Origin of the sequence: Virgisporangium ochraceum (assembly GCF_016863655.1) — a bacterium.
Taxonomy (GTDB): domain Bacteria; phylum Actinomycetota; class Actinomycetes; order Mycobacteriales; family Micromonosporaceae; genus Virgisporangium; species Virgisporangium ochraceum.
Genome location: NZ_BOPH01000085.1, coordinates 1 through 56529, shown reverse-complemented (window position 1 = coordinate 56529; position 56529 = coordinate 1). Strand labels below are relative to the sequence as shown.

The window sequence follows — 56529 nt, the reverse complement described above, 5'->3', positions numbered from 1 at the left end:
CGCGGCGGCGTCGCGGTGCCGGTGGACCTCCACAGCCCCGGCCGTGTGGGCCAGCGCTCCCTCGGACCGGCCCAGCGACTTCAGGGCGACGCCGGTGTTGGCGAGCAGGGCCGCGGGGCCCGCCCGTTCGTGCCGGTCCGACGCGGCCAGGGTCCGGACGATGCCGAGCGCCTCCGCGTCGGTGGTGTACGCGTCGTGGTAGTGGCCGAGCGCGCCGCAGGTGGTGGCCATCCGCTGGAGCAGCGCCCCGTGCAGCCGCGGCTGGTCGTGTGCGGATCCGAGCCGGTCCGGGCGCGACGACCGGCGCGCCTGGTCCAGCGCCTGCCGCGACGCGGCCAGCGCCTCCTTGTTCCGGCCCTGCTCGCCGTACATCGAGCTGAGCCGGTGGCGGCGTCGTAGCAGCCGTCGGCGTCGCCGGTCGGCTCGGGGACCGCCGCGCCAGCAGGGGCGTCCAGTCGGTGCCCTCCGGGGCCCGGTCCAGCTCCAGGACCTCCAGCCGGGGCAGGCCGGTGAGCGGCTCCAGATCAGTGGCCGCGAACAGCCGCATCCCGGTGATCGAGCGCAGGCCGACGCGCCGTTCGATGCCGGCGCCTCCCAGCCGAGCTCGGCCAGCTCCGGCAACGCGGTACGCGGCTCCGGGCACGTTCGAGGTGACCGGTCAGGTCGAGCGCACCGACAGGCCCACCACCGCCACGGTGACGGTGACGGTCACGTAACGTCCCGGATCTGGGCATCCCGGATCTGGGCATCCCGGATCTGGGCATCCCGGATCTGGGCGAGCCACTCGGCGGCCAGCCGGCGCCCGTCGGGGAGCTGGTCGTTGCGGTCCCACCGCCACATGGTGATCATCGCCAGCATGAGCAGGCGGCAGTCGTGGAGCAGGCCGGGGTCGAGGCCCGGGTAGTGGTCGGCGACCTCGTCGGGCGCATGGGCGAGGTCGAACTCGACCGGACCGCGGCAGCACGTCTCGAAGTCGACGAACAGCAGGCCGTCGCGCGTGGTGAGCAGGTTGCCCGGGTGCGGCTCACCGTGCAGCAGCTGCTCGGCGGGCCCGCGCTCGCGGATCGAGCGGACGCGGCCGCGCAACGTGTCGGCGAGCAGCTCGCGGTCGGCGTCGCCGAGGTCCGGCGTCAGGTCGCGGTTCGCCGCGAGCCGCTGCGCCGCGGCGACGCGGTCGGTGAAGTGCGGCGCCGGGACGTCGACCGTCCGCATCCCGGCGTGCAGCCGCTCCAGCGCCCCGGCGACGTCGGCCGGCGGGATCGCGCCGGCCGGTGCCGGCTCGTGCCAGGTCCACAGGGTGACCGCGTAGCCGTCGGCCTCGTACACGCGCGGGTCCACCCGCGGATCGGGTCCGGCCACCGGGCTGCCGGCCGCGGCGAGCCGCTGGGCCAGGTCGAGCTCGAACCCGGCGACGTGCTGGTCCTCCGGCGCCACGCGGGCCACGGTGTCGCACGGCAGCAGCCGCAACGTGAGTTTGTTCGAGTCGTGCAGCACGACCGCGTCGTCGGCCGGCAGCCCGAGCGACGACGCGGTCCTCAGAGCCGCGGCCACCGCACGTGGAGCCTCAGTCGCCTGCATCGTCCGTCCCCCGTCCCCTTGCGGCGCGGGCGACGATACCAGCGTTCAGGACCCGCCCAACCCGGACTCCAGGAGGGAGAAGGCCCGCTCGGCGGCGGCGACCGCCTCCGGGTACAGGTCGTCGGCCGTGGCGCCGGCACTGAGGCGGCGCCAGTTCTCCCGCGCGAGCACGTGCTGCACCGCGACGATCTGGGCGGCGGCCAGCCGCGCGGTCAGGTCGTCGGCGGCCGCCGTCCCGGTCGGCGCCGCCGTCTCGGCCAGCGCCGCCGTCTCGGCCAGCGCCGCCGCGAGCTCCGCCGTGTCGCTTGCCACCTGGGCGTTGACCCGCGCCGACAGGCTCGGCGTCGAGAACACCAGGTCGTGGAACGAGAGCACCGCGGGGTGGTCGTTCAGCCCGGTGACCGGGTCGCGCCGCGACAGCCCGTCGAGGACGTGCGCGCGCAGCGCCCCCAGTGGCGACGCACCCGGTGGCCTCGCGCGCACCACCCGCCCGGCCTCGCCCGCGTGGTCGGCGACCCGGTGCAGGACGAGGTCCTCCTTCGACCGGAAGTACCGGAACAGCGTCGGCTTCGAGATGTCGGCCGCGGCCGCGATGTCGGCGACGGACACCCGGTCGTAGCCGTGCTCGAGGAACATCGCGATCGCGATCGCGGAGACCGTGTCGTGGGTGCGTCGACGTTTGCGCTCGCGGAGGCCGGTCACGTCAAAATAATACCAGGTTAATTTTGATACCGGGTTACACTTTCGCCGTGATGGAGCAGGAGCAGGAGCAGGCCTACCTCGACCGCACCCGGCGCGCCCTCGCCTGGATGCTCGACCACGCCCGCATGCGCGTCGCGACCGGCGACCGCGTCGCCGGTGACCGGTACACCGCCGAGGTGCTCGGCCGGATGCTCAAGAGCTACGCCAAGGAGCTGGCCGAGGAGCCCGACAGCCCGCTCTACTTCGGGCAGCTGCGGTTCGGCACCGGCGCGGGCTCCGGCGCCGGTGACCACAGTGGACAGAGCTACCACATCGGCCGGCGCCGGATCACCGACGAGGCGGGGGAGACGCTCGTCATCGACTGGCGGGCGCCGGTCTCGGCCAGGTTCTACCGGGCCAGCGCGCGCGACCGGATGGGCGTGTCGGTCCGGCGCCGGTTCGGGTGGTCGCCGCGGCCGCCGGTGCGGCTGACCGGGTTCGAGGACGAGCACCTCGACCGTGGCGAGGAGACCGGCATCGGCAGCGCGCTTCTCAAGCGGGAGATCGAGCGCCCCCGCGTAGGCCCGATGCGCGACATCATCGCGACGATCCAGCCGGAGCAGGACGAGCTCGTCCGCGCCGACGTCGCCGACTCGCTGTGCGTGCAGGGTGGGCCCGGTACCGGCAAGACCGCCGTGGGACTGCACCGCGCCGCGTACCTGCTGTACGCGCACCGCGGGCAGCTGCGGCGCACCGGCGTGCTCGTCGTCGGTCCCAACCCCACGTTCCTGGGCCACATCGCCGCGGTGCTGCCGGCCCTCGGCGAGATCGACGTGCGCCAGCACACCCTCGACGAGGTGCTCACCGCGCGCGAACCGTCCACTGTCGACAGTGCGGAGGCGGCCGCCGTCAAGCACGACGAGCGGATGGCCGGGGTGCTGCGCCGCGCGCTGTACGCCCGCGTCGGCGGGCCCGCCGCCCCGGTCGTGGTCTACGACGGTTCGTACGTGCTGCGCGTGTCCAGCGGCGCCGTCGCGCGGGAGGTGCGCACCGTGCTCGCGGCCGACCTGCCGTACCTGACCGGCCGCGAACGCCTCCGGGCGCGGATCGTGGCCCTGCTGCAGCGGCAGCTGGAGGCGCGCGGCGAGTCGCCGAACGCGTCGGTGCTGCAGTGGCTCGGCCGCCGCCGCACGGTCACCGAGGCCCTGGACGCGGCCTGGCCCAAGGTGAAGCCGGAGGAGGTGCTGCACGCCGTGCTGTCCGATCCCACCGACGACGCGCTCACCGCCGCGCAACGGCAGGCGATCCGGTGGGCGAAGCCGCCCCGCAGCGTGCGGTCGGCCCGCTGGTCGGCCGCCGACCTCGTGCTGCACGACGAGGTCGCCGGCCTGCTCGACCATCCCGACGAGGTCGGACACCTCGTCGTCGACGAGGCGCAGGACCTGTCACCCATGCAGTGCCGCGCGCTCGCCCGCCGCAGCCGCCACGGGTCGATCACCGTGCTCGGCGACCTCGCGCAGGGCACCACCCCGTGGGCGGCGACCGACTGGCCGGCGCAGCTCGCGCACCTCGGCAAGCCGGCGGCACCCGTGGTCGGGCTCACCACCGGCTTCCGGGTGCCGGCCGCGGTGCTCGCGTTCGCCAACCGCCTCCTGCCGGCACTGGGGGTCGAGGTGCCGACCGTCCACTCTGTACGGTCCGACGGCACCCTGCGTGTGCGCCGGGCCACCGACCTCGCGAGGGCCACGCTCACGTGCGTCACCTCTGCTCTGGACCACGACGGATCGATAGCGGTCGTCGCGACCGCGCCACGCCTCGACGCCGTCATGGCCGCGATCGGCGACCGCGTGAGCGCGACCGCCGCGACCAGGGTGACCGCCGTGCCGGCCGCGCTGGCCAAGGGCCTGGAGTTCGACCACGTCGTGGTGGTGGAGCCGGCCGAGATCCTGGAGGCGCAGCCGCGCGGCGCGAACCGCCTCTACGTGGCGTTGACCCGGGCCGTCTCCCGACTCGACGTCGTCCACTCACGACCGCTGCCCGACGCGCTCAACTCCTAGCGCCAACCCTGCGGGTCGACGCCGCCGGGGATCGGGGCGGCGGGGTCGTACGGCGCGCGGGTGAAGACGAACGTGCCGAGGTCGAGGTGCGTCACGTCGCCCGACGCGTCGCGGACCACCCGTAGGCGCTCGCCGGCGTAGTAGCCGTCGAGGGCGGTCCACGTGCCGTCGGGCTCGGGGCGTAGGCGGGTCGCCCGCGCGCGTCCACTGAGCGCGGTCAGTTCGAGCTCGCGCCCCGCGCGGACCCGCAGCGCCACGGGCGACGGGCCCCAGTACCAGGGTCCGGCGAGCTCGACCAGATCAGGGTCGGACGCCGCCCGCCACACCGCCGGGATCCGCGGCTCGCGCTCGGCGACGATGCCGACCAGTTCGGCGGCGAGCGTGCTGATCGCGACCCCGGTGGTGGTGTTGCACAGCACCACCGCGCCGACGTCGTCGGCCGGGCAGACCCACAGCGACGCGAGGAAGCCGGGCACGGAACCGCCGTGGCCGGTGAGGTCGCGGCCGCCGTGACGCAGGAGCTGGATCCCCAGGCCGTAGCCGCCGTTCGGGTCGGTGGCCTCGGGTGGCGCGGCGGGGCGGCGCATCTCGTCGAGGGTGGCGCGGGCGAGGATCCGCTCGTCGCCGTCGAGCAGGAATGTGGCCCAGCGGCACAGGTCGGCGACGGTCGACCAGAGCTGGCCGGCCGGCGCCATCGGACCGTAGTCCTCGGCCGGTTCGGGCAGCAGCACGTCGGCGAAGGGGTGCACGGCCCACCCGTCCGCGTGGCGGGCCGGCGGCGCCGAGCCGGTGTCGGCCATGCCGAGCGGCTCGAGGATCTCACCGCGCAGCGCCTCGTCCCACGGCACGCCGCGCAACCGTTCCACGAGCCCGCCGAGCAGACCGTAGCCCGGATTGGAGTAGTGGAACCGCCGCCCGGCGTCGTGCACGACGGGACCGTCACCGAGCAGCGACGGCAGGTCGGGCCGCAGCGTGCCCGGCGTCCGTTCCCACCATGCCCCCGGCGGCTCCGCGACGAGCCCGGCGGTGTGCGCGAGGAGCTGCGCCACCGTCACGTCGGGCGGCGCGACCTCCGGCAGGTGCCGGCCCACCGGGTCACGCAGCTCCAGCCGGCCCTCGTCGCGCAGGCGCAGCACGAGCACCGCGGTGAAGGTCTTCGTGATCGAGCCGATCCGGTAGGCGAGCCGGTCGTCGGTGTCGCCGCGCCCCGCGGACCACCGCGGTTCCCCGGCCCGCACCACGCCCGCCGCCATCGTCGGCGCGCGGCCCTCGGCCTGCGCGGTGGCCAAGCGGTGCAGCAGCGCGCGGCGCGTGCCGGGCAGCAGATCCTCTGGCATCCGGGAACCCTACCGGGCCCCCAGGTCGAGGTGGACGGTCACGTAGGAGTGCGGCGGCAGATCCACCTCCAGGCCGCGCGGATGCGCGCGCACCGCCGGGTGCTCGGTCGGTGCGACGGCGTCGGGCGCGTCGGCGGTGTTGTGCGCCTGGAGATGGGACCCCGTGAGCACCCGCGCGCGATGCGCGCTGACCTCGCGCCCGCGCAGGTCGAGCAGCACGGTACGGGGCGCCTCGGCGTCGAGGTTGGTCAACGAGACCAGGGCCGTGTCGTTCTGTGTGGACGCCGAGGCGGACACGAGGTCGAGGCCGTCCCGGTTCGGGACGCCGTCGCGGAAGTGGACCGCGAGAGCGCGCGCGTCGTGGTGACCGACGTTCATCTCGAACACGTGGTACGTCGGCGTCCGGATGAGCGTGCCGGTCTCGGCTTCGGTGAGCAGCATCGCCTGCAGCACGTTCACGGTCTGCGCGATGTTGGCCATCACCACGCGCCGCGCGTGGCGGTGGAAGGCGTCGAAGTGCACCGACGCGACGAGCGCGTCGCGCATCGTGTTCTGCTGGTACAGGAAACCGGGGTTGGTGCCGTCCTCCACGTCCCACCAGGTGCCCCACTCGTCGACGACGAGGCCGATGTCGACCTGCGGGTCGTACCGGTCCATCACCGTCTCGTGGCCGCGGATCAGCTCCTCGATGCGTTGCGCCCGGCGCATCGTGTCGTAGTAGTGCTCGGTGGTGAACGTGGTCGCGCCGCCGCGCCCGTCGCCGGGGAACGTCGTGTAGTAGTGGAGCGACACCGCCTGGTACGGGCCGCGGGCCTTCATGAGGGCCTCGGTCCAGCCGTACTCGTCGGTGTGCCCGCCGGCGGCGATGCGGTACACCCTGTTGTCGCCGTGGTCGCGGACGAACGTGCCGAACTGGCGCGCGAGGTCGGTGTACGCCTCGGCCGTCAGGTTGCCGCCGCAGCCCCACGCCTCGTTGCCGATGCCCCAGAACGGCACCCGCCACGGCTCGTCGCGCCCGTTCGCCTTACGCAGCGCCACCATGGGGGAGTCGCCGGCGCGGGTGAGGTACTCGACCCAGTCGGACATCTCCCGCACCGTGCCCGACCCGACGTTCCCGTTGACGTACGCGTCGGCGCCGAGCAGTTCGCACAGGTGCATGAACTCGTGGGTCCCGAAGTGGTTGTTCTCCTCGACGTTGCCCCAGTGCGTGTTCACCATGCGCGGACGCTGCCCGCGCGGGCCGACGCCGTCGCGCCAGTGGTACTCGTCGGCGAAGCAGCCGCCGGGCCACCGCAGGTTCGGGATGCGGATCGCGCGCAGCGCCTCGACGACGTCGCTCCTGATGCCGCCGACGTTCGGCAGCGGCGAGTCCTCGCCGACCCAGAAACCGCCGTAGACGCACCGGCCGAGGTGCTCGGCGAAGTGGCCGTAGAGGTGCCGGCTGATCGTCGGTCCGGGAAGGTCGAGGTTGATGACTGCGTGGGTCACCGCTGTGTCGCTCCTTAGCCCGGCCTCGGGAGTGTTGTAACGATATCGGGGGTGTTGTAACGATAGAGGACCGGCGTCGGTCCGGGAAGGTGGTGAGCTCTCCGGCGCACGCTCACGGCGACCCGGTCAGCATGAACGCGGCCAGCGCGAGCGTTGCGACCAGATCGGGGCCGCGCACGACCTGCGTGACCAGGTCGGGCTGGATGATGCCGAAGGGCGTGTCGACGGCCGGCCCGTCGTAGCGCGTGGGCCGGCGGGTGGCCGACCGGTACGCCGCCGCGAGGACCCCCACCGCCAGCACCGGCTCGATCCAGCCGGCGCCCCCGGTGGCGGACAACGGGGCGGGAAGCGTCAGCGGCCACCACACGGCCAGCGCCAGTCCGGGGACCGCGAGGTGGGCCGCCCGCAGCACCGCGTCGGATCCGCCCAGAAGCCGGCGCAGCGCCGCCGACCGGCACACCGTCCGCAGGCCGGCGCACAGCCGCTCGGTCGCCAGGTAGCCGGCCACGACCCGGGCCGGCGCGACCCCGCCCGGCGCGACGAGGGCCATCGCGTACGGGACCACGAGCAGGCCGGCCCACGCCACCGGGCCGGCCGGGCGACGCCGCTGGCGCCGCAGGTCGGCGCGCACGAGCGTCCACAGGCGACGGAGCCGGTCGCGAGAGGCCAGCGGCGCGGGCGGTGGCCCGAGCGGTCCACTGTGGACACTGCCGACCCGGCGCCAGCGGCGGATCTCGACGATGTCGCTGAACATCGCGGGTTGCAGGAGCACCAGCGAGACCGTGGCGGCGTCGGCGAGCTGCGCCCCGCCGGCGAGTGCCGCGGCGTCGAACCGCCCGAGCCGGCGGCCCGCGGCGACGAGGGCCGCCACCGCGAGGAGCGTTGCGAGCACCGCTACCCAGGCCGCCGGCACCCCCGGCGCCGGCACGGCGATCCCGCGGGCGTCGAGCCCCACCACGGCCAGCGCGACGGCGACCCCACTCCCGGCGGCGACCGCGGAGGCCGCCCGCCCGGGCGCGCCCCGTCCGGCGCCCCGAGCCGCGCCCCGAGCCGCGCCCCGAGCCGCGCCCCGACCCGCGCCCCGAGCCGCGCCCCGACCCGCGGCCTGTGCCACGACGGCGGCCGCCGGTATTGCCGTTCCGAGGCCCGCGCCCGCGACGACCAGCCCCGCACCCGCGTCGCCGACCAGCACCGCCAGCGCGCCGGCCAGCGCCCCGCACCCCGCGCCGACGACCGCGGCCCACCCCAGCGCCGGGCGCAACCAGGACGCCCGGTCGACCGGGGTGCCCACCGCCCAGTAGCGGGCCGCCGACGTCACGTACAGGGGACCCAGCTCGCGGACCCCGTGCCAGGCCAACCCGCCGAGCACCAGCGCCACCGCCACCAGCAGCCAGCCCCGGACCCCCGCCTCCGCCGGCGAGCCGGCCTCGGGCAGGCGCAGGTGACGCCGGATGGCCGTCACCGCCAGCGCGCCGTAGATGGCCACCGCCAGCGCGACCACGTAGACGTCGGTCAGGACGGCGGCCACCGTGGTGTCGCGGTGGGTGGACCGGGCGCGGCGCAGCCGGCGCCTGACCTGGCGGGCGGACGGGCGTGCGGTGGGGACGGTCATTCCCCGAGGGCCAGCGTGTCGTCGGCGACGGCGGCCACGAGCACCGGGTCGTGCGACGCGAGCAGCACGGCGTGACCGGCCGCCTTCTCGGCCCGCAGCCGGTCGGCGAGCCAGGCCCGGCCCGCGGTGTCGAGCCGCTGTTCGGGCTCGTCGAGCAGCAGCAGTCGCCGCGGACGCACGAAGCACGACGCGAGCGCCAGCCGGCGACGCTGGCCGCTGGACAGCGTGGCCGGAAGCTGGTCGCGGGCGGCCCGCAGGCCCAGCGCGTCGAGGACCTCGCCGGCCGTCGCCGGGTCGGGCGCCCCGTGCGCGTACGCGAGGAGCTCCAGGTGCTCGACCACGGACAGGTCGGGGAAGAAGTCGACGTCGTCGAGCACCCCGGCGACCGCCGACCGCACGCGCGGGTCGGTCTCGTCGATCACCAGCCCGTCGAGCCGGACCTCGCCCTCGTCGGGCCGGTCGAGCCCGGCCACGCACCGCAGCAGCGTCGTCTTGCCGGAGCCGTTCGGGCCAACCACCGCCGTCGCCGCGCCCGCCGCGAGGTCGAGGTCCACTGTGGACAGAACCCGGTGCCCGCCGAACCAGCGGCTCAGCCCCCGTATCTCCAGCACCTCCGCAGTGTGTCAGGTGCCGTGGGCGGTGTCGCGGGTGCCGTGGGCACGAGGTCACCGCATGACGCTGCCCCCGCTGACCACGAGCGTCTCGCCGGTGACGTACGTCCCCTGCGCCAGCTGGTAGACCCAGTGGGCGATCTCGGCCGGGTCGGCGACCCGGCGCAGCGGGATCGTGGCCGCGACACCGGCCATCCGCCCGGTCGCCGCGTTGCCCGGGGTGTCGACCCACCCGGGAGCGACGCCGTTGACCGTGATGCCGTCGGGCGCCAGCTCGATCGCGAGCGAGCGGGTCAACGAGAGCACGGCCGCCTTCGACGCGCTGTACACCAGCTGACCCGGCGACACGGCGAGCGCGTCGACCGACGCGAACGTCACGATGCCGCCGCCACCGGCGGCCTTCAGCAGCGGAGCCGTGACGGCGCAGAGGTTCAGCGTGCCGAGCACGTTGACGTCGAAGACGCGCCGGTACGTCTCGTCGGTGTAGTCGGCCAGCGTGGTGGGCGGGTAGATGCCGGCCGCGCTCACCACCGCCTTCAGCGTGCCCCCACCCCGCTCCTGATGGCCCCGCTCCTGATGGCCCCGCTCCTGATGGTTCAGCGCCGCCCGGATGCCGGCGTCGAGGCCGGCCCGGTCGGTGACGTCGGCGACCACTGTCGTGTCGTCGGACTCCGACCGGTCGACCCCGATGACCGACCAGCCCCGCTTCGCGAAGTGACGCGCGGTGGCCTGACCCATGCCGCTCGCCGACCCGCTGACTATGACGGTGTTCATGTCGGTTGCCTCCCTGCGTCCGCGACGTCCTGCAGCGCGCGGATGTGGTGTTCGGCCAGCGTCATGAAGGCACGCGTGGCCGGGGACAGTGCGCCGCTCTGCCGGGTGACCAGCGCGAAGTGCTCGTCGAACACCGGGTCGAGCGGTGCCCAGTGCAGGCCGGCCGGGTACCCCTTCCAGCGGGTGACCAGGTAGGAGACCAGCGAGTCGCCCACCCCGTGCGCGGCCATCTCGACCGCCGCCGTCTGGAACTCGACCTCGAACGTGGGCCGCAGCGTGACGCCGGCCCGCTGGGCCCGCTCGGTGAGCGCGCGGCGCAGCGGGTCGTCTCTGGCCCAGCGCGCCTCCGACAGGATCAGCGGCGCCGCCGCCAACCGCCCGACGTCGACCGGCTCACGCGTGCGCTCAGGGTCGGCGCTGACGTAGACCACGCTGTCGGTGAGCACCGGCGCGCTGACCCACAGCCCCCGGTCGTCGATCGGCAGCTGCACCAGCCCGGCCTCCAGGTCGCCCGCCCGCACCGCGTCGGCCACCTCGGCCGAGTTGAGCCCCAGCACCCGGATCCGCACCCCGGGGTAGCGCCGGTGGAACTCCGCGGTGACCGCGGGCAGCAGGTACAGGTGGGCGCTGCTGAACGTGCCGAACGCGACGGTGCCCCCGGCGAGCTCGCGGACGTCGCGGACCGCCGCCGTCAGGTCGTCGACGTCGGTGACCACCTTCTCCGCCCACGGGACGAGCAGCCGGCCGGCGTCGGTGAGCTGCAGGCTGCGGTTGGTGCGGGTGAACAGCACGACGCCGAGCGTCCGCTCCAGCTGGCGGACCGCCGCCGACAGGCTGGGCTGGGCGATGTACAGGTGCTCGGCGGCGGCCGCGAACGACCGGTGCTCGACCGCCGCGAGGAAGTACACCAGCTGCTGCACCGTGGGCCGGTCGCTCATCGTCGACCGCTCACGCTCGACCGCTCATGGCCGACCGCTCATGAGGAGAGAGCCGTCGCACGGCCCGGTGCGTCCGGTCCATCTGCTTCTGCCACTCGTGGCGCACGATGTCGATGCGGGTGTCGGGCCGCTGCGTCGCCGCGAGGTGCGCCGAGAGCGGGAACGACGGCCGCCGCTCGTGCAGCCGCAGGAACCGCACCACCAGCTCGGCCTGCGCCGAGTACACCGGCAGCTGCGGACCCCGCGGAGCCGCCATGCCGATGAAGTACAGCCGCTCCGTTCCGACCGGCACGGTGAGCCCGCCGACCCGCAGCGGCTGGTGCCTCTCGTACCGCAGCACCGACGGGTCGAGGAACGGCACCGACGTCCTGAACCCGGTGGCCCAGATGATCGTGTCGAACTCGGTGCTGGTGCCGTCGGCGAACAACACGGTCTTCCCGGTGATGCTCTCGATGCCGGGCCGCGGCGTGATGCGGCCGTGGTGGATCCAGTACAGCAGCAGGTTGTTGACCACCGGCTTCTGCCGGTTCAGGTTGCGCGTGGCCGGCACCGGGAGGCCGCGGTAGACCTCCACCGGACCGACGACGATCCGCACCAGTGCCCGGGTGAGCCGCTCCTGGAGCACCGGGTGCAGCTTCGCCATCCAGGTGAGCTCCGCCCGGGGCCTGCCGAAGATGGCCTTCGGCTGGAACACCTGGCCGCGCCGGATCGAGATGTGCGCTTCGAGCCGGGCGTTCGCGGCGTCGACGACGAGGTCGCAGCCCGAGTTGCCGACGCCGACCACGAGCACCCGATCGCCCTCGACGTCGCCGACGTTCATGTAGTCGTGCGAGTGCAGCGACCGGCCGGTGAAGTGCGCCGCCACGGCCGGGACGTACGGGTCGGTGAGGTGCCCGTTCGCGACCAGCACCGCGTCGTACCCGCGCACCTGCCCGTCGTCGGTGCGCACCGTCCAGCCGCCCTCCCGGGGCGTCATGCTCTCGACGGACGTCTCGAACGTGATGTGCTCGTAGAGCCCGAAGTGCTTGGCGAAGCTCTCCAGGTAGTCGCGCATCTGGTCGCGGCTCGGGTACACCGGGTAGTCGGCCGGCATCGGAAACCCGGCGAAGCCCGACACGTCGCGCGACGTGATGAGGTGCAGCGACTCGTAGTCGGTGTGCCAGTGGCCACCCACGCGGTCGGTGCGTTCGAAGCAGTCGACGTCGAGCCCATGGTCACGCAGGACCTTCACTGCGGCCAGCCCCGCGGCGCCGGCCCCGACGATGCAGTAGCGCGCGTTTCCCATGGCATCCATGGTCGCGGCGGATCGGTCGTCGGTGAAGCCTTGATCTGAGAGGCCAGCTCAAGCTTTTGGCTTGAGCTGGCCGCCGGTCAGTTGCCCGTGCCCGTCGTGACGAGGCTGCTCCAGCAGACCTTCCAGTCGCCGCTCTCGCGCTGCACGGGGATCTGGCCGGTGTCGCTCGCCGAGCTCCCGTCGGACTTCTCGCCCTTGATCGTGACCGAGACCTTGCCGGTGTCGCCGGTGACGTTCGCGGTGCCGATGTCCCAGCTCTCCAGCTTGTTGCCCTGGGAATTGGTGAAGTCGTCGGTGCGGGAGGGGTCGCGGTTGTAGGCCTCGACGTCCTTGGCGCAGCTGTTCTCCTTCACGCCGTCGAGGTCCTCGTCCTTGACCGCGGCGAGCCACCGGTCGACCGCGCCCTCCGGCGTGTTGTCGCCGCTCGGTCCGCCGATGAGGTTGACGGCCACGATGATGCCGACCACGAACAGCACCAGCACCAGGCCCGCGCCACCGAGGATCCAGCCGAGCTTGCTGCGCGGGCGCGGCGCGGGCGCGCCGGGGTAGCCGCCGTATCCGGGACCGGGCTGGCCGTACGGCGGAGGTTGCTGTCCGTAGCCGTAGGGCGGCGGCTGCTGGCCGTACGGCGGGGGCTGCTGTCCGTAGCCGGGCTGCTCGAACGGGGGTGGCGCTCCGTAACCGGGCTGACCGCCGTACGGCGGAGGCTGCTGCCCGTACGCCGGACCCGACGTCGGTGGCTGTCCGTACGCGGGACCGGACGTCGGCGGCTGTCCGTACGCGGGCTGGCCGTACGGGTCCTGACCGTACGGGCCCTGCTGGTTTCCATAGTTCGGATACATCGGTGCGGCCCCCCATGAAGACTGTCGATGCTCCACTGTAGTCGCACATGCCGTAACGGCCGCGCCGACCGTCCGCGACGGCCCTGACCAGGAGATACCGGTCAGTTATCACTGGGCTCAGCGATGTTTCGGCCGTCACTGACCGTCAGCCTCAAGGTCGAACAACGACCTATGGAGGGCATATGACCGTGCTGGCGGAGCACCCGGTCGCCTCGGACCCGTTACGGACGATCCACGACCGCTACCGGCAGGGCCTGCACACCTACCTGGTGAAGCTGACGTTCGGTGACGTGGGCCTCGCGGAGGACCTCGTCCAGGAGACCTTCCTGCGGGCCTGGCGGCACGCGACCGGGCGGGCCGACCTCGACGCCGACACCGCACTGCCGTGGCTGTACACGGTCGCGCGGCGACTGGTCGTCGACCACCTCCGGGCCCGCCGGGCGCGACCACCGGAGACCTTCATGGACGACCTCAGCGGCGTGCCCGTCGTGCACGACCCGATCGGCATGGCGCTCGCCGAGCAGTCCCTCCGGGACGCGCTGCGCGACCTGCTGCCCGAGCACCGCGACGTCCTGGTGCGCCTGTACCTCCACGGGCGGACGCCGGCTCAGGTCGCCGGCAGGTTGGGCATCCCCGTCGGGACCGTGAAGTCGCGCTCGTTCTACGCCAGGCGGGCGCTGCGGGCCCGGTTGGAGGGCTGAGCGTGCACGCCACCCTGAACCCGCACGGCTGCGTGCGGTCCGCACACCGGCTCCTGCTGTGGGCCGACTGTCTGCTTCCCGACGACGTGGTGACCGCGGCCCGCACGTGGCTCGCCGACGGCCTGGTCGACGACGCCGTCGCCGCGGTGGCCTTCGCGGTCCTGTCGGAGGGCATCACCGCGCCGGACGACCTCGCCGGGCTGCTCACCGACGCGCTGCACCGGGCCGGAGCCGCACCCGACGCGGTACCCGTCGACGGGGCCGGCACGCTGCCGGACCTCCAGTACCACCCCACCGGACCGGGCGGGTCGGACCTCCCGGGCTCCGCGCTGGACCTCACCGACGCCCGTCCGCACGGCAGCGGCCTCGATCCCGTCGACCGCGAGGCGGTGGACCTCGTCCGCCAGCTCCGCGACGCGACGGCGGTCTGGCGCTCCTGGCGCCGCCCGCCGCGGCCGACCTGGGGCTCGCGCGGCTACCTCGTGCGGCTCGCCGACGCGGCACCCGCCGTGGACCCGCTCACCGCGGCCTACCGGCTGCCCGAGGTCACCGGCTGGTTCCAGCAGCGCCTCGCCGGTCCCCTCGTGCGCGTCTACCGGCACGAGGACGAGCTGCCGCTGCACCTGCGGATGGCGCTCGACCACGCCGCCCTGCTGTGGACCCGGCCGGCCCCGGTACGGCTGCGCGTCGCCCACGACCGGCCCGGCGGCGTCCGCCCGTCCCCGGTACAGCGCGACTATCTGCGGGCCGGCACCCCGGTCCTCATCGACCTGGCCTACGACGGACCCTGGCCCGACCCCGCGCGGCCGCCGATGGTCCGCACCGACGGAACGTGGCTGTGGCGTGACACGGCCCGCCGCATCGAGCGCGCGCTGGCCGGACACATCGCCCGCGTGGCCGGTCCGCCGCCACCGGTCGACGAGACCACGCTGCGTCGCGCCGTGATCGCCCTCGGCGGACCCTGACAGATACGCCGGGTTTCGGACACTCGCTCCGACCTGCGCGGGAAGATCATCCGGGTACTGTGGCCTGCGCACCAGGCTACGGACGGAGGTGCCCGGTAATGCGGCGCGAGCACGGGGTCACCCTCGTCGGGCGGGACGCCGAGCTGCAGCGGTTACGGGGGTACCTGCGCGAGGTCGTCGCCGGTCGGGGTCATGCGGTCTGGGTCGAGGGCGAACCCGGCATCGGGAAGAGCGCGTTGCTCGACGCGGCGTTGACCCCCGACGAGGTCCAGTTGTTCCACGCGCGGGCCGACGAGCACAGCCCGCTGTTCCCCCTGCGGGTCCTGGTCGACGCGTTGCGCATCGACCCGGTCGGGGCCGACCCCGCCCGGGCCGAGGTGGCGGCGCGGCTGTGGGGCGACGGCGCGTCGGTCGCGGCGGCCGTCGAGATGGTGCTGGTGCTCGTCGACCGGCTGTGCGCGGCCGGCCCGGTCGTGCTCGTCGTCGACGACCTGCAGTGGGCCGACGAGACCAGCCTCGCGGTCTGGGCCCGGCTGGCCCGCACCGTCTCGCAGCTGCCGCTGCTGCTGGTGGCCGCCTGCCGGCCGGTGCCGCGTCGCGCCGAGGTCGACCGGTTGCGGCGCGACCTCGCGGTCGCCGGCGCGGCGGAGATCCGCCTGGACCCGCTGGCCGGCGAGCACGTCGACGCGTTGGTGGAACGGCTCGCCGACGGCCGGCCGGGCCCACGGCTGCGGCACCTGGTCGACCAGGCCGGCGGAAACCCGTTGTACATCAGGGAACTGGTCGACGCGCTGGCCCGTGACGGCCGGGTCCGCCGCGACGGCGGGACGCTCGAACTGGCCCACGACACGGGGGCGCCGGCCTCGCTCGCCGCGGCGATCGGAGCCCGCGTCGGCTTCCTGTCCGAGGCCGCCACGCGCGTGCTGCGCACCGCGAGCATCCTCGGCCCGGAGTTCCGCCTCGACCACCTGAGCCTGCTCGTCGGCCGGCCGGTGCTGGCGCTCACCGACGTCGTCGAGGAGGCGCTCGCCGCCGGGGTGCTGGCCGAGCGCGGCGCGGCGCTGGCGTTCCGGCACGGGCTGATCCACCGGTGGCTGTACGGGTCGATGCCGACCGCGCTGCGGCACGCCCTGCACCGTGAGGCGGCACAGGCGCTCGCCGCCGCCGGCGAACCCGTGGAGACCGTCGCCGAACAGGTCCTCGCCACGCCGCCCGCCAGCGGCGGCGACTGGATCGTCGACTGGCTGACCCGCGCCGCGCCGACGCTGACCCACCGCGCGCCGGAGGCCGCCGTCGACCTGCTGACGCGCGTGCGCGCCGACCTCGACGCGGCCGACCCGCGGCGGCCCCGGCTCGACCTGCACCTGGCCGAGGCGCACGACCGGCTCGGCCGGCCCGACGAGGTGGTGGCGCTCGCGGTGCAGCTGCTCGCGAGCACCCGCGACCCGGCGATCGTCGGCCGGGCGACCGTGGCCCTGGCGTACAACCTGCAGCTGCTCGGCCAGCTCGACCGGGCGCTGGAGGTGATCGGTGCCGCCGACGTGGTCGACGAACGGTCGCGGGCGCGGCTGCTGGCCCTGTCGGGCACCGTGCTCAAGCAGCTCGGCCGGTACGGGGAGGCGCTCGCGGCCGCCGACCGGGCCGAGGAGGCCGGCCAGCGCATCGGCGACCGGGTGGCTGTCGGCTGGGCGTTGTCGGTGCGCGGCACGGCGGTCGCGGAGTTCCAGCGCGACCACGAGACCGCACTGTCCACACTGGAGCGTGCGATCGCCGCGGTCGGTGACGAGCCGGACACCGCCGACCTGCGCCTGGTGCTGCTCGCCAACCGGTCCGTCGCGCTGCTGAACCTGGGCCGCAAGGACGACGCCGAGCGGGGGATGGGCGAGGCGATCCTGCACGCCGAGCGCACCGGCACGCCGCAGCGGCTCGCGTCGCTGCGCGGGGTCGTGGCCGAGTCCCGCTTCCTCGACGGGCGGTGGGACGACGCGCTCGCCGAGCTCGAGGCCGCCGGCGACCTCTGCACGGTGTACATGGGCACGCGCGTCATGCTCCTCGGCATCGGCGCGATGATCGCGCTGCACCGCGACGACCGCGACGCGCTCGCCGGGTACCTCGACCACGCCGCCGCCCTGCCCGCCGATTCGTTGCGCAGCGCCGACAAGCTGCTCGTGGCGCGGGCCCTGGCCGCCGAGCGCGACGGCGCGCCCGACAAGGCGCTGGCCGCGTTGCGGGACCTGTTCGACCCCGCGGGTGGGCTGTCCTCGCCCGACCTGACGCTGTGGATGCCCGAGGCGGTGCGGCTGGCGCTCGCCGTCGGCGACCGCGCCGCCGCCGAGGCCATCGCCGGTGCCTGCGCGGCCGAGGCGGAGCGCGAGCCGTTGCCGGCCGCGGTCGCCGCCGCGGACCACTGCCGCGGCCTCGTCGAGGGTGACCCGGTGCGGGTGCGGGCGGCCGCCGACGCGTTCGCCGCGCACGGCAACCGGTTGCTGGCGGCCACCGCGCTGGAGAACGCCGCGGTGCTGCTCGCCGGGCGCCGCGACCTGGCCGCGTCCCGGGCCGTGTTCGCCGCGGCCGTCGACGGCTACACCGCCCTCGACGCGCGGTGGGACCTGCGCCGGGCCGACGCCCGGCTCCGTCCGCTGGGGGTGCGGCGCGGCGCCCGCGGTGCGCGCGGCCGTCCGGCGCGTGGCTGGGAGTCGCTCACCCCGACCGAGGTGACCGTGGTGCGCCTGGTCGCCGCGGGCCTGTCGAACCCGGACATCGCGGCGGAGCTGTTCCTGTCGCGGAACACGGTGCAGACGCACGTCTCGCACATCCTGGCGAAGCTGTCGTGCCGGTCGCGCCAGGAGATCGCCGAACAGGCGCTCGCCAGATCCTGACAGGTCGCACCCAACCGCGCGGGACCCCGGACGCATCGTCCTGGTGGGATCGCGTGGAGAGGTGAGCTGACCGGTGCGTGCCGAACTCGAACGGGAGTACGTGGAGTACGTGTCCGCCCATCTGGGCCGGATGCGGCGGGTGGCCTACCTGCTCTGCGGAGACTTCGACCGGGCCGATGACATCGTCCAGGCCACGGTCGAGCGGCTGTACCTGCGCTGGCGCCAGGTCCGCAATGCCGGGAACGTCGACGCGTACGTGCACACGGTGCTCGTCCGCGTGTTCCTGGCCGAGCGGCGCCGGCTCTGGTCGCGGGTGCGGCTGATGGACGAGCCGCCCGACCGGGCGGCACCCGCGGCGCAGCCGCACGACGAACGGATCGCGGTGCGGTCGGCGCTGCGCCGGCTGCCCCGGCGGCAGCAGGCCGTGCTGGTGCTGCGTTTCCTCTGCGACCTCCCGGTCGCGGAGGTGGCCGGGATCCTCGGCTGCGCGCCGGGAACGGTGAAGAGCCAGACCTCCGACGGGCTGGCCGCACTGCGCAGGGCACTGGGTGACCGGCCCCTGGAAGGACTGTTGGACAGGAGAATGCGATGACCGAGGAACGAACGGCGGGGGTGCTCCGCGTCCTGGAGGCCGAGCTCCCACCGTCCACTGTAGACATCGACCGCGCGATGAGGGCGGGCCGCCGCCGCGAGCGCACGCGACGCGGCCTCGCGGCGGGCGTTCTCGCGGGCGTCGCCGGGCTCGCCGCGGCGGGCGTCGTCACGGTGACCGGTGACAGCGCCGCACCGCCGCCACCCGTCGACCGGCCGGCCGCCGGCGGCTCGTCGGCACGGACCTGCGCCGCGGAGCCGTTGCCGGGAACCGCGATCGAGGCGAGGGCCATCTCGCCGAACGGACGGTTCGTGGCCGGCGCGCACGAGGCCACCAGCAGGCCCGTCGTGTGGACGGACGGGCCGCCGGCCGACCTGACGGTACCGGCCGGGGTCACCGCGACGCCGCACGCGGTGAACGACAGCGGTGTGGTCGTGGGCCTCGCCCGACGCGGAGAGCTGACGCGGCCGTTCGCCATCCGCGCCGGCGGGTTCGCCGAGCTCGCGCTGCCGTCCGGCGCCTCGGGCGGTGTCGCGCAGGGTGTCGGGGCGGACGGGACCGCCGTCGGCGAGGCGTGGTGGCCGGACGGCGACAGCAAGGCCGTGCGGTGGTCGGCCTCCGGCGAGGTGACGGTGCTCGCGTCGACGACCCGGTGGGCCGCGGCCTACGCGGTCGGTGACGACGGAACCGTGTACGGCACGCTCGACGACGGCGCCACCCCGTACGCGTGGGGGACCGGCGGCGCCGGCCGGGCGCTGCCCACGCCCGCGGGTTCGACGAAGGGCAAGGTGTTCGGGGTCGCCGGCGACTACGCGTACGGCCACGTCGGGACGCTGGAGGCCACCCGCAAGAGCGGCGACAAGCAGGGTGGTGGCGGCGAGCCGCGGTGGGTCCGCTGGCAGCTGTCGACGGGTGCCGTGGTCGAGGTGACCGGCCTGAGCGCATCGGGGGTGGACGCGACCGGCGCGGTGGCCGGCAGCGCCCAGCGCGACGGTCACCGCTACCCGGCCCGCTGGCGCGACGGGACGATCGCCGAACTGCCGGGAACGACCGGCGGCGTCGTCGCCACCTCCCGGGACGGCACCCGCCTGGCCGGTCTCACCGACGGTGGCGTCCCGACGGTGTGGCGCTGCTGACCGGTGGGTATGTGCGCTGCATGAACGACATCGTCAGCAGGTGCCCGGAGTGCGGGGCACGGGTGGACGCGCCGGTCGGCACGCCCACCCCGCCCCACACCACCGACGGCGGTGACGGCCCGTGCCCCGGCGCGGGACGCGCCTCCGAGTAAGCACGGCGCGGGACGCGCCTCCGAGTAAGCACGGCGCGGGACGCCCGTCAGAGTGAGCCCCGGCAGGCCCGGGCCAGCCGCCGCACCGCCTCGTCCATCAGGTCGGGCGGTGCGGCAGCGTATGTGAGGCGCAGGTGCGGCGCCGGTGGCTCGGCGGCGTACCAGGGGCGCCCGGGCACCACGACGACCCCCTCGGCCGCGGCCGCCGCGGCGAGCGCGACGTCGTCGACGCCGTCGGGCAGCCGCGTCCACAGGTGCATGCCGCCGCGCGGGACCGTCGCCGGCACGAGGTCGGGCAGGTGGGTGCGCAGCGCGGTCAGCAGCGCCGTCCGCCGGGCCCGCAGCGCGGTGCGCAGCGACCGGCGGTGCCGCGCCCACGCCGGCGCGGTCACGAACTCCACCGTCGCCTGCTGCAGCGGACCGGCGACGAACAGGTCGTCGAGCAGCCGGACCGTCCGCAGCCGGGCGCCGGCGGGGCCGCGGGCACCGATCGCCGCGATCCGCAGCCCCGGCGCGGCCGACTTGGTGAGCGACCGGATGTAGACCACGTGCCCGTCGGGATCGTCGGCGGCCAGCGGTGGCGGCGGGTCGCCGTCGATGGTCAGGTCGCGCGCGTAGTCGTCCTCGATCAGGAACGCGCCGGCGGCCCGCACCGCCGCGACCACCTCGGCCCGGCGCGGACCCGCGAGCGTCGCCCCGTGCGGGTTGGCGTGCAGCGGCTGGCAGTAGAACAGCCGCGCGCCGGTGCGGGCGAACGCGGCGGCGAGCTGGTCGGGCCGCACGCCGTCGGCGTCGGCGGGCACCGGCACCACCCGCAGCCGGGCCGCCCGCGCGGCGGCGAGCGCGCCCAGGTACGTGGGCGACTCGACGAGCAGCGGGTCGCCGGGCCCGCCGAGCGCGCGCAGCGCCGACGACAGCCCGGACTGGCCACCGGGACAGATCACCACGTCGTCGGCGTGCAGGCCGGCGCCGGACTCGCGGGCGAACCAGGCGCGCAGGTCCGCCCGTCCCTCCGCCGGACCGCGCTGCCACGCCGCCGGCTGCCGCGCGGCCCGGCCCAGCGCGGCGCCGAGCGCGGCGATCGGTTGCAGGTCCTCGTCGAGGTACCCGCCGGACAGTGGGATCGCGCCCGGCGGGGGTAACGCCAGTAACGCCCGCAGCTCCTCCTCGCCCGCCGGACGCGGGCCGAGGGCGACCGTCTGCCAGCTCGGGTCGGGCGGTCGCGACCGGTCGGGCCGGTCGGCCACGAACGTGCCGCGGCCGGACCGCGTCTCCACCAGACCCTGCGCCACCAGCCGCCGGACCGCCTCCGCGACGGTCACCGGCGAGGCCCGGTGACGCGCGGTGAGGTCGCGCACGGACGGCAGCCGGGTGCCGGGTGCGGCGGTGGTCACCAGCTGCCGGAGATCTTGGATAACGCGGTCCGTTGCGTTACCGTCATTCATGAGTGATCAGAGTAGCGCTACCGAACCCACCGCGATAACGGCCGGGCTCGGCCTGGGTGCGGGCCTGGGAGCGCTGGGTGTCTTCGCGTTCAGCCTGTCGCTGCCGTTCACGCGCGTCGCGGTCGCCGACCTCGACCCGTGGTTCGTCGCCTTCGGCCGCGCGGTCGTCGCCGCGGCGCTGTCCGCGGCCTACCTGCTCCTCGTGCGCGCCCGCCGGCCCGCCGGCGGCCAGTGGTGGCGGCTGGCGGTCGTCGCACTCGGGGTCGTCGTCGGCTTCCCGCTGTTCACCTCGCTCGCGCTCACCACGCAGACCTCCGCGCACGGCGCCGTCGTCATCGCCGTGCTGCCCGCGATGACCGCGGTGTGCGCGGTGCTGCGCGCCGGCGAGCGCCCGCCGCTGCTGTTCTGGGCGGCCAGCGGCGGCGGGCTGGTGGCGGTGCTCGGGTTCCTCGTGGCGAGCGGCACCGTCCACGGTGGACTGTCGGTCGCCGACCTGTACCTGCTCGTGGCCGTCGCGTTGTGCGCGCTCGGGTACGCCGAGGGCGGCGTGCTGTCGCGCGAACTCGGGGGCGCCCGCACGATCAGCTGGGCGCTGCTGTTGTCGGTGCCGGTCACCGTCCCGGTCACGCTGGTCGCGGCGGTCGCGCGTCCGCCGCACACGGGCGTCGGCGGTTGGACCGCGTTCGCGTACCTCGGCGCGGTGTCCATGTTCCTGGGCTTCTTCGCCTGGTACGCCGGCCTCGCGCGGGGCGGCATCGCCAAGGTGGGCCAGATCCAGCTCGCCCAACCGGTGCTGACGCTGGCCTGGTCCTTCGTCCTGCTGCGGGAGTCGGTCAGCGCCGCTTCGGTGGGTGCGGCGCTGGTGGTGCTGGTGTGCGTCGTGCTGACCCAGCGCGCCCGCGTCGGCTCTCCGGTTCCCGTTACGGCCGCGCGGTGAGCACCTGCGGACCGTCGTCGGTGATCGCGACGGTGTGCTCGGAGTGCGCCGTGCGCGACCCGTCGGCCGAGCGGATGGTCCAGCCGTCGGGGTCGAAGACGATCTTGTCGGTGGTGCGGGCGAACCACGGTTCGAGCGCGAGGGTCATGCCCGCCAGGAGCCTGAGCCCGCGGCCGGGGCGGCCGTTGTTGGACACGTGCGGGTCCTCGTGCATGGTGCGCCCGAGCCCGTGCCCGCCGAACTCGGTGTTCACCGGGTACCCGTAGCTCTTGGCCACGGCGGCGATCGCCGCCGAGATGTCGCCCAACCGGTTGCCGACGTGTGCCTGTGCGATGCCGGCGACGAGCGCCTCCTCGGTGGCCCGGACGAGCCGCACGTCCTCCTCGGCGGGGGTGCCGACGATCACGGTGCGGGCCGAGTCGGCGACCCAGCCGTCGATGCCGACGGCGATGTCGAGGCTGAGGACGTCGCCGTCGCGCAGCGTGTAGTCGTGGGGGAGCCCGTGCAGCACCGCGTCGTTGACCGACAGGCAGATCACATTGCGGAACGGCCCGTTGCCGAACGACGGCGCGTAGTCCCAGTAGCACGACTCGGCGCCGCGCTCGCGGATGAGGTCTCGCGCGTGCTGCTCGAGGTCGAGCAGGTTGACCCCGACGTCGGCGAGCGCTCCGACCTTGGTGAGGACCTCCGCCACGAACGCTCCCGTGACGCGCATCCGCTCGATCTCGCGGGGCGACTTCAACTCGATCACGCCGGTATTTTAATACCACGCCTGGTGGTATACAAATACCGGGCCTAAGGTGGTCGGGTGGTCCGCAACCCGCTCACGCCCGAGCAGCTCGAGGCCGGCAGGCAGCTCGGTCTGCGCCTGCGCGACGCACGGGGTGACCGCGCGTTGGACGACATCGCCCACGCGGCGGGCATCTCCCCGGAGACCCTACGCAAGATCGAGACCGGCCGCCTCCCGACGCCGGCGTTCGGCACCGTCGCCTGCCTGTGCGACGTGCTCGACCTCCCCATCGAGGACCTGGCCGCCACCTGGCGCCAGGGCCTACGCACCCGGCTGAAGGCCGTCTCCTAACCCGCCCCCGCCCCCCGCCCCCCCGCCCCCGCGCCGCCCCGGCGCGCCAGCCGCGCCGATCTTGCACTTGTGGCCGCACCTATATCGTGATTCGTCGCTTTTATCGGGGGCCACGACTGCAAGATCGGCGAGGGAGAGGGGCGGGGAGGGCGGCCGGGGGGCGGGTGATCGACGTGCGGCTATCCGTGCTGCGTGGTTGCATGGGGTGACACTCTGACTGCGGAGTGCCGTTGCGGAAGGGGACTCGATGACGAGCCTCGCCCCGGAGCCGGTCGTCGAACGGGAGTCGCGCCCGCCTCTGCTCGGCCGTGGGATGGTCGTGCTGTTCGTGGCGCTGATCGGGTGCTTCACCGCGTGGGGCGTGGCGCAGGACCTGACCACCCCGATGGTCGCCGGCTTCAAGCGCATCTTCGAGATGAGCACGTTCCAGGCCTCGCTGGTGCAGCTGGCCTACTTCGGTGCGTACTTCCTGCTCGCGCTGCCGGCCGCGTTCCTCAACCAGCGGTTCGGCTACAAGGTCGGCATCCTCGCCGGGCTGGGCCTCGCCGCGCTGGGCGCGTTCAGCTTCTACCCCGCCAGCAAGATCATGACGTACGAGGCGTTCCTGGTGGCGCTGTTCGCGATGGCGGCCGGCTGCTCGATGCTGGAGACCTCGGCGAACCCGTACGTCATGTCGCTCGGCCCGGAGGAGACCGCGACCCGGCGGCTCAACTTCGCCCAGGCGTTCAACCCGGTGGGCACCAACCTCGGCGTCCTGCTCGCGGCGACGCTCATCTTCCCCAAGCTCGCCGACCCGGTGGACATCTCGTCGCTGACCCCGGAGGAGCTGCACGAGATCCGCGCGGCCGAACTCGGCGCGGTGATGGGACCGTACCTGGGGCTGTCCGTTCTGCTGGTGGTCATCGCGGTGGTCATCGCCACCCAGAAGGCGCCGCCGATCGTCGAGGAGTTCCCCGACACGGGTCCGCACGAGGGCAGCCTGTTCCGGGTGCTGTGGCACAGCGGGCGCTACCGGTACGGCGTCGTCGCCCAGTTCGCCAACGTCGCCGCGCAGGTCTGCGTATGGACGTTCGTCATCCAGTACGTGCAGCAGGCGCTCGGCGGAAGCCTGGAACAGGGCGGCTTCTACCTCCAGATCAGCCTCCTGGTGTTCCTCTTCTCGCGGTTCTTCATGACGTGGCTGATCGGCCGTGTCCCCGCGACGCGGGTGCTCGCGGTGCTCGCGTTCGTGGCCGTCGGGCTGTGCGCGTTCGCGATGGCGAGCCCGAACCTCGCCGGCGTGGTCGCGGTGGTCGCGCTGTCGTTCTGCCTGTCGCTCATGTTCCCGACGATCTACGGCGTCGCGCTGGCCGGTCTCGGTCCGGCGACCAAGTTCGGCGCCGCGGGTCTGGTGATGGCGATCGTCGGAGGTGCCATCATGCCGCTCGTCCAGGGCAAGCTCGTCGACGAGACGAGCGCGGCGGTCTCGTTCGTGGTGCCGGCGGCCTGCTTCGCGGTGGTCGGCGGGTACGCGCTCTACGCGCTGCGCACCGGGCGGGTGGCGTCATGAGGCGGCTGCTCGCGGTCGCGCTGGTGCTCGCCGTCGCGGGCGGGTGTTCCGGCGACGACCCGACGAGCGCGACGAAGGCGACGAGCGACCTCGAGGTGGTGTCGTGGTGGACCTCCGGCTCGGAGGCGACCGCGCTCGACGTCCTCCTCGACGCGTTCCGCCGGGAGAACCCGGGCGTCGACCCGGTCAACGCGGCGGTGGCCGGCGGGGCCGGGTCGCAGGCGGTCGTCGCGCTGGCGCGGCGGCTGCGCGGCGACGACCCGCCCGACGTCTGGCAGACGTTCGCCGGCCGCGCCGTGCGCGGCTACGCCGACCGCGGCGTGGTGCGCGCGGTCCCGTCGGTGGTCGACAGCGCGTCGATGCATCCCACGATCCTGCGGTCGCTGCTGCGCGACGGCCGGCCGTACGGGGTGCCGACCGGCGCGCACCGCTCGAACGTGTTGTACTTCAACGTCTCCGTGCTCGCGAAGGCCGGGGTGGCACCGCCCGCGCCGGGGTACGACCTCGCCACCTTCCACAGCGACCTGCGCCGGCTGAGGGACGCCGGCGTCACCCCGCTGTGCCTCGGCGCCCGCGACCCGTTCACCACCGTCGAGCTGTTCGAGAACGTCCTGCTGGGTTCCGTCGGCGTCGACGGGTGGCGCGACCTGACCGGCGACACCCTCGACTGGCGCGGCACCCGCGTCCGGTCGGCGTTGCAGTCGTTCGGCGAGCTTCTCGGGTACGCCGATCCGCAGGCGGGCGGCCTCACGTGGGACGCGGCGATGGGGAAGCTGGCGAGCGGCGGCTGCGCGTTCGGGTCCATGAACGACTCCGCGTACGGAGAGCTCGTCGCCGGCGGCGGCCGGGAGGGCGCGGACTTCGGCGCCGTTCCGTTCCCCGGCACCGGTGGCGCCTTCCTCGCCGTGGTCGACGTGTTCGTCGCCGCGACGCGGGCCGCCAACGCCCGCAACGCGATGGCCTTCCTCGGCGTCATCGGCCGGCCGGAGGTGCAGACCGCGTTCAGCCGCGCGAAGGGCTCGGTGCCGGTGGTGCGCGACGCCGACGTGTCGTCGCTGCCCGCGTACCAGCGCGCCGCGTCGGCGGACCTGTGGACCCTGCCGGTGCTCATGTCGGTGACGCACGGGCAGGCGATGCGCCCGGAGTTCCAGGAGGGCTTCTACGACGCCGTGCAGGCCTACGTCCGCTCGCGTGAACCGGACGCGTTCGCCGACGCCCTCGAGGACGCCGTGGCGCGTGACCGGGTGCCGCCGCGCTGATCGCTCACCCGATCCGTACCCGGCCGCCGGAGAGGCGGTGCAGCTCGGCGAGCACGTCGTCGGCGCGCCGTCCACAGTAGAACGTCGACGCGGTCAGCCGGCTGCCGAACATGGCCTTCTGCGCGCCCATGTCGATGCGGGCCCAGACTCCCGCGTCGGCACCGGCGCGGGTGTCGTGCGCGAGGACGCAGACGGGGCGGTCCCACAGCCACCGGCGGGCGTAGACGTGGGCGACCGCCGGCCACGGCAGGAAGACCGACCGCGCCGGCCACTTCCGCGCCCGGACCCACACCCCGTCGGTGTTGGCGGCGAGCACCGGTCCGCCCGACAGACCGGCCACGAGCATGATCCCGAGCTGGAAGAGCCCACCGGCCACCACGATCGCGCCGGGCATGAAGCCCAACCAGCCGATGTCGTCGAGGTCCTGGTCGAGCATCGTGAAGAACGCCGTGTACATGCACAGGAACAGCGACAGCGGCAGACCCACGTAGAGCGAGCCGAACACCGCCAGGAACCGGCTGGCGCGGTGCCGCAGCACCAGCGGTTGGTCGTCAGGGATCCGGTCGACCAGTTCCGGTAGTGGGTAGCCAGGCGGAACGGTCCAGCCGTACTGCGGTGCGTCCATGGTCAGCCCTCGTCTCGTCGGCACTCATTCTCGTCGATGCCGGCAACCGCGGACGCGCATCAGGCGTCGAGGATCAGAGCGGTGACGCGCGTGAGGACCTCGGCGCGGGTGCGGTCGCCGTGGTCGGCGACGAGGAAGTGCTCGCCGATCGCGACGCAGAACGCGATCAGGCTGCGCGCCTCGACCTCGTCGGGGTCGGCGCAGAAGGTGCCGATCGTCTCGCGCAGCAGTCCCATGCGCCGGTTGTCGACCCGGCGCAGGCGCGCGGCGACCGCCTCGTCGCGGCGGGCCCAGTCGCGCACCGCGAGGTCGATCGGCAGGAGCCGGTGGTTGGAGAACGTGAGCGCGCCGGCGCGCCGGATCCGGGTGCGCGGGTCGCCGCCCTCCCGCTCGACGCGGGCCAGCACCTCGTCGGTGCTCTCCCGCTCCCAGGTGTCGAGCATCGCCTCGAGCAGCGCGTCGCGGTCGGCGAAGGAGCCGTAGAAGCCGCCCTTCGTGACGCCGAGCCGCTTCGCCAGCACCTCGACGCGCACGGCGTCGGGGCCACCGCTCGCCAGCACGAGGAGACCCTCCTCGATCCACCTGCTGCGCGGGGTACGGGTCACGGCCACGGTGTGCCTCGCCTCACATCTATATACGGAACCGTATAAACGGTCTAGCCTGCTTCTATACGCTACCGTATACGAGAACGGAGGCTCCGATGGTCACCAGGACCACGGTCGGTCGCACCGAGCGCGTGCTCAGCTCGCTGCCGCGGATCGACTACGCCGACCGGTTCGCCATGACGCCAGGCGTCGACGCCGGCCCGGAACGCTGGGCGCGGGCCATGTTCGGTGACGTGCCCTCCGCCGGGGAGGTGTTCATCTGGCGCGGCATCCTCGGCCTGCGGCTGCACCGTGGCCGCTCGCCGTCCACCGTGGCCGGCTGGCGGATCGGCGGACGGGGCGGGGACTGGATCCGCCTCGACGCGCAGTCCTGGTTCCTGGCCGCCAACCTGCTCGTGCGGGTGGTCGACGGGGAGGTCTCGCTGACCACGCTCCTGCACTACCGCCGGCTCCCGGGCCGGCTGGTGTGGCCGCCGTGCTCCGCGGTCCACCGGCGGCTGGTGCCCCGGGTGCTGCGTGACGCCGCGTCCCGGGTGGGTCGCTCCAACCCCTCGCCCATACACTCACCCGGGTGACCGATCGGGAACGGGTTCGTGGGGTACGGCAACGGCTACGGCGCGATGGTCCACAGTGGACACGCAGCGCGACCGACTTCCGGACGGTGACGCTGCCCGACGGCGACTGCGATCTGCTGCGCGACCTCCTGGTCGCCGCGGGCGCCACCACGGTGGTGGAGATCGGGCTCGCCTACGGCAGTTCCGCGCTGGCGATCGGCGAGGCGTTGGCGGCACAGGGAACCGCGCGGCACGTGATCGTCGACCCGTTCCAGGACAGCGCCTTCTCCGACGCCGGGTGGGCGGCGCTGTGCGAGGCCGGCCTCGACGCGATCGCCGAGCTCGTCCGCGAGTGGTCGTCGATCGCGTTGCCGCGCCTGGTATCCGAGGGGATCGTCGCCGACGCGGCGTTCGTCGACGGCAGCCACCGGTTCCACGAGGTGTTCGTCGATCTCTACTTCCTGCGCAAGCTCGTGCGCCCGGGCGGGCTCGTCGTCCTCGACGACCAGTGGGCGCCGTCGGTGTCCACCGCGGCCCGCTACTTCGAGCGGAACCTCGGCTGGGAAAGGGTTTCCGACGCCTTCGCCGGCGGCAGCACGCGGCGTGCCGGCGACGACCCGTCCGCCGACCTGGTGCCGCGCTGCGTGGCGTACCGGATGCCGGAGCCGTCGGAGCCCGCCTTCACGGACTTCCGACCGTTCTGACCATCGAGCAGCTGACCCGCTTCGCGGCGACGATCCCGTGGCAGCACCTCACGCGTCAGGCGTGACAAGGGAGCGCGGGACCGCGCCCCTTCCCACCTCACGCGGACGGCGTGAACGCCCTGACCTCCAGCCGCCCGACCGAGCTCGTTCCGGTCGACCGCAGCACGACCCGCAGCCACGACGGGTTGACGTCGGCCTCGCCACCGCCGCCGTCGCAGCGTCCACCGCGCGGGGATGTAGACGGACTTGGCGGCGGCCGTCGCGGGCGTCGGCACGGCGATCAGGTCCGCGGCCATCGCGAGGCCGGCCAGCAGTGCGAACGGTAGGATCGGTCGATGTGACGGACACCGAGCTGCCCACCGACCTGCCGGCCGACCTGGCGGCGGTCGCCGTACGGGTGATCGGCGGACGCGGTGACGTGCTGGCCCTCGAGCTCGCCCCCGACCACCTGCAGCCGCTGCTCGACCGGCTCGACTGGGAGATCGACGACGACCGGGTCACCTGCCGGCTCGTGCTCGGCGCGGCCTGCACCACGGCGGCCCGGACGGTGGAGCAGTTCGTCGCCGCGATGCAGTTGCCGTACGCCGCCAGCCGTGGCTGGGCCGACCTGCTCGACCACCTCGGCGACCGGGCGGTGAACCGGCGCGAGTACGTGGTCGTCGCCGACGCGGCCGACCTGCTGCGGCACGAGGACCCGGGGCTGTGGCACCGGCTGGTGCGGGACCTGGCGGCCGGCCCGTTCTGTCTCGGCGGCGGCTGGACGACGCTCGTCCTGGTCGACGACGCCTACAGCTGGTCGTGCTCGCGGTTCGGCTCCGCCGTCGGCGCCGAACGGGCCGCGAGGGACCTGCCGGAGCACGCCGCGCGCCGCTGGTAGCGCGGGCCGGAGCACGCCGCGCGGCTGCTGCTCAGCCGCGCACGTCGTGGGTGTGCAGGCGACCGCACATTCCCCAGCCCGCCCGGGTGCTCTGCGGCGACTCCCGGACACCTGCCACCCGCAGGTGGCTCCCGTCGCCGCGGGCCAGCGCCTCGAGGATCGCGTCGGTGTGCCGGGTGTCGGCCGCGACGGTGCCGGTCCACAGCTCGCGCCACCGCTCGACCGACGGCCGCACGAGCGCGGTGGCGTGGTCGTAGAAGCGCAGCAGCGTCGCCCCGCCGCCGGAGACGAGCTGCTGGAACCCCTCGACGGCGAGGTCGCGCCGCCGTCGCACGGCCTCCTCCGGGTCGCCGTCGGGCAGCGTCGCGGCCGCCCGGTAGCGGACGGGATCGGCGACGACCTCCGGCGGGAACGTCATCACCGCGTCGCCGGCCTCGGGCAGGCCCGCGTTCGACATCACCACGACCACCTCCAGCCCGCCGTGGTTCACCGCGCGGTGGACCACGCCGGGGCTGAACCAGACCGCCGAGCCGGCGCGCAGCGGCGTCTCCCGGAAGCCCGACATGTCGAGCGTGTGCAGCACGCCGCTGCCGCCGGTGACCACGTACGCCTCGGTCGACGCGGTGTGCAGGTGCGGGGTGCCGCCGGCGAGACCGTCGGCGCACTGTCCGGAGTAGACGGACAGGCGGGTCACCGACGTGCCGCCGGGAAACGTGGGACCGCTCATGACGACAACACTGCCGGAAGGAGCGGGGGAGCCGCCAGCGCGGCCCGCCCCGTCGTCGTGGGCGACCCGAACGCCAGCGGCGCACCGCTGACGTTGGTGAGCGCGGTCTCGAACATGAGCACCCAGCTGAGACCGTCGGCGACGGTCGCGGTGACGGCGCGGTTCTCGGTGACGCACGGCAGCGCCAGGCTGATGCCCTTGTGCCACACGTGGTCGTGCGGGCGGAACGTCGCCACCGGGTCACCGGCGAGCGTGCCGACCGGGTACAGGTACGTGGTCCATCCGCAGCACCGTCATGCCCCGACCGACTCCCACGGCGCGCCGGCACCGTTCATCCGGCGGGCGAACGGGCTGCCGGCCATGATCTGTCCACTGTGGACGGGCGCGCCGGTGAACGCGGAGGCGTAGATGGCGGCGGCGAGCTCCATCGTCCGCCGGGTGTCGGCGAGCGTCACCGGGGGTGCCGTGCCCGCGCCGAGCGCGTCGAGCACGGCGGCGAGCTGCGCGGTGTGCCCGCCGGTCACCGTGGTCTCCGAGCGTTCGGCCCACGCCGAGGACAGGTGTTCGTGACCGGGCAGCGGCGTGAGCGTCCAGTCGTCGAGCGTGTAGCCGTACAGGTGCGTCAGCTCCACGGTCGCGTACTCGAGGTCGAACCGTAGCCGCGACGTCTGCCGCGGCGAGACCACGGAGTTCACCACGGTCGCGAGAGTGCCGTCGGCGAAGGTGACGAGCGCCATCGACACGTCCTCGGTCCGCACCGGACGCGAACGCCGGGCCGCCACCGCGGTGACCTGCTCCCACGGCCCGAGCACCGACAGCAGCAGATCGAACTGGTGGATGCCGTGGCCCATCGTGGGTCCGCCGCCCTCGGTCTCCCAGGTGCCGCGCCAGGGAACGGCGTAGTACGCGTCGTCGCGGTACCAGAGGGTCTCGCAGGTGGCGACCATCGGGCGTCCCAGCTCGCCGGCCGCGACCATCGCCCGCAACCGCGCGGCGCCGGGCCCGAAGCGGTGCTGGAACACCGTGGCCACGTGCGCGCCGCCGCGCCGGGCGGCGTCGGCCATCGTGTCGAGCTCGGCCAGGGACAGCGTCGGCGGCTTCTCGACGACCACCGTGACGCCGGCGCGCAGGCATTCCAGGGCCAGCGGCAGGTGCGTCGCCGGCGGGGTGCACAGGTGCACGAGCTTCACGTCGCCGCCGGCGAGCAGCGCGGCGAGGTCGGGTGCGACCGTCGGGACGTCCCAGCGGTCGGCGAACGCGCGCGCCCGCTCGGCGTCGAGGTCGACCACCGCGGTGAGCCGGACCCGGTCGGCGTGGTCGCGCAGGGCGGTGGCGTGGGCGCCGGCGATCGCGCCGGTGCCGACGATCGCCGCGCGGTATGGGGGTTCGGTCATGGTGGGGCGCTGCTCCGGATCGGCGGCTGGAGAGGAAAGCGCTTTCCTCGGCCAGTCTGCCCGCACCGCGCGCCGGGGTCAAGGCCGCCGGGTCAGGGGCCCCGGGTCAGCACTGGAACTGGGCGTCGGCCCACACCGCGGTCGCCGGTAGGCCGCCGTCGCGGCGTGTGGTGACCACGAGCTCGATCCGCTCGACGTCCCGGAGCTCGAGCGTCACGTGCCGTCCGCCGTCCCGCGGCGTCATCGGCCCGGACCGGTACAGCGGACGGTCGTCGCCCCACACCGTGAACCCGATGCGGGCCGGGTCCGCGTTGCCGGCGGGCGCGACAGCGGCCACGACGGCCACGAACCGGTGGCACTCCGCCGGCCGCGCGACGCGGATCCGGCTGAACGGGTACACGCCGAGCCCGTGCTCGTACCCGATGCCGTCGACCTCGATCGGCGCGCCGTCCTCGGGCTCGTCGCCGCCGTTGGTGCTGTCGCGCTCCACCGGACCGAGGCCATTGGCGATCGCGGTGTACGGCAGGTCGCTGATGTAGCGGGTCTCCTGCGCCTGCGGCTGCCGTTGCGGCGACGCGGTCGGCGGCCCCGGACTGGCGACGGCCACCCCGGTCAGCCCGAGGGCGAGGACCGCCACGAGCCCGAGCACGAGCGGCGCGCCCCACGGCCGGTTCCCCGCCGCGACAGCGACCGGCGCCGGCGACCCGGTGGTGGTGATGCCGGCCGGCGCGGGGGAGACCGGTGCGGGGGAGTCCTGTCCGGCGACCGCGTCGGCGCAGACGGGTGCCGGCCGGCGCCGCGTCCACGGCAGAAGCTGTGCCGGACGGCCGGCGGACAGGTCCTCGATCCAGCCGAACACCAGCACCGCGACGGCGGTCATCACGCCCACGGCGGCCAGCAGCGCGACCCACCACGTGGCGCCGCTGAGCCCCAGCCGCTGCACGACGAGCAACGCGACGATGCCACCGGGCAGGTGCCACAGGTAGATGGTCACGGCACGGCGGTTCACCGCCGCCACCGCGGTCGTGGCCCAGCGCCGCGCGCGCAGCCACGCCATCCGCGGCTCGAAGCGCAGCACCACGAGCACGAACGCCGCCGACCACAGGCTGCGCCCCACCGGCACGTGGTTGAGGTCGAACGTGCCCGTCCGCAGCCCGTACCACAGCACCACGCCCGCGCCGGCGACCGCGAGGGTCGTCGCCGCGACGAAGAACTGCCGGTCGGTCAGCCGCCGCAGCCAGCCGTCCTGGTGCGCGAAGCCGAGCAGCCAGCAGCACACGTACGTGCTGACGTTCCACATCGCGTCGGTGAAGTAGCCACCGGGCGTCAGGACGCCGAGGTCCACCGCGACCGGCACACCGATCGCGACCGCCAGCGACAGGCGCGGCCACCGGCGGTAGACCATCAGCAGGACCGGCGACAGCAGCACCAGCCACAGGTACGTGACCAGGTACCACAGCATCACCGTGAAGCTCCAGCCCCAACGGCCGCCACCCGGCGGGGTGTGCAGCGGCACCAGCCACCACACGAGCTCGCCCCAGCCGAGCTTCGACGCCGGCGCGTCGGTCCAGCCCTGCAGCAGCATCACCGGCACCGCGACCGCGCCGAGGCCCCACAACGCGGGCAGCAGGCGACGCACACGCGACCGGATCACCCGCGCGCCCGAGCGGTCCAACGAACGGGCCATCAGCGACCCGGCGACCGCGAACATGACGCCCATCGCCGGGAACACGATCGGTATCCAGGCGAAGCCCAGCACGTGGTACACGACGACCCGGACGAGCGCGGCCGCCCGCAGCACGTCCAGGTACAGGAACCGCTCCCGCGGCGCGGCCGCGACGGCACGTGGTGGTAGAGCGCGCTCGGAAAGGGCGCTGGACACAGAGAAACTCCTCACACGGGGCGGTGCGGGCACGGCAACGTGGCCCGGTCACCGACCCTGGCGGGCCGGCTCGCGGGTGAGCGACATCACCGTGCGGGCGGTGGTGCGCGGCCCCGATGCTGCCGCGCGTCGCCGTCGGCGACCGGTCCGGACGCAAACGCCGGAACGGGCCATCCGGTAACGGCCTCGGCCGACCGGTACGGCGCGGAGTGTCCACTGAGGAGGTCGAGTTCGACGGAGCCGGTGCCGGTCCGCACCGCCAGGACGCGCACGTCGGTGCGGCCCGTGGTCGCGCTCGGACCGGACGTCGCGGCGCCGAGAACGGGACCCGCTGAGCCGCCGACCGGCACGGGCGCCAGCGCGGCCACGGCCATGGACAGGGCCGTGGCGGCGACGACGAGCAGGGAGGCCAGCAGCACCAGCGCCGGCAGGCCGATCACCTGCGGACGCCGGCCCCGCCACGGCCGCGCCATCATCGCCTCGCACCTCCACCCCTGTGCTACCCCACCGTACCGTCTTGTAGTCTTCGGTCCCGGGATGCGGCGAGGAGGTGCCAGCGCGGGTGACACAGCCGATCGCGCTGCCGCCCTGTGAGCCCGGTGGTCCCGATCCGCGCGCGGTCGCCGCGTCGGTGGAAAGCTGGGTGACGTCGCCGGAGCTGGCCGAACTGGTGAAGCACTTCGGTGGTGTGGTGCCGCATGGACCGTTCGACGCCGTGCTCGACCACGTGGCGGAGTTCTCACACGCGTGGGACTTCCGCGGCGGGGTCAAGGAACGCTTCGACACCGCGCGCGTCTACTACGACACCGACCTCGACGCGCGCCTGCGGGTCCTCATCGACGCGTTGGGCCTCGGCGGCCGCCCCGGGCCCGCGCACCCGGCCTACGACCACGTCGTCGTGCTCGGCGGCGGCATCCGGGTGTCGCTGGGCCGCACGGAGTACGCCGCCCGGCTGCTCGCCTCCGACGTCCGCACCCGGACCCTCGCCGGGCTCGGCAGCCTGCGCTACCGCGACGACCGCGAGTACCGCGAGGGCCTCCGGCTCGGGCTCGACCCGGTCGAGACCGAGGCAGACATGATGCTGGTGGGGCTGCGGAAGTTCCTGGACCTGCCCGCGGCGACCGGCGAACGCGGCGGCGACGGGTGGTGGCACCGCACCTGGGATGTCGGCCGGCCCGGCATCGGGGAGGTGCACGTGCTGGCCGCCGCGTCGAGCCGGCCGGGGATGCGGGCGAACACGGCCGACACGCTCCTCGGGTGGGCCGAGCACATCGGCACGCCGGCGGCGACCGACCGGCTGCTCGTGGTCACGAACGATCCCTACGTGCGGCACCAGCACTGCGACGCCGTGCGCCTGCTCGCCACCCGCTACGGCTGCGGCATCGAGACCGTCGGCTACGACGCGGCGACGACGCGGGAATGGGGCCGGCCGCTGAGTACGACCGAGCTGCTGCAGGAGGTCCGGTCCTCGATCCTCGCGATGCGCAACCTGTACCGCGCCGTCTGAACACCGTGCGGCGCCAGGGCCCGGGTTCGGGGCGGAGCGGACCGGCGGACGGTTGCCCACCGGCGCGGGTGGGCAATAGAAATCCCATGGTTCAGCCGGATCCCGATCCCGAGGTGTACCCGCCCATCGACCCGAACGAGCCCGTTCCGGACGACCCCGGCGAGCTGCTGCCGGACACGCCCGACACGCTCCCGCCCGCGCCCCACGAACCGGGCCGCGGCCCCGGCGAGCCGGGCGGCGTGCCCGAGCCCGCATAGCGCGAGGCTGTCGCGGATCCGCCATGGCGGCACCGCCGCGGCCCGACGGCACTATGCTCGCGGCGTGGCCGTGACGCTGCGGGAGCTCACCGACGACAACCGCGACGCGGTCCTCGCCCTGCGGCTCGCGCCGGGGCAGGACCGGTTCGTCGGCTCCGTCCGCGCGTCGCTCGACGACGCCGCCGCGTACCCGGAGGCGAACGCCTGGTACCGCGCCGTCTACGCCGACGACACGCCGGTGGGTTTCGTGATGCTCAGCTGGAACGTCACGCCGCGGCCGCCGCACATCATCGGGCCGTGGTTCCTGTGGAAGCTGCTCGTCGACCGCGACCACCAGGGGCACGGGTACGGCGCGCAGGTGGTGCGGCAGGTCGCCGCGCTCGTGCGCGCCGAGGGAGCCACCGAGCTCCTCACCAGCTACGTGCCGGGCGGCGACGGCCCGGCCGGCTTCTACGAACGGCTCGGCTTCGTGCCGACCGGCGACGTCGACGCCGACGGCGAGATCATCGTCCGGCTGCCGCTGACCGCTGCCTGACCGCTGCCTGACCCGGTGCCGGCGCTATGCTCGCGCCGTGCCGGTACGCGACCGCTATGCGGGCCTGCTGCGACGGCTCGGGCACCAGCGGTGGTTCGCCTGGGTCGGTCGCCGGGTCACGCCCCTCGACCGGTGGCTGCGCCGGCGCACGAAGGGCCGCTGGTCGCTGTCCGGCGACCGCACCACGCCGGCGCTGCTGCTGACCACCACCGGCCGGAAGAGCGGGCTGCCCCGCGAGCAGCCGCTGCTGTACGCCACGGACGGCGGCAGCTACGTGGTCGTCGGGTCGAACTGGGGGCAGGCCGGGCACCCGGCGTGGTCGGCGAACCTGCTCGCCGACCCGGCCGCGGTCGTCGACGTCGACGGGACGCGGGTACCCGTGCGGGCCAGCCTGTGCTCCGGCGCCGAGCGCGAGCGGATGTGGGCGCTCCTGGCCGCGGTGTGGCCGGCCTACGACAGCTACGACCGCCGCGCCGGGCGCGAGCTGCGCGTGTTCCGCCTGACACCGGAGCGGGCGCCGGACGGGTGAGCCACCCGTCGCAGGGCGTCCCCCGGAAGGAGACACTGCACACAATCGTCTGGCGGGGGCTGCCGGGCTGCTGTTCACTGCCGTGATGGAGCAACGCCTGCGGGTCACGCCCGACGACCCGGAGCGCGACTGGACCGAGGCGGGCGTGTACGAGCAGCAGCCCGGCCTCTACCGCATCCCGCTACCCATGCCGAACGACGGGCTGCGCGCGGTGAACGTGTACGCGGTCCGCGACGGTGACTCCCTCGTGCTCGTCGACTCCGGCTGGTTCGTGGCCGAGGCCCGCGACGTGCTGGGTCGGGCGCTGCGCGCCCTCGACGCCGGGCCCGACCGGATCAGCCGCATCCTCGTGACGCACGTGCACCGCGACCACTACACGATGTCGGTGAAGCTGCGCGAGGAGTACCCGTCGATCCGCGTGGGGCTCGGAGCGGGCGAACGGGCGTCCCTGCGCGTCGTCCAGACGGCAACGCCCGACCGGCCCGGCGGGCTGCGCGACCAGCTCGCGCTCGGCGGCGCGACGCCGCTCGTCAAGGAGCTGTCGGAGGTACCCGTCTACCACGACACGAGCGAGTGGCACGACCCCGACGACTGGCTCGACGCGCCGTCGACCATCGAGCTCGGCACCGCGACGTGGGAGGCGCACCCGACACCCGGCCACACGCGGGGACATCTCGTGTTCGTCGACGCCGCCCGCGACGTGATGTTCTGCGGTGACCACGTGCTGCCCCGGATCACGCCGTCGATCGGGTTCGAGCCCGCGGCGGCCGAGTCGCCGCTGCGCGACTACCTCGACTCGCTGCGGCTGGTGCGCGCCCTGCCCGACCGCCGGTTGCTGCCGGCGCACGGCCACGTCGGCGCGAGCGTGCACGCCCGCGTCGACGAGCTCATCGAGCACCACGACAACCGGCTGCGCGACACCGCCGACGCGGTGGCCGACGGGGGAACGACCGCCTACGAGGTGGCCCAGCGGCTGCGCTGGACCCGGCGCGGGCGCGCCTTCGACGAGCTCGACCTGTTGAGCCGCTGCCTCGCGGTGACCGAGACGGCCGCGCACCTCGACGTGCTCGTCGGCACCGGGCACCTGAAGCGCACCGAGAACGACGGCGTGCGCTGCTACGGCACCTGAGTCAACCGCCCTGCCACAGCGGAGTGTGGTCGACGACGTCGGCCGGCGGCGTAATCTGTCCATTGTGGACAACCAGGGGTGTGACGTCGTGGCTCTCGTGGAAGCGCAGATGCCCGGCGTACCCGTCGCGCGCCGCCCACCGGCCCAGCCACCCGAGCATCGTGCGCAGCTCGTAGAACTGGTCGGGATGCAGCTCCTGGCGCACCGTCAGCGCCCACCCGGCCGGCTGGTCGCGCGGTACGAGTGCGGCGACGAGCGCACCGCCGATCCGCGACGCCGCGCCCGTGACGGCGAACGCGGCCGCGGGCTCCGCGGTCTCCCACTCGCAGCCCGGGTCCTCCGGGTCGCCGAGCGGGAACGTCTCCAGGTAGGCGTCGGTGCCGAGCACCAGCCGCTCCGGCCGCTCGCCCCGGCCGACGTGCCACCGCAGCTCGGCCAGCTCGTCGGCGCCCAGGCCGGAGCCGAGGTCGAGCGCCAGCACGAGCTCGTACAGGTCCGCCATGCGCGTCACCCTATCGTTTCAAGATTTTTCCGGACGCGCGTCAAGGCGGGCCGGTCGGCTCCGACCGACGGCTGACAGGCACCGAGAGAGAGGACCACCGTCATGAGCAAGGTCGTCTGCAACATCGCAGCGTCGCTGGACGGCTACGTCGCCGGCCTGAACCAGAGCCTGGAGCACCCGCTCGGCGTGGGCGCCGAACGCGTGCTGCACACCTGGATGTTCGACGCCGCCGAGGAGAACGCCGACGAGCTCGCCGAGATCACCGACGCGGGCGCGTTCATCATGGGCCGCAACATGTTCGGACCGGTGCGTGGCGAGTGGGAGGGCGACTGGCGTGGGTGGTGGGGCGAGGAGCCGCCGTACCACGGGCCGGTGTTCGTGCTGACCCACCACGAGCGCGCGCCGCTGCCGATGGACGGCGGCACCACGTTCCACTTCGTCACCGGCGGGATCGACGAGGCGCTGGGGCGCGCCCGCGAGGCGGCGGGGGAGCGGAACGTCTCCGTCGCCGGCGGCGCCTCGACGGTGAACCAGTTCCTGGCCGCGGACCTGCTCGACGAGCTGCGCCTGCACGTCGCGCCGGTGCTGCTCGGCGCGGGCGAGCGGCTCTTCGAGGGGGTCGGTCGGACGGCCCTCGACCAGGTCGGCGCGCGCCAGACGTCGCTGGTCACCCACCTGCGGTACGCGGTGCGCCGCGGCTGAGGGTCGACCGGTGCCGGCGCGGGTAGCGTGGGGCGGGTGCGGATCGCCACCTGGAACGTGAACTCCGTGAAGCAGCGCCTGCCCCGCTTCCTGCCGTGGATCGACGAGCGTAGACCCGACGTGCTGTGCGTCCAGGAGACCAAGCTCACCGACGCCGCGTTCGCGAAGCTGCTGGAGGCCGAGCTCACCGCGCGCGGCTACGAGTACGCCCACATGGGACAGGCGCAGTGGAACGGCGTCGCGATCATCTCCCGGGTCGGGCTCGACGACGTCGTGTACGGCGTCGAGGGCGCGCCGGGCTTCCCCGACGCCGCGTCCGACCAGGAGGCCCGCGCGGTCGCCGCGACGTGCGGCGGGGTCCGGGTCCACTCGCTGTACGTGCCGAACGGACGCGAGCCCGACTCCGACCACTACCGGTACAAGCTGGTCTGGCTGGCCGCGCTGCGCGCGGTGGTGGCGGCCGGTCCGGAGGCGGCCGTGGTCTGCGGCGACATGAACATCGCGCCGGCCGACGCCGACGTGTTCGACCCGAAGGCGTACGTCGGGCAGACCCACGTGACGCCGCCGGAACGGCAGGCCCTGGCCGACCTGCAGGCGCTGGGCCTGCGTGACGTGGTCCGCGACCGCTGGCCCACCGAGCGGGTCTTCTCCTACTGGGACTACCGGGCCGGCATGTTCCACAAGGACCTCGGCATGCGGATCGACCTCGTGCTCGCGAGCGCACCGGTGAGCGACCGCGTGCGGGCGGCGTGGATCGACCGCCACGCCCGCAAGGGGACCGGGCCCAGCGACCACGCGCCGGTGATGGTCGACCTCGACGAGGCACCCGACGGCGACATCGGTCCGGTGGTGCCGCCGCCGTCGGTCACCGGGGCCAAGCGGGGCTTCATACTGCCGCAAGCGCGCTGAATCCGACAATCGAGGGAAATCGCCCCGACATACATGGCCATTAATTAGTGGCGGTCGTTGTGCTGCGCATTTTTCACGGTACTTAACAGTAGTTCGGATTGTTGCCGGCGACGGCGAAACCGTTGTGTCGTCACGCGTCCCGATTTGCGTCACGCGGACCCATGAAAACGCGATGGGCCCTACCATTCGATGGCCCTATCCATTCATTCATGGAACTGGACAACTATGTCTAAATTCGCTCGATTGCTGGTTTCTGCGCTTCTCGCGACGGTATTCGCATGTGTCGTCGCGCCGTCCGGGGCGCAGGCGGGGGATCCGGGTTGGGCGACCTGCTCCCAGCAGACCGTTCCGGTGACGCTGTCGGCCACCGACCCGACCGTGTACAACCTGGTCGGACGGCTGTGCCTGCGCACAGACGGCGTCCGCGGGTCGAAGACCGTGCAGCTGCTCGTCCCCGGCATGACCTACGACCAGAACGTGTTCAACCTGTCGCATTCGCCGAACTCGTACTCGTACGTCTACGCGGCCACGAGCCGCGGATATTCGACGTTCGCCATCGACCGGTTAGGCACCGGTCTGAGCGCCAAACCGGCACCCGACCTGCTCACCCTGCAGTCGCACGCCTACGTCGTCGGACAGCTGACCCAGAAACTGCGCGCCGGCACGATCGGCGGCCGCGCATTCACCACGGTGGTCGGCGTCGGACATTCCTTCGGTGCCGCGATCATGCAATACCTCGCGGGCACCTCGACCGTGGCCGGAACGGTGCCGGACTATCTCGTTCTCGGCGGATTCCTCACCGCCGGAAACGCGCCGATCCTGACATTGTTCGCCAACTCGCTGCAAACGGCGACGGCCGACCCGAAGTTCGCCGGATCGGGGCTGCCCGCCGGCTACCTCACCACGGTTGCGGGCATCCGTGACGACCTGATGCTGCACGTGCCGGGTGTGGAGACGGCGATGCCCGCCCAGGACGAGTCGATCAAGTCGCTGTCCACCGTCACCGAACGGTTGACCATCGGCGCGGCCCGCGACCCCGCCGTGATGGGCAACGTGCGGGTGCCGGTCTACATCGTCGTCGGGCAGTACGACGGCCTGTTCTGCAACGAGGCGACCGGGATCAGCTGCGCCAACGCCGCCGCGGTGCGTGCCCGGGAGCTGCCCAACTTCACCAACGCCAGGACCTGCCTGAGCACGTACGTGGTGCCGAACTCCGGTCACACGTACGGGCTGCACGTCCGGGGGCTCGACGCCTACACGGCCACGAGCAACTGGATCGACCTCTACACGTTCTCCGGCACGAAGAACGCCAACGGCTGCGTGGTCTGACGCACCGGGGAGCCGGGTCGGTCGCCCGACCCGGCTCCCGCCTTCACGCGGAACGTGAGACCGCCTTCACGCGGGGAACGTGAGACCGCGCCAGCTCCACCCGTCGTCGGAGACGTACACGAGGTCGCCCGACGTCACCACGTACCGGCCGGTGGCCTGCCGCGAGGTCACCTGGGTCAGCATCCGCAGCGCGGCCGGGTAGCCGGCCAGCGTCACCGGTGCGTACGGACCGCCGTCGCGGCTGGCCCGGAAGTCGTCCCCGCACTTGACCACGTGCGCGCCGTCGGCGGTCACGAACCCCGCGTCGGGCACGTCGGGCAGCACCCCGCCGGGCACCGGTTCCCACGTTCGCCCGCCGTCGGTCGTGCGGTACGGGGCGAGCCGGTCGTCGGCGGAGTAGATCAGCGCGTGCGCCGTGGTTCCGGTGCCGGCGGCCACCGTCGGCAGGTACTTGCCCGCGACGCCCCGGCCGTCGTCGTCCGCGGATACCCCACCGGCGAACACGTGCGTGGTCCACGTGGCGCCCCCGTCGGTGCTCGACGCGACGGCCGGCTTCAGCGTCGCCGGGTCGAGCCCGGGGATCCACAGGTGGCCGCCGACCGGTACGTCGGTCTGCGCCGACCACCAGCCCTCGTAACGGAAACCGGTGGGCTGGTTGGCGAGCCGCGCGAACCGCCCGGTGGCCGGGTCGACCGCGTAGAACGGGCACGGCTTCTCCTCCCGCAGGGCGGCGCAGTCGACGGGACGGGTGCCGGCCGGCACCGCGGCCACCGGCTGCTCCGCGATCGTCGGCCGGCGCCACGTGCGTCCGCCGTCGAGCGTGACCCAGTTCCGCTCGACGCCCGGCGGGATCGAGGCACCCGGCGAGCCTGACGAGAGAAGGTCCGGCAGGTTCACCGTCACCGCCTCCGACCACATCAGGACCCCGGGCGCCAACGGCGTGAGCGCGACCGTGCGGGGCTCGGTGCCGCGGTCGTCGGGCCGCGGTGGGGTCGCGCGCGGCGTCCAGGTGCGGCCGCCGTCGGCGGACACGAGCAGTTCGGACCCGCAGGCGCGGCAGCGTTCGACGACGGTGTAGAGCTCGTCGGCCCGCGCGGCCACGACAGCGGTCCACCGGGGCCACCCGGCATCCGGGTCGAAGCCCGGCGAGGTGGTCGGTGTCGGTGCGGGTCCCGCCTTCCGGCCGCCCCCGTCCGGTCCCACCGACAGGCCGACCGCGGCCACGACCAGCGCGGTGACCCCGGCCACGACGGACGACACGGTGTGGCGGCGGCGCCGGCGGACGCGGACCGCGCGCCGGCGGATCGTGTCGAAGTCGGGCTGGCGGGCGACATCGTCGGCGTACTCGCGCAGCAGCGCGAAGTGTCCCTCAGGCACGGCGCACCTCCTCGGTGGCGTCATCGACGGTCGGGGTGTCGGTCATGAACCGGGCGAGCGCGGTACGGCCGCGCGCGAGTCGCGCCTTGACCGTTCCCACCGGGACGCCCAGCGTGGCGGCCACCTCGATCACCGGCAGGTCGGCGAGGTGGTGCAGCACCACCGCCTCGCGGGTCGCGGGCGCCAACCGGCGCAGCGCCGCGAGTAGTTCGACGCGGTCGGTCGACAGGCCGGGCACCGCGGCCGGCGTCACGTCGACACGGCCCGCGCGGACCAGCTTGTCGAACACCCATCGGCGGCGGTACCGGGTACGGGCGACGTTGAGCGCCACCACCCGAAGCCACCGCTCCGGGTCCTCGGCCCCGAGGAACGACCCCGGTCTGGCCAGCACCCGCGCGAACGCGTCCTGTACCGCGTCCTCGGCCTCGGCCAGGTCGCCGATCAGCCCGAACACCTGCGCCACCAGCCGGTGGTAGTGGACGCGGTAGGCCTGGCGCACCACGTCTTCCGGATCGTCGTCGGCATCCACACGCTCTCCCTCACGGTCGTCGGTGCCCCGGGTTCCGCAGAAGGACCAGCGGCGCGGCCTCCGGGTTGCACCGACGTCACCGCATACGGGTACGCAGCCCGGCCGGCGGAGTGGCGGTCCGTCGGCCGGGCTGCGTCGTTGGGGTGCGGTCTTCTCAGCTCGCGGTGCAGGTGGGCGCCGGGTTGCCGGGGCTGCCCGTGCCCTGGAAGCCGAACTCGGTGCTCTGGCCGGCTCCCAGGCGGCCGTTGTAGGAGACGTTCGACAGCGTCACCGCGCCGGTGGTGCCGCCGCGTGTCGTGTTCCAGCTGTTCGTGATCGTCGCTCCGGCGGGCAGCGTCATCGCGACGGTCCAGCCGTCGACGGGCGACGCTCCCGCGGTCACCCGGACCGTGGCGACGAAACCGCCGGTCCACGCGTTGACCGACACCGACGCGGCGCACCCACCGACCGGCGGCGGCCCCGACGACGACGGCGGCCCTGACGAAGGCGGCTGGGACGACGGCGGTTGGGACGACGGCGGTTGGGACGACGGCGGTTGGGACGAGGGCGGGTTGCTCGGCGACTGGCCCAGGCTCGGGGTCGTCCAGTCGCGCCACTCGGCCAGGTTGCCCTGCGCGCGGCTGGAGATGCGCATCGCGCCCGGTGCGTTGCCCGTCCTCAGCAGGTGCTTCTGGATGTTCTGCTGCAACGGCGTGCGCCACTCCGGCCGGTTGGCGCAGTGCGAGCCGTCCTGCACGTCGGACCAGTACGTGATGTTGTCGCCGGCGCCGAGCGCCCGGTAGACCTCGGCGCCACCGAGCGCCGCGACGCTCGCGCTGCGCGGCCCGAGGTTGGCGATGTGCGGGTTGTCCATGACGAACAGCCCACGCGGCGCGACCATCGCGACCATCTCGTGCGTGTCGACCGGAAGCCGGTTCGGGCTGCCGGTGAACGAGCCGAACGCATCGCCGAACCAGGGCTGCTCGCCGTAGGCGCTGCTGAGGCTCTGCGCGCCCTCGCCCGGAACGCCGCGGAGGATCGGCACACCGGCGGTGCCCGACTCGATCGGCATCGTCAACGCGATCCGCTGGTCGAACGCGCCGACCACGAACGCGCCCTTGCCGAACCGCGAGCAGCCGGTGACGCCGGTGGCGTCGGCCCGCAGGACCGTCTGGTTCCCTTCGAGCACGTCGATGATGCGGCTGACGCCCCACGCCCACGCCATCAGCAGGCCGGTCGGGCTGGTGTTGCCGTAGATGCTGTAGAAGGCGCCCTGCTTGTTGGTGCGCGGCGTGCCCTCGCGGCCGACCGCGTACGGGTCGTAGCTGATGACGGCCGCGCCGGCCGCCCGGATCGCGGCGGTGTCGGCGCCGAAACCGCCGAGCACCACGACCGCGGGGAACGGCCCGGTGCCGCTCGGCAGCTGCACGCTCGCCGAGAAGCTGGAACTGCGGCCGTTGTGGCTGACGTTCACGGTGATGCCGCTGCTCGACACCGTGCCGGTGACGGACTGCGGCTTCGCAGGCTTCTCGCCGTACACGAACTTCTCGGCCAGGCGCTTGATCTCCTCGCGACGGCAGCGCCAGTCGCCGGTCGTGGTGATGCGGGAGTTGTCGAGCCGGCGGAACGGGTCGGGGAGACGGGCGTTGGTGGGCAGGGATCCCGCGTCGGGCAGCGCGGGTACGGCGCACGTGGCGCCCTCGTTCTCCACTGTGGACGCCAGGACGGCGGCCGCGTCGGCGGGGCTGGTCGTCGCGTCGAGCACGGAGGCGACGGCAGTGCCTCCGGCGAGGAGTACGGCCACCGCGAGCGCGATGGTCCGGAGTCGGGGGTGCATCGGGCAACTCCTTTCGAGGGAGCGCCACCGGGCGAAACTTTCGGGGACACGTGGGGGTGGGAGCGCTCCCGGATGGTGGTGCGCCCAGTCTTGATTGAGGCATCGGAATATGTCAATACAGCGTGGAGCCGCATCGACGAGTGCCGAAACTTTACGAAACTACCGGTGCCGCTACCGCAGGAGGCCGAAGGCCAGACCCGACACGACGGCGCCGACGACGGTCCCGGCGACGACCTGCCACGTGGTGTGGTCCCGCAGCCGCACGCGCGACCACCCGACGGCCGCGACCATCACCGCGGTCGCGAGCAGCGCCGGCCCGAACGCGAGCGTGAGGACCAGCGTCGTGCCGGCCGCGACGCTGGCGTGCACGCTCAGCTTCCAGAAGTGGTTGATGACGGTGGCGACGAGCCCGCCGACGAACATGGCGACGACGAGCGCGGTCACCGCCCGGGGCGCGCCGAGCGCCGCGAGCAGCACGATGCCGACGAGCACCGACACCAGGCCCAGCGCGAGCGGCTTCGTGCGCTGCTCGCGCACGCCGATGTGCCGGTCGCTCAAGCGGCCGCGCAGCACGCCGTACAGCACGATCGCGTACGGGATCACGCCGACGAACAGGCTCGCGAACAGCCCCCACGCCAGGCCCGACCCGACGGTGCGGCCCGCGTGCACCCCGATGACGATCGGCAGCACGGCGACGAGCACCGGCGGCGCGAAGATCTCGGTGAGCCAGCGGGCGAGCCTCGTCACCGGGTCGCGGGTGGGCGTGGCGTCGGGCAGGACCTCGTCGACGATCTCGGGTTCCATCGACTCCCATGCTGCCCTACGGGCTTAGCACTACACCGTGCGGTACTCCCAGAGGCGGTTGAACGCCGGGTCGTCGAGGTCGCGGCCGTCGGTCACGTTGCCGGCGAACGGACGTCCGGTGGTGGCGGCCGGCGCCCACGGCGCGACCGGGTCGAAGCCGCCGTCGATCGCGCTCTCGCGGATCACGAGTTGACCGTTGGGCGACACGCCGGGCAGGTAGCCGGTGGAGCCGGCGCTCTGGTCCCAGGCGCGGCCGAGGTTGGCGGTCGGCGCGCCGTCGTAGCCCGCGTCGGTGGTGAGGAGGCTGTGCCGCACCAGGAAACCGAACGGGTGCGCCGGGTTGGTGCTCGGCGAGAACACCACGCCGTCGGTCGGCTTGCGGGTGGACACGACGTGGAAGTGGACGCGTTCGAACACCGCTGTCGCGCGTCCGAAGACGAAGTCGGTGTCGCCCTCGACGTAGCTGTCGCGCACGACGACCCGCGCGATGCGGGTGGCGTCGGCGGCGTTGGTGTGGAACGTGTCCTGCCGGCTGACGAGCCGCACCCGCTCGACGAGCGTGCGGTCGGCGTCGGTGCGCAGCGCGACGGCCTGGTGGGTGCCGGCCAGGTCGGGCAGCGTGTTGACGATCGTCAGGCCGGCCAGTTCCAGCCCCGGGCTCTCCGACCAGACCACCGACGCGCACAGGCCGACGGTCGCCTGCGTGCGGGTGGCGCACGAGCGGTACATGGCCCAGGCCGGGTCGCCCTCGGCGTAGCGGCCGTCGGGGTTCACCGCGGCGGCCCAGTCGGCGGGGCTCGCGGCGCCGTCGAGGCTGTGCTCGATGCGGACGTCGCCGACGCCGTGGAGAGTGAGCGGCGGGCCGCCGGCCGGGATGAACACGGTGCCGGGGTAGGTGCCGGGCGTCACGAGGATGTACCGCCGGCGGTCGCCGCCGAGGCGGTGGACGGTGTCGACGGCCTCCTGGACGCTGTCGCCGGGGCGCACCACGACGTCGGGCCGGCCGGGGCGCACGGGTCCGGGCCGCCACGGGTCCGCGACCGGCGCCGCGTACGGCCCGGACCGCTCGAGGTACGTGGCCGGGGTGAACCGCGCCGCCTCCGCGACGGAGAGCACGGGCCGGCTCGCCGTGCCCGGTGCCTGCGGCGTGCCGGCGTGCGCCGGCGCGGCCGGAAGGGCCAGCACCAGCGCGGTGACGATCGCGCCGATGCCGGCCCGGCGTGCGAAGTGTGCCACGGATACCCCTTAGGTAAGCGCTTTCCTCGCAGCTTCGTAGTAACGCCGGTCAATGTCAAGAGCGGGCGGGGTAGGGCCGCCCGCGTCCGGTGGACCGTCACCGCGAGCAGCACCGACCCGACGGGCCAGGCCAGGTTCGCCGGCACCGCGACGACCGAGAACCACCAGAAGTCGCGGCCGTTGGCGACGTCCTGCTCGCGCCCGCGGTGACCCGCCGCGTGATCCACCGCTTCCCGCGCACCCCGCAGGGCCGCTCCGCCGCGGCCCGGGCCACCGAACGCCTGACCGAACGCGAGGCCGAGGTCCTGCGCCTGGTGGCGCGGGGCCCGAGCAACGCGGAGCTGGCGGCGGAGCTGCACCTGTCCGAGGCCACGGTGAAGACCCACCTGACGAGGGTGTCGACCAACCTCGACCTGCGCGACCGGGTCCAGGCGGTCGTGTTCGCCTACGAGCACGGCCTCGTCACCCCCGGCGCCACCGACTGACCGCCCCAGGGCCGGTGACACACGTCGGATATCGTCCATGGCATGACGCAGTTTCCGGACTCCGGGCCGCGGACCGGGTACCGCGACACCGCCGAGAAGCGGTGGGTGCTGGTCGCGCACTTCGGTGCCGTGCTGGGCCTGTTGCCGGCGCTCGTCGTGCTCCTGGTCAAGGGGCGGGCGCCGGGTACCGTCCGCACGCACGCGGCCGCCGCGCTCAACTTCCAGCTCTTCGTCAGCGGCGCGCTGGTGCTGCTGTCGATCGTGCGGATGTGCGGCCTGTTCCTGCCCGACATCACCAACTGGTTCCTCGGCGTGATCTGGGTCGGTGTGTGGGGCGCGGGCATCGCGTTCGGCGTGGTCGGCGGCATCCGGGCCAACGAGGGGCTCCTGTACCGCTACCCGATCCGGCAGACCGTCGTCTGAGCACGCCTCACGGGTGGCTCATCACGATGACGCCCTGCGCCCGGCCGCCCAGCGCGCGGTACACGTGCGGCACGTCGCCCGCGAAGCGGACGAAGTCGCCGGCCCCGAGGTCGACCGGCGCGGCCGCCGGGCCGGTGCGTAGGCGGCCCGCGGTCACCAGGATCGACTCGACGACGCCCGCGGGATGCGGGTCGGCGTGCCGGGTGCGGGTGCTGAACGTCGCGTCGTAGATCTCGGCGAGACGGTGACCGTAGACCCGGTCGAGCAACCGGGCCGCCACCGCACCCTCGACCCGCGCGCCCTCGCCGGCGCGCACCACCTCGACCACGGGGACGTCGGCCGCCGGCGCGCCGATGAGGTCGCCGAGCGCCGCGTCGAGCGCGTTCGCCAACGCGTACAGCGTGTCGATGGTCGGGTTGCCCTGGCCCGCCTCCAGCTTCGTGAGGGCGGCCCGGCTCACGCCGCTGCGCGCCGCCAGCGTCACCACCGACATGCCGCGACGGGTCCGCAGATCGCGGAGGTTGGTGGCGATGAGCGACTGTGGCGACGGCGTCATGCCTACTATAGTAGCCAACCATGGCTACCACACGAGTCAGGCCCGCAGCGCGGATGGCGGGCGTGCACGGCTTCGGCATCGACCGGGTGGCGCGCGACGTGGTCCGCGCCAGCACGCGGTGGCCGGTGCTGCGCCTGGAGAACCTCGACACCGACCTGCCCCTGCCGCCGGAGGCGGTGCCGGTCACCGCGGAAGCGCTCACCACGCCGAGGGCGAACTCGTGGCTGCCGTTCACCGGCGACGAGGACCTGCGCGCGGCCATCAGCGACCTCCTCGTCGACCGCTGCGGCGAGCGGTACGACCCGGCCGACCGGATCGTCGTCACCAGCGGCGGCACCGAGGGCGTGCTCGACTGTCTCCTCGCGACGGTCGACCCCGGCGACGAGGTGATCCTCACCGATCCCGCCTACGCCGGACTGGTGAACCGCGTGCGCCTCGCCGGCGGCGTGCCGACGTTCGTGCCCTACCGGGTCGAGGACGACGAGTGGCGGCTCGACCTCGATGCCCTGCGGGACAGGGCCAGGACGGCGCGCGCCGTCGTCATGATGAGCCCGTCGATGCCCAGCGGCGCCGTCCTCACCGACGACGAATGGCGCGCCGTCAGCGAGGTGTGCGTCACGAACGACCTGATCCTCATCTACGACGCGGCGATGGAACGGATCCTGTTCGACGGCCGCGAGCCGCTGCATCCCGTGCGCTACGAGGGGATGGCCGAGCGCACGCTCGTCGTCGGCTCGCTGTCCAAGGAGTTCCGGATGATCGGGTGGCGGGTCGGCTGGGTCGCCGGTCCCCGGTCACTTGTCGACGCGGTCGGCTGGGTCCACGTCTACAACACCACGACGCCCGTCGGCATCGCCCGCGCCGCCGCGACCGCGGTGCTGCGCGGCGACCACGGTCACGTCGCGGCGTGCGCCGCCGAGCTCGAACGCCGGCGCGACACCATCCTCGCCGCGACGGCCGGCCTGCCCGTGGTACGCCCCGGCGGCGGGTGGTCGCTGCTGATCGACACCGTCACGCTCGGCCTCGAACCGGCGCGGGTGTCGGCCGCGCTGCTGCGGGAGGGGGCGGTCGCGGCCACGGCGATGGGCGGCTGGGGCGACGCGGTCGCCGCGCGTCACCTCCGTTTCGTCTTCAGCGCCGAACCGGTGGACGCGTTGCGCACGCTGCCCGGGCGCCTGGCCGCCGCCGGTCTCACGGGTTGACGCCGGGCGGGCCGGGCGGGCCGGGCGGGCCGGGCCGAAGGTCCCGACCCGCCCCGGGCCCCGGCGGGACCTTGGCCTCTACCGCGCGGTCCGCGGGGGGAGCAGGCTGGAGGCGTACGGACGGAGAGAGGACCACACCATGAGCGACGTCACGCGGGCACTGACCGGAGCGGTGACGGTGGCCGGACGGGCACCGTCGATCCACAACACCCAGCCCTGGCGGTTCGTCGTCGACGGTGACCGGCTCGACCTGCACACCGAGCCGTCACGGCAGCTCCGCGAGCTCGACCCCGAGGGTCACATGATGCTCGTGAGCTGCGGTGCGGCCCTGCACCACGCCGTGGTCGCGCTCGCGGCCGAGGGCTGGCACGCCGAGGTCGAGCGGACCGGCGCGCCCGAGGGAGCGGTGGCCAGCGTCCGGGTGACCGGACCCGGTGAGCCCGACCCGCACGCGGTCCGCCGCGTGGCCGCCGTGCCGCGCCGGCACACCGACCGCCGGCCGGTCGCGCCTGTGCCGGTCCCCCCGGACGCCCTCGCGGCCGTGACCGACGCGGTGACCGGAACCGGGCTGCGGATCCACGTGCTGCAGCCGAAGCAGGTGGTCGAGCTGGCGGTCGCGGTCGACCGCGCGCTGCGTGCCGAGGGCTCCGACGACCGGCAACGGGCCGAGCTCGCCGGCTGGGTCGGCGGAGCGCGGGAGGCGGGCACCGGGGTACCGGACGCGGCCATCCCGCGCTCGGCCCCGGAGACGACGGTTCCGGGTCGCGACTTCGGCGTCGACGGGACCCTCACCGTCCCGACCGGGCACGACGAGCGCGCCGTGCACGCGGTCATCTACGGGACCGGTGACCGGCCGGTCGACTGGCTGCGGGCCGGGGAGGCGCTGTCGGCCGCCTGGCTCGACGCGGTCGACAACGGGCTGACGCTGCTGCCGGAGAGCTCGCCGGCGGAGATCGCGAGCACGCGGCTGCTGCTGCGGCAGCTGGTGTCGCACGTCGGCTACCCGTACCTGGTGGTGCGCCTCGGCGTCGCCCACGACGAGACCACGACGACCGGGACCCCGCGCCTGCCCGCGCCGGAGATCGTCGAGCTTCGTTGAGAGGGTGCCGTACCCTTCGACCCATGATCGGTTCGGCGCTGCTGATGCGACTGTTCGCACGCCGTCCGCACTATGTCGACCGCTTCCGCTACGGCCGTGCCCAGAGGGGCCTGACGCTCACCGAGCTGCGCGCCGAGTACGGCCAGCGCATCATCGACGACGCCCGGGCGGATCCGGTGCTGGCGAGGGTGCTCCACGAGATCGGGACCACGCTGCTCGAGTCGGTACGCACCCTCGACAAGGCGCCGGCCCACCGGCCGCTGATCCGGTACATCCTGCTGACGGAGCTGGCGAACCGCTACCTGGCGAGCGTGACCGAGCCGTACTCGTCGATTCCGCCGAGCCCGTACCGCGGGTACTCGCACCCGATGCTGATCGTGGCGGCCGCCTGCGTGCTGGGCACGAGCCGCCGGCTACGCAACCCGTAGCGGGGGGATTCACCGACGGGGACGAGTAAGTGCTCGTCCCCGCCGGGAGCATGTGGGAACTGGGTGGGGCTGCGCGCGGGAGCCGAACCACGCGGGAACTGCGGTGGGTGCGCCTCCTTCCGGACCTGCGCTGTGGGAGCGCTCCCAAATGTGGGTGACCGAACTGTAGCTGTTCTTTTCGAGTTTGTGAACGGCCGACGACAGATTTAGATCTTTCCAGGTCAGCGGCCTGCACAAATGCGGTGGGCATAGACGACTGGCGCTGGAAGCGCTCCCATGGCAGACTGCCGTCATCGCGAGCAGGGAGCCGACCCCGCGACCCCCGTTCCCGCCCTCCACACCCCAGCGCCGCAGCGGTCCCGCGGCGACCCGAGGGCGTTCTCGCGAGGAGTCAGCAACGCATGAAGTTTCCCCGAACTAGACGCTGGACGACCTTCGCCGCCGCCGGCGTGCTGGTCACGACCGGCCTGGTCAGCATCCCCACCACCGCCTACGCGGCTGTCCAGTGCGACGTCACCTATGCCTCCACCGACTGGAACAACGGCTTCACGGCCAACGTCACGATCAACAACCGGGGTGACGCGCTCACCGGCTGGAACCTCGGCTGGACGTACGCGAACTCCGGCCAGCGGGTCACCAACTACTGGTCGTCGAAGATCACGCAGAGCGGACAGAACGTCACCGCCACCAACGAGGCCTGGAACGGCAACGTGCCGTCGGGCGGCTCGGTGACCTTCGGCTTCAACGGCTCGCACACCGGGCAGAACCCGAAGCCCACCTCGTTCACGCTCAACGGCGTCACCTGTGGCAGCCCCGGTAACAACCAGTCGCCGTCGGTCAGCCTGGCCGCGCTTCCCGGTCCCTACGTGGCGCCCGCCGACGTCGCGCTGAGCGCGACGGCGAGCGACCCCGACGGAACCGTGAGCAAGGTCGAGTTCTACCGCAACGGCCTGCTGATCAACACCGACACCAGCTCGCCGTACGGCTACACGATGGAGGACCTGCCGGCCGGCAGCTACACCGTCCAGGCGAAGGCGTACGACAACGCGACCGGCACGGCCACCGCCGAGCGCAGCTTCACGGTGGCACCGTCGAACGGTCCGACGATCATCGCGACCCCGCCGTCGATCAGCGTTCCCGAGGGCGGCTCAGCGACGGTCAACTACAAGCTGAGCGCGGCGCCGAGCGGCAGCGTCACGATTCCGCTGACCCGCACCGGTGACCCCGACATCACCGTCTCGCCGGGGTCGATCACGCTGACGCCGACGAACTGGAGCACGGGCGTCAACGTCACCTTCAGCGCGGCCAACGACTCCGACACGACGAGCAGCACGGCCACCATCTCGGCCACCGCCAGCGGCTACCCGACGCTCGCCGTCACCGCGACCGAGGTCGACAAGGACGTGCCGGGCGGCGACAACGAGTACATCACCCGGTTCCTCGCCCAGTACGGCAAGATCAAGAACTCCGGTTACTTCAGTCCGGAGGGCGTGCCGTACCACTCGATCGAGACGCTGATCGTCGAGGCGCCCGACCACGGCCACGAGACCACCTCCGAGGCGTTCAGCTACTGGATCTGGCTCGAGGCGCAGTACGGACGGGTCACCCAGAACTGGGCCCCGTTCAACAACTCGTGGACCGTGATGGAGAAGTACATCATCCCGTCGCAGGCCGACCAGCCCACGGCCGGAGTGAACGGCACCCCGCAGTACGCGGCCGAGTACAACCTGCCCAGCCAGTACCCGTCGGCGCTGCAGTCGAGCGTTCCGGTGGGCCAGGACCCGCTGCGCGGCGAACTGCAGTCGGCCTACGGCACCGGCCAGATCTACGGCATGCACTGGCTGCTCGACGTCGACAACACCTACGGCTTCGGCCGGTGCGGCGACGGCACCACGCGTCCGGCGTACATCAACACGTTCCAGCGGGGTCCGCAGGAGTCGGTGTGGGAGACCGTGCCGCAGCCCTCCTGTGACACGTTCGTCCACGGTGGACCGAACGGCTTCCTGGACATCTCCATCAGGGACTCCGGCGCGCCGGCGAAGCAGTGGAAGTACACCAACGCCCCCGACGCCGACGCCCGCGCGATTCAGGCCGCCTACTGGGCGCTGAAGTGGGCCAAGGAGCAGAACAAGCAGGCGGACGTCTCGGCCACCGTCGCCAAGGCGGCCAAGATGGGTGACTACCTCCGTTACGCCATGTTCGACAAGTACTTCAAGCGGATCGGCAACTGCGTCGGTCCGACGACCTGCCCCGCCGGCAGCGGCAAGAACTCGATGCACTACCTGCTCAGCTGGTACTACGCGTGGGGCGGCGCCACCGACCCCGCGGCCGGCTGGTCGTGGCGCATCGGCTCGAGCCACAACCACTTCGGGTACCAGAACCCGTTCGCGGCCTGGGCGCTGGTGAACACGCCGGAGCTGTCGGGCAACATGAAGAGCCCCACCGCGGTCACCGACTGGACGAGCTCGATGAACCGTCAGCTCGAGTTCTACCAGTGGCTGCAGTCGGCCGACGGCGCGATCGCCGGTGGCGCGACGAACAGCTGGGACGGGGCCTACGCCCAGCCGCCGGCGGGTACGCCGACGTTCTACGGCATGTACTACGACGACCACCCCGTCTACCACGACCCGGGCTCCAACCAGTGGTTCGGTATGCAGGTGTGGTCGCTGCAGCGCGTCGCCGAGCTCTACTACGAGACCGGCAACGCCAAGGCCAAGGCGATCCTCGACAAGTGGGTGCCGTGGGCGATCGCCAACACGACGATCGGCACCGGCGGGAACTTCGCGATCCCGTCCGACCTGCAGTGGAGCGGTGCTCCGGCCACCTGGAACCCGTCCAGCCCGGCCGCCAACTCCAACCTGCGCGTCACGGTCACCGCGACCGGTCGTGACGTCGGCGTGGCCGGCGCCTACGCCCGCACCCTGACCTGGTACGCGGCCAAGAGCGGCAACGCCGCGGCCAAGACCACCGCCAAGGGCCTGCTCGACGCGTTGAACGCCAACGCCGACGCGCAGGGCGTCTCGACGACGGAGACCCGCGAGGACTACCGCCGCTTCGACGACGTGTACAACGCCGGCACCGGCCAGGGCCTGTACCTGCCTCCGGGCTGGACCGGCGAGATGCCCAACGGTGACGTGATCGCCCCGGGCAAGACCTTCGTCGACATCCGTTCCTTCTACAAGAACGACCCGGCCTGGCCGAAGATCCAGGCCTACCTCGACGGTGGTCCCGCTCCGACGTTCAACTACCACCGGTTCTGGGCCCAGTCCGACGTGGCCATGGCCTACGCCGACTACGGCCGCCTCTTCCCGACCGGCTAGCAGAACCCCGCACCAAGGGCGGCCGGGACCATGCGTCCCGGCCGCCCGCATTTGCAGAACCAGATGAGACGCCCACCGGAAAAGCACGGCGCGGCCCAGCTTCGCACCCCCGCCGAGGAAATCACCCGCCGGGCGATCGCCCATCTCGCCCGGCAGCCGGGGAAGCGGCCCGCAGCAGGGACGGGCTCCCGCCGGCCCATTCCGAGCGCGACGCCACTTACGACCGCGCCCAGCGCGCGTCCTGCGCGGAGCGCGCGAACAGCCAAGCGCCTGCCCCGGTTGCGCCTGCCCCGGCCGCACCTGCGCGGTTGCGCCTGTCTCGGTCGCCGATTCCGCGAGCCCGCCCGCCCGACGAGCGTCCGCCCCGCCAGCCGGGGCGACCAACCTAGCCTCCTAGGATGCTCAAGGCGATGTGCGGTGCGCAACGCAAAGGCCATCGCACCCGGGAAGGGCCGCCGTGCCGGGAGAGGGGCCTGCCGCGCCGGGGAGGTCCGGTACGCCACCAACTTCCGTGCCCGGACGTTCGGCGAGCCCACTCGATGCAAGGAGCACGCGTCAGCAGGTGCCGGTGCTGACCTCGTCGACGGGCTCGTACTTGCGCCACTCCGTCTGCAGCATGTACCTGGTGACCGACGCCGTCGGGGCTTGGAGCCAACCGGCGCCGCGGTGGTACATGCCGGCCGCGACCGGTTCGGGCAGCAGCACGGGCCCGCCGAGCCCGGCCCGCCCGGCCGCCTCGGCGAGCACCGCCCGGCGCGTCGTGGCCCAGGCCGCCGGGTGGGTCAGCACCGTCGTGGCCGGCGCCTGCCCGGTGACCCGCACCGCCTCGGCCAGCACGCGGGCGAGCGGCGCCGCGACCAGGTCGACGACGGCGACCTCGACACCGCCAGCAGCACCCGGCCCTCGTCGATCCGCGTCGCGGCCGGTCGCGGTCAGCCCGGCACCGACCCGGACGGCCGACGGCAGCAGGGGCGAACCGTCGAACAGCATTGGCGATGGTCTGGGTCGCCTCGAGCTTGCCGAACTGGACGTTCGACTGGAGCGGGCCGGCGTAGAAGTCGAACGTCCGGGTCAGCTCGGCGGCCGGGAAGACCTTCAGGGCCTCGTTGCTGGTGATCAGGGCCGACATCGTGGCGCGCTCGGCGGTGTCGACGCCGCCGCGGAGCTGGTTCCACATGGACGCAGGATCGGTCCTTCCGTCGTCAGGAACCCGACCGTGGCCACGGAAGCTGGGCGTGGGCTGTAGGTAGTCTCGATCCGTGGCCTATGGCATCGGCGTGGCGCTCTTCGCCCTCGGCATCCTGTTGTCGCTGACCCTGCACGAGATCGGGCACGCCGCCGCCGCGCGTGCGTTCGGCATGAAGGTCACGCGGTTCTTCGTCGGGTTCGGTCCGACGCTGTTCTCGGTGACCCGCCGCGGCGTCGAGTACGGCGTCAAGGCGATCCCGGTCGGCGCGTTCGTGAAGATCGTCGGCATGACGCGGCTCGACGAGGTGCCGCCGGAGGACGAGAAGCGCGCGATGTGGCGCTTCCCGGTGTGGAAGCGCACGGTCGTCATGGGTGCCGGGGTGGCGATCCACTTCACGCTCGGGTTCCTCATCCTGTGGGGGTTGTTCGCGTTCTCGCCGCTGCCCGACGAGCGCCTCCTGCAGAGCCAGCCGGTGCGGATCGACACGGTGTCGCCCGCGAGCGCGGCCGTCACGGCCGGCCTGCAGCCCGGCGACGTGATCACCTCGATCGACGGCCGCCCGGTCCGCGGCTGGGACGCGTTCACGTCGACGGTCCGCGCGGCCGGGGGCCGCGACGTCGCGCTGACGTACGAGCGGGCCGGCGTCTCCCGCACGGTGTCGGTGGCGCTGCCGGTGGTCGAGGGCGTCGGGCTGCTCGGGGTCACGCCCGCTGTGCCGACCAGCACCGCCGGCCCGGTCGACGCGGTCGGGCTCGCCGGGCGGCAGGCCGGTGCGCTGTTCGAGGGGACGTTCGAGGCGCTGGTGTCGCTGCCGTCGAAGGTTCCGGCGCTGTGGGCGTCGATCACGGGGGACGAGCGTGACCCGGAGACCCCGGTGAGCATGGTCGGCGCCAGCCACATCGGTGGCAAGCTCGCCGACCGTGGCGACTACCAGTCGTTCCTGTTCATGCTGGCGTCGCTGAACTTCTTCCTGGGCATGTTCAACCTGTTACCGGTGCTGCCGGCCGACGGTGGTCACATCGCGATCTCGTGGTTCGAGCGGGTGCGCTCGTGGGTCTACGCGCGGTTGCGCCGGCCGGATCCCGGTCCGGTGGACTACTACCGGCTGGCGCCGGTGGTGCTGGTGGCGGTGGTGCTGTTCGCGGCGTTCACGCTGTTGAGCGTCACGGCCGATCTGGTGAACCCGGTGCAGCTCACGGACTGACCGGGCTGGCCCCGGCCGGCGACGGGCCGCCGACCGGCGCGGCGGTGCGTGCGGCGCTGGTGTCCCGAGTCGCAGCTGCACGCAGGCGTGGGCAAAGCCGACATTTCAGCCCGGACGGACCCCCGCCGCCACTGCCCGTCACCGCAAATCTGCCCACCGGGTCTGTGCCGGTCGCCTTGATCGTCG

At 73.5% G+C, this 56529-nt stretch carries 55 protein-coding genes and 2 pseudogenes (1 of these 57 only partly in view); 28 read left to right on the top strand and 29 right to left on the bottom strand.

The window, feature by feature from the left end:
• From Voc01_RS30295 to Voc01_RS30285, 3 genes are all read right to left on the bottom strand, one after another.
• A protein-coding gene (locus Voc01_RS30295) for a hypothetical protein (protein ID WP_203931012.1) crosses the window boundary here: on the bottom strand, positions 1–372 show its 5' portion. The gene continues 54 nt to the left of window position 1, outside the view; the window shows 372 of its 426 coding nt (coding positions 1–372); its start codon is at positions 370–372; its stop codon lies beyond the left edge, outside the window.
• A 336-nt stretch (positions 373–708) separates the two neighbouring features.
• A complete protein-coding gene (locus Voc01_RS30290; RefSeq protein ID WP_203931011.1) occupies positions 709–1578 on the bottom strand; it encodes a phosphotransferase in 870 nt (289 codons plus the stop codon).
• Positions 1579–1623: 45 nt separating this feature from the next.
• Positions 1624–2280, bottom strand: coding sequence for a TetR/AcrR family transcriptional regulator (locus Voc01_RS30285; RefSeq protein WP_239160583.1), 657 nt, complete (start codon positions 2278–2280; stop codon positions 1624–1626).
• A gap of 50 nt (positions 2281–2330) precedes the next feature.
• On the opposite strand from Voc01_RS30285, the gene Voc01_RS30280 reads away from it, so the two are divergent.
• The gene (locus Voc01_RS30280) at positions 2331–4316 is read left to right on the top strand and encodes a HelD family protein (protein WP_203931028.1); all 1986 of its coding nucleotides are present in this window, start codon (positions 2331–2333) and stop codon (positions 4314–4316) included.
• Here Voc01_RS30280 and Voc01_RS30275 read toward each other — a convergent pair.
• The 8 genes from Voc01_RS30275 to Voc01_RS30240 form a co-directional block, all read right to left on the bottom strand.
• Positions 4313–5653, bottom strand: coding sequence for a serine hydrolase domain-containing protein (locus tag Voc01_RS30275; RefSeq protein ID WP_203931010.1), 1341 nt, complete (start codon positions 5651–5653; stop codon positions 4313–4315). The two genes, Voc01_RS30280 and Voc01_RS30275, sit on opposite strands and share 4 nt — an antisense overlap.
• Before the next feature lie 9 nt (positions 5654–5662).
• Positions 5663–7141 (bottom strand): alpha-N-arabinofuranosidase, encoded by a 1479-nt coding sequence (locus tag Voc01_RS30270; RefSeq protein WP_203931009.1) that lies wholly within the window; start codon positions 7139–7141, stop codon positions 5663–5665.
• Positions 7142–7253: 112 nt separating this feature from the next.
• Positions 7254–8753: a DUF6297 family protein gene (locus Voc01_RS30265; protein ID WP_203931008.1), complete on the bottom strand. Its 1500-nt coding sequence runs from the start codon at positions 8751–8753 to the stop codon at positions 7254–7256.
• Complete coding sequence (ccmA, locus tag Voc01_RS30260; RefSeq protein WP_203931007.1) at positions 8750–9364, bottom strand: heme ABC exporter ATP-binding protein CcmA; 615 nt, start codon at positions 9362–9364, stop codon at positions 8750–8752. The genes Voc01_RS30265 and ccmA overlap by 4 nt, the downstream gene beginning before the upstream one ends.
• Positions 9365–9418: 54 nt before the next feature.
• Entirely contained in the window at positions 9419–10138 is a 720-nt protein-coding gene (locus tag Voc01_RS30255; RefSeq protein ID WP_203931006.1) for an SDR family NAD(P)-dependent oxidoreductase, read from the bottom strand.
• Positions 10135–11076, bottom strand: a complete 942-nt coding sequence (locus Voc01_RS30250; protein ID WP_203931005.1) for a LysR family transcriptional regulator — start codon at positions 11074–11076, stop codon at positions 10135–10137. The genes Voc01_RS30255 and Voc01_RS30250 overlap by 4 nt, the downstream gene beginning before the upstream one ends.
• Before the next feature lie 10 nt (positions 11077–11086).
• Entirely contained in the window at positions 11087–12361 is a 1275-nt protein-coding gene (locus tag Voc01_RS30245) for a flavin-containing monooxygenase (protein WP_203931004.1), read from the bottom strand.
• Positions 12362–12447: 86 nt separating this feature from the next.
• Positions 12448–13212, bottom strand: a complete 765-nt coding sequence (locus Voc01_RS30240) for an Rv0361 family membrane protein (protein ID WP_203931003.1) — start codon at positions 13210–13212, stop codon at positions 12448–12450.
• A 182-nt stretch (positions 13213–13394) separates the two neighbouring features.
• Between Voc01_RS30240 and Voc01_RS30235 the strand changes: the two genes are divergently transcribed.
• The 5 genes from Voc01_RS30235 (at position 13395) to Voc01_RS30215 (ending at position 19485) form a co-directional block, all read left to right on the top strand.
• The gene (locus Voc01_RS30235) at positions 13395–13913 is read left to right on the top strand and encodes a sigma-70 family RNA polymerase sigma factor (protein WP_203931002.1); all 519 of its coding nucleotides are present in this window, start codon (positions 13395–13397) and stop codon (positions 13911–13913) included.
• A 2-nt stretch (positions 13914–13915) separates the two neighbouring features.
• Positions 13916–14878, top strand: coding sequence for a hypothetical protein (locus Voc01_RS30230; RefSeq protein WP_203931001.1), 963 nt, complete (start codon positions 13916–13918; stop codon positions 14876–14878).
• Between the two features lie 98 nt (positions 14879–14976).
• Complete coding sequence (locus tag Voc01_RS30225; protein WP_203931000.1) at positions 14977–17757, top strand: ATP-binding protein; 2781 nt, start codon at positions 14977–14979, stop codon at positions 17755–17757.
• 73 nt (positions 17758–17830) lie between these two features.
• Positions 17831–18349, top strand: coding sequence for a SigE family RNA polymerase sigma factor (locus Voc01_RS30220; RefSeq protein WP_203930999.1), 519 nt, complete (start codon positions 17831–17833; stop codon positions 18347–18349).
• On the top strand, positions 18346–19485 hold the full coding sequence (locus Voc01_RS30215) for a hypothetical protein (RefSeq protein WP_203930998.1): 1140 nt from the start codon (positions 18346–18348) through the stop codon (positions 19483–19485). Before Voc01_RS30220 ends, Voc01_RS30215 begins: the two co-directional genes overlap by 4 nt.
• 199 nt (positions 19486–19684) lie before the next feature.
• Here the strand turns inward: Voc01_RS30215 and Voc01_RS30210 are convergent, their stop codons facing one another.
• Positions 19685–21082: an aminotransferase-like domain-containing protein gene (locus tag Voc01_RS30210; protein ID WP_203930997.1), complete on the bottom strand. Its 1398-nt coding sequence runs from the start codon at positions 21080–21082 to the stop codon at positions 19685–19687.
• On the opposite strand from Voc01_RS30210, the gene Voc01_RS30205 reads away from it, so the two are divergent.
• The gene (locus tag Voc01_RS30205) at positions 21081–22019 is read left to right on the top strand and encodes a DMT family transporter (protein WP_203930996.1); all 939 of its coding nucleotides are present in this window, start codon (positions 21081–21083) and stop codon (positions 22017–22019) included. The two genes, Voc01_RS30210 and Voc01_RS30205, sit on opposite strands and share 2 nt — an antisense overlap.
• Here Voc01_RS30205 and map read toward each other — a convergent pair.
• Positions 22003–22770, bottom strand: coding sequence for a type I methionyl aminopeptidase (gene map / locus Voc01_RS30200; protein ID WP_203930995.1), 768 nt, complete (start codon positions 22768–22770; stop codon positions 22003–22005). The genes Voc01_RS30205 and map overlap by 17 nt on opposite strands.
• Positions 22771–22827: 57 nt before the next feature.
• On the opposite strand from map, the gene Voc01_RS30195 reads away from it, so the two are divergent.
• The 3 genes from Voc01_RS30195 to Voc01_RS30185 all read left to right on the top strand — a co-directional run bounded on the left by Voc01_RS30195 (position 22828) and on the right by Voc01_RS30185 (position 25908).
• Positions 22828–23100: a helix-turn-helix transcriptional regulator gene (locus tag Voc01_RS30195; RefSeq protein ID WP_203930994.1), complete on the top strand. Its 273-nt coding sequence runs from the start codon at positions 22828–22830 to the stop codon at positions 23098–23100.
• A gap of 247 nt (positions 23101–23347) precedes the next feature.
• Positions 23348–24649: an L-fucose:H+ symporter permease gene (gene fucP, locus Voc01_RS30190; RefSeq protein WP_203930993.1), complete on the top strand. Its 1302-nt coding sequence runs from the start codon at positions 23348–23350 to the stop codon at positions 24647–24649.
• Positions 24646–25908, top strand: a complete 1263-nt coding sequence (locus Voc01_RS30185) for an ABC transporter substrate-binding protein (protein WP_203930992.1) — start codon at positions 24646–24648, stop codon at positions 25906–25908. Before fucP ends, Voc01_RS30185 begins: the two co-directional genes overlap by 4 nt.
• 4 nt (positions 25909–25912) lie before the next feature.
• On the opposite strand, the gene Voc01_RS30180 is transcribed toward Voc01_RS30185, so the two are convergent.
• Positions 25913–26533 carry a hypothetical protein gene (locus tag Voc01_RS30180; RefSeq protein WP_203930991.1) on the bottom strand — a complete coding sequence of 207 codons (621 nt, stop codon included), beginning with the start codon at positions 26531–26533 and terminating at the stop codon, positions 25913–25915.
• 59 nt (positions 26534–26592) lie between these two features.
• On the bottom strand, positions 26593–27138 hold the full coding sequence (locus Voc01_RS30175; protein WP_239160582.1) for a TetR/AcrR family transcriptional regulator: 546 nt from the start codon (positions 27136–27138) through the stop codon (positions 26593–26595).
• A gap of 95 nt (positions 27139–27233) precedes the next feature.
• Between Voc01_RS30175 and Voc01_RS30170 the strand changes: the two genes are divergently transcribed.
• The 3 genes from Voc01_RS30170 to Voc01_RS30160 all read left to right on the top strand — a co-directional run bounded on the left by Voc01_RS30170 (position 27234) and on the right by Voc01_RS30160 (position 29273).
• Positions 27234–27713, top strand: coding sequence for a hypothetical protein (locus Voc01_RS30170; protein WP_203930989.1), 480 nt, complete (start codon positions 27234–27236; stop codon positions 27711–27713).
• On the top strand, positions 27710–28396 hold the full coding sequence (locus Voc01_RS30165) for a class I SAM-dependent methyltransferase (protein WP_203930988.1): 687 nt from the start codon (positions 27710–27712) through the stop codon (positions 28394–28396). Before Voc01_RS30170 ends, Voc01_RS30165 begins: the two co-directional genes overlap by 4 nt.
• 337 nt (positions 28397–28733) lie before the next feature.
• Entirely contained in the window at positions 28734–29273 is a 540-nt protein-coding gene (locus Voc01_RS30160) for a barstar family protein (RefSeq protein ID WP_203930987.1), read from the top strand.
• A gap of 31 nt (positions 29274–29304) precedes the next feature.
• Here Voc01_RS30160 and Voc01_RS30155 read toward each other — a convergent pair whose 3' ends face one another.
• From Voc01_RS30155 to Voc01_RS30135, 5 genes are all read right to left on the bottom strand, one after another.
• The gene (locus tag Voc01_RS30155) at positions 29305–30000 is read right to left on the bottom strand and encodes a cupin domain-containing protein (protein ID WP_203930986.1); all 696 of its coding nucleotides are present in this window, start codon (positions 29998–30000) and stop codon (positions 29305–29307) included.
• The gene (locus Voc01_RS30150) at positions 29997–30269 is read right to left on the bottom strand and encodes a DUF6807 family protein (protein WP_203931027.1); all 273 of its coding nucleotides are present in this window, start codon (positions 30267–30269) and stop codon (positions 29997–29999) included. The genes Voc01_RS30155 and Voc01_RS30150 overlap by 4 nt, the downstream gene beginning before the upstream one ends.
• 24 nt (positions 30270–30293) lie before the next feature.
• On the bottom strand, positions 30294–31394 hold the full coding sequence (locus Voc01_RS30145) for a Gfo/Idh/MocA family protein (protein ID WP_203930985.1): 1101 nt from the start codon (positions 31392–31394) through the stop codon (positions 30294–30296).
• Between the two features lie 106 nt (positions 31395–31500).
• The gene (locus tag Voc01_RS30140) at positions 31501–33276 is read right to left on the bottom strand and encodes an NPCBM/NEW2 domain-containing protein (RefSeq protein WP_203930984.1); all 1776 of its coding nucleotides are present in this window, start codon (positions 33274–33276) and stop codon (positions 31501–31503) included.
• Positions 33277–33362: 86 nt separating this feature from the next.
• Positions 33363–33752, bottom strand: coding sequence for a hypothetical protein (locus Voc01_RS30135; protein WP_203930983.1), 390 nt, complete (start codon positions 33750–33752; stop codon positions 33363–33365).
• Between the two features lie 86 nt (positions 33753–33838).
• Between Voc01_RS30135 and Voc01_RS30130 the strand changes: the two genes are divergently transcribed.
• The 5 genes from Voc01_RS30130 (at position 33839) to Voc01_RS30110 (ending at position 37233) form a co-directional block, all read left to right on the top strand.
• Positions 33839–34783 (top strand): hypothetical protein, encoded by a 945-nt coding sequence (locus Voc01_RS30130; protein ID WP_203930982.1) that lies wholly within the window; start codon positions 33839–33841, stop codon positions 34781–34783.
• 86 nt (positions 34784–34869) lie between these two features.
• Positions 34870–35040: a hypothetical protein gene (locus tag Voc01_RS30125; RefSeq protein WP_203930981.1), complete on the top strand. Its 171-nt coding sequence runs from the start codon at positions 34870–34872 to the stop codon at positions 35038–35040.
• Positions 35041–35104: 64 nt separating this feature from the next.
• Complete coding sequence (locus tag Voc01_RS30120) at positions 35105–35575, top strand: GNAT family N-acetyltransferase (RefSeq protein ID WP_239160580.1); 471 nt, start codon at positions 35105–35107, stop codon at positions 35573–35575.
• A 37-nt stretch (positions 35576–35612) separates the two neighbouring features.
• On the top strand, positions 35613–36104 hold the full coding sequence (locus Voc01_RS30115; RefSeq protein WP_203930980.1) for a nitroreductase/quinone reductase family protein: 492 nt from the start codon (positions 35613–35615) through the stop codon (positions 36102–36104).
• Between the two features lie 85 nt (positions 36105–36189).
• Positions 36190–37233, top strand: a complete 1044-nt coding sequence (locus Voc01_RS30110; protein ID WP_203930979.1) for an MBL fold metallo-hydrolase — start codon at positions 36190–36192, stop codon at positions 37231–37233.
• 1 nt (position 37234) lies between these two features.
• Here the strand turns inward: Voc01_RS30110 and Voc01_RS30105 are convergent, their stop codons facing one another.
• Positions 37235–37735: a hypothetical protein gene (locus tag Voc01_RS30105; protein WP_203930978.1), complete on the bottom strand. Its 501-nt coding sequence runs from the start codon at positions 37733–37735 to the stop codon at positions 37235–37237.
• 102 nt (positions 37736–37837) lie between these two features.
• On the opposite strand from Voc01_RS30105, the gene Voc01_RS30100 reads away from it, so the two are divergent.
• The 3 genes from Voc01_RS30100 (at position 37838) to Voc01_RS30090 (ending at position 40675) form a co-directional block, all read left to right on the top strand.
• On the top strand, positions 37838–38437 hold the full coding sequence (locus tag Voc01_RS30100) for a dihydrofolate reductase family protein (protein WP_203930977.1): 600 nt from the start codon (positions 37838–37840) through the stop codon (positions 38435–38437).
• 36 nt (positions 38438–38473) lie between these two features.
• Entirely contained in the window at positions 38474–39346 is an 873-nt protein-coding gene (locus Voc01_RS30095; RefSeq protein WP_203930976.1) for an exodeoxyribonuclease III, read from the top strand.
• A 351-nt stretch (positions 39347–39697) separates the two neighbouring features.
• A complete protein-coding gene (locus Voc01_RS30090) occupies positions 39698–40675 on the top strand; it encodes an alpha/beta hydrolase (RefSeq protein ID WP_203930975.1) in 978 nt (325 codons plus the stop codon).
• A 66-nt stretch (positions 40676–40741) separates the two neighbouring features.
• On the opposite strand, the gene Voc01_RS30085 is transcribed toward Voc01_RS30090, so the two are convergent.
• From Voc01_RS30085 to Voc01_RS30065, 6 genes and pseudogenes are all read right to left on the bottom strand, one after another.
• Entirely contained in the window at positions 40742–42052 is a 1311-nt protein-coding gene (locus Voc01_RS30085; protein ID WP_203930974.1) for a hypothetical protein, read from the bottom strand.
• The gene (locus Voc01_RS30080) at positions 42045–42581 is read right to left on the bottom strand and encodes a sigma-70 family RNA polymerase sigma factor (RefSeq protein WP_239160579.1); all 537 of its coding nucleotides are present in this window, start codon (positions 42579–42581) and stop codon (positions 42045–42047) included. Before Voc01_RS30080 ends, Voc01_RS30085 begins: the two co-directional genes overlap by 8 nt.
• 154 nt (positions 42582–42735) lie before the next feature.
• Positions 42736–43215, bottom strand: coding sequence for a cellulose binding domain-containing protein (locus Voc01_RS54720; protein ID WP_373873890.1), 480 nt, complete (start codon positions 43213–43215; stop codon positions 42736–42738).
• 144 nt (positions 43216–43359) lie between these two features.
• A pseudogene (locus Voc01_RS54715) lies at positions 43360–44397 on the bottom strand (glucuronyl esterase domain-containing protein); the annotation flags it as partial.
• Positions 44398–44568: 171 nt separating this feature from the next.
• The gene (locus Voc01_RS30070; RefSeq protein ID WP_239160578.1) at positions 44569–45201 is read right to left on the bottom strand and encodes a phosphoesterase PA-phosphatase; all 633 of its coding nucleotides are present in this window, start codon (positions 45199–45201) and stop codon (positions 44569–44571) included.
• A 30-nt stretch (positions 45202–45231) separates the two neighbouring features.
• A complete protein-coding gene (locus Voc01_RS30065; protein ID WP_239160577.1) occupies positions 45232–46437 on the bottom strand; it encodes a pectinesterase family protein in 1206 nt (401 codons plus the stop codon).
• A gap of 170 nt (positions 46438–46607) precedes the next feature.
• Here Voc01_RS30065 and Voc01_RS30060 point away from each other — a divergent pair.
• Positions 46608–46922: pseudogene (locus Voc01_RS30060) on the top strand (response regulator transcription factor); the annotation flags it as partial.
• A 42-nt stretch (positions 46923–46964) separates the two neighbouring features.
• Positions 46965–47345, top strand: a complete 381-nt coding sequence (locus Voc01_RS30055; RefSeq protein WP_203930971.1) for a DUF4870 domain-containing protein — start codon at positions 46965–46967, stop codon at positions 47343–47345.
• Between the two features lie 7 nt (positions 47346–47352).
• Here the strand turns inward: Voc01_RS30055 and Voc01_RS30050 are convergent, their stop codons facing one another.
• The gene (locus tag Voc01_RS30050) at positions 47353–47901 is read right to left on the bottom strand and encodes a helix-turn-helix domain-containing protein (protein WP_203930970.1); all 549 of its coding nucleotides are present in this window, start codon (positions 47899–47901) and stop codon (positions 47353–47355) included.
• Between the two features lie 20 nt (positions 47902–47921).
• Between Voc01_RS30050 and Voc01_RS30045 the strand changes: the two genes are divergently transcribed.
• From Voc01_RS30045 to Voc01_RS30030, 4 genes are all read left to right on the top strand, one after another.
• On the top strand, positions 47922–49103 hold the full coding sequence (locus tag Voc01_RS30045) for a pyridoxal phosphate-dependent aminotransferase (protein ID WP_203930969.1): 1182 nt from the start codon (positions 47922–47924) through the stop codon (positions 49101–49103).
• Between the two features lie 139 nt (positions 49104–49242).
• Complete coding sequence (locus Voc01_RS30040) at positions 49243–50202, top strand: Acg family FMN-binding oxidoreductase (protein ID WP_203930968.1); 960 nt, start codon at positions 49243–49245, stop codon at positions 50200–50202.
• Between the two features lie 23 nt (positions 50203–50225).
• Positions 50226–50630 (top strand): hypothetical protein, encoded by a 405-nt coding sequence (locus tag Voc01_RS30035; protein ID WP_203930967.1) that lies wholly within the window; start codon positions 50226–50228, stop codon positions 50628–50630.
• A gap of 401 nt (positions 50631–51031) precedes the next feature.
• A complete protein-coding gene (locus Voc01_RS30030; RefSeq protein WP_203930966.1) occupies positions 51032–53950 on the top strand; it encodes a glycoside hydrolase family 48 protein in 2919 nt (972 codons plus the stop codon).
• Between the two features lie 555 nt (positions 53951–54505).
• Here the strand turns inward: Voc01_RS30030 and Voc01_RS30025 are convergent.
• Positions 54506–54940: an Hsp70 family protein gene (locus Voc01_RS30025; protein WP_203930965.1), complete on the bottom strand. Its 435-nt coding sequence runs from the start codon at positions 54938–54940 to the stop codon at positions 54506–54508.
• A gap of 269 nt (positions 54941–55209) precedes the next feature.
• On the opposite strand from Voc01_RS30025, the gene Voc01_RS30020 reads away from it, so the two are divergent.
• The gene (locus tag Voc01_RS30020; RefSeq protein WP_203930964.1) at positions 55210–56343 is read left to right on the top strand and encodes a M50 family metallopeptidase; all 1134 of its coding nucleotides are present in this window, start codon (positions 55210–55212) and stop codon (positions 56341–56343) included.
• Positions 56344–56529: the final 186 nt, after the last annotated feature.

Coding starts and splice junctions, on each gene's coding strand:
- Voc01_RS30245 (WP_203931004.1), bottom strand. CDS start 12,361: ATGGGAAACGCGCGCTACTGCATCGTCGGGGCCGGCGCCGCGGGGCTG.
- Voc01_RS30240 (WP_203931003.1), bottom strand. CDS start 13,212: ATGTATCCGAACTATGGAAACCAGCAGGGCCCGTACGGTCAGGACCCG.
- Voc01_RS30280 (WP_203931028.1), top strand. CDS start 2,331: ATGGAGCAGGAGCAGGAGCAGGCCTACCTCGACCGCACCCGGCGCGCC.
- Voc01_RS30135 (WP_203930983.1), bottom strand. CDS start 33,752: ATGATGGCGCGGCCGTGGCGGGGCCGGCGTCCGCAGGTGATCGGCCTG.
- fucP (WP_203930993.1), top strand. CDS start 23,348: ATGACGAGCCTCGCCCCGGAGCCGGTCGTCGAACGGGAGTCGCGCCCG.
- Voc01_RS30250 (WP_203931005.1), bottom strand. CDS start 11,076: ATGAGCGACCGGCCCACGGTGCAGCAGCTGGTGTACTTCCTCGCGGCG.
- Voc01_RS30110 (WP_203930979.1), top strand. CDS start 36,190: ATGGAGCAACGCCTGCGGGTCACGCCCGACGACCCGGAGCGCGACTGG.
- Voc01_RS30225 (WP_203931000.1), top strand. CDS start 14,977: ATGCGGCGCGAGCACGGGGTCACCCTCGTCGGGCGGGACGCCGAGCTG.
- Voc01_RS30045 (WP_203930969.1), top strand. CDS start 47,922: ATGGCTACCACACGAGTCAGGCCCGCAGCGCGGATGGCGGGCGTGCAC.
- Voc01_RS30275 (WP_203931010.1), bottom strand. CDS start 5,653: ATGCCAGAGGATCTGCTGCCCGGCACGCGCCGCGCGCTGCTGCACCGC.
- Voc01_RS30040 (WP_203930968.1), top strand. CDS start 49,243: ATGAGCGACGTCACGCGGGCACTGACCGGAGCGGTGACGGTGGCCGGA.
- Voc01_RS30180 (WP_203930991.1), bottom strand. CDS start 26,533: ATGGACGCACCGCAGTACGGCTGGACCGTTCCGCCTGGCTACCCACTA.
- Voc01_RS30255 (WP_203931006.1), bottom strand. CDS start 10,138: ATGAACACCGTCATAGTCAGCGGGTCGGCGAGCGGCATGGGTCAGGCC.
- Voc01_RS30290 (WP_203931011.1), bottom strand. CDS start 1,578: ATGCAGGCGACTGAGGCTCCACGTGCGGTGGCCGCGGCTCTGAGGACC.
- Voc01_RS30025 (WP_203930965.1), bottom strand. CDS start 54,940: ATGCTGTTCGACGGTTCGCCCCTGCTGCCGTCGGCCGTCCGGGTCGGT.
- Voc01_RS30105 (WP_203930978.1), bottom strand. CDS start 37,735: ATGGCGGACCTGTACGAGCTCGTGCTGGCGCTCGACCTCGGCTCCGGC.
- Voc01_RS30055 (WP_203930971.1), top strand. CDS start 46,965: ATGACGCAGTTTCCGGACTCCGGGCCGCGGACCGGGTACCGCGACACC.
- Voc01_RS30170 (WP_203930989.1), top strand. CDS start 27,234: ATGGTCACCAGGACCACGGTCGGTCGCACCGAGCGCGTGCTCAGCTCG.
- Voc01_RS30125 (WP_203930981.1), top strand. CDS start 34,870: ATGGTTCAGCCGGATCCCGATCCCGAGGTGTACCCGCCCATCGACCCG.
- Voc01_RS30235 (WP_203931002.1), top strand. CDS start 13,395: ATGACCGTGCTGGCGGAGCACCCGGTCGCCTCGGACCCGTTACGGACG.
- Voc01_RS30145 (WP_203930985.1), bottom strand. CDS start 31,394: ATGACCGAACCCCCATACCGCGCGGCGATCGTCGGCACCGGCGCGATC.
- Voc01_RS30155 (WP_203930986.1), bottom strand. CDS start 30,000: ATGAGCGGTCCCACGTTTCCCGGCGGCACGTCGGTGACCCGCCTGTCC.
- Voc01_RS30030 (WP_203930966.1), top strand. CDS start 51,032: ATGAAGTTTCCCCGAACTAGACGCTGGACGACCTTCGCCGCCGCCGGC.
- Voc01_RS54720 (WP_373873890.1), bottom strand. CDS start 43,215: ATGCGCATCTCCAGCCGCGCGCAGGGCAACCTGGCCGAGTGGCGCGAC.
- Voc01_RS30100 (WP_203930977.1), top strand. CDS start 37,838: ATGAGCAAGGTCGTCTGCAACATCGCAGCGTCGCTGGACGGCTACGTC.
- Voc01_RS30210 (WP_203930997.1), bottom strand. CDS start 21,082: ATGAATGACGGTAACGCAACGGACCGCGTTATCCAAGATCTCCGGCAG.
- Voc01_RS30035 (WP_203930967.1), top strand. CDS start 50,226: ATGATCGGTTCGGCGCTGCTGATGCGACTGTTCGCACGCCGTCCGCAC.
- Voc01_RS30070 (WP_239160578.1), bottom strand. CDS start 45,201: ATGGAACCCGAGATCGTCGACGAGGTCCTGCCCGACGCCACGCCCACC.
- Voc01_RS30185 (WP_203930992.1), top strand. CDS start 24,646: ATGAGGCGGCTGCTCGCGGTCGCGCTGGTGCTCGCCGTCGCGGGCGGG.
- Voc01_RS30205 (WP_203930996.1), top strand. CDS start 21,081: ATGAGTGATCAGAGTAGCGCTACCGAACCCACCGCGATAACGGCCGGG.
- Voc01_RS30215 (WP_203930998.1), top strand. CDS start 18,346: ATGACCGAGGAACGAACGGCGGGGGTGCTCCGCGTCCTGGAGGCCGAG.
- Voc01_RS30265 (WP_203931008.1), bottom strand. CDS start 8,753: ATGACCGTCCCCACCGCACGCCCGTCCGCCCGCCAGGTCAGGCGCCGG.
- Voc01_RS30050 (WP_203930970.1), bottom strand. CDS start 47,901: ATGACGCCGTCGCCACAGTCGCTCATCGCCACCAACCTCCGCGATCTG.